Below are 53,468 nucleotides of genomic sequence, written 5' to 3' on the forward strand. Positions count from 1 at the left end.
AGGGACAGGGTCAGCAGGGCGTACACGCCCTGGCTGAACAGACCGCTCGCGGGCGGCCGCGTCTCGGCGCTGCCGAACCAACCGGATCTGCCGTCCTGCGTGGATCTGCGCACGCCTCGGCGAGAACGGGGCCGTCACACGGCCCTGGGTCCCGGCGGTCATCACCCGGTCGGACCCCGATTCCGCGTGGTGCGGCGTCTCATCGCGGCCCATGGCCCAGGTTGATACGCAGACACCCTTCGCGTGCCGCGCGCCCTCGCGGCGACCGGATCTGGAGGTACACGGTGACCGATGACCGCGGGGATCGATACGAGCTGGTGTTCGATCTTGGTGAGTCCGGGGCGGCAGAGGACACCGTCATCGTCTCGCGCACCCCGCAGACGGGCCCCGGCGGCCATCCCGTCTACGCCGACGAGACCGGCATCATCCGTGCCGAGATCAGCGATCAGGGCGAGGTGCGGATGCTGGCCTCGGGGGGCCGGCAATCGCCGACGCGCCCGGTCCAGGCCCGCCGACCCGCCCACTGATCCCGCGCCGGGGCTTTCGCGGTCGGCTCGGTTTCGAGGGTGGGGATACCGGTAAGGCGCAGTACGTCCAGCCGGCGTTCCGGGCGGGTGAGCCGGAACGCGGGCGAGGGCGGCAGGGCGTGTCCGGCAGGCCGTAAGTCCTTCCGGCGCAGGCCGGACGGCCTCTGCGGCCACCTGGTGCGCGTGGGCCGCGGGCCAAGCGGGCAGGTGGGCGTTCGTGCAGCCGTGAAACCGACGGAAGGAAGGCACTGTGCACAGTCGCACCATCCCCACCACTCCTGACCGGGCTGCGCACGGGCGTGCTCGCCCCGTAGCCGCGGTGGCACAGTCGGTGCCCGCTTCCGGCCGGTGATGACACATGAGCCCCTTTATCCCCCAGGACGCCCACACGCTCAAGCAGGTCCTCGCCCGCCAGGTGAAAGCCCTGCGGGAGGCAGCCAGCCACGACGCGGGAGTACGGCTCGAGGAGGCTCGTGCGCGGGTCGGCGTTCAGGCGGCGGACGACGAGAGGGAGACGTGTGCGTGCGGTGGTGGGAGAGCCGGGCACGGCTGCCGTGACGAGGGCGACGGCGACGGGTACGACCCGTGGGCGTGCGTCTGTGCGACCCTGCCCGCCATACCGCTGTCGGCCGCGCTGCTCACACCCGTACGCGACGAGGCCGGCCGGACCGTCGACTTCACGGTCGAGGCCGGCAACCACATCCGCTCGGCCGAGTGGCTGGAGGCGCCTGACCGCCAGATCGGCCGGCGGCTGCTCGACGTGCAGCCGGGCGCCGCGTCCGGCGGGCTCGTCAGGGCCCTGGACTCCGTACTGAGCACCGGCCGAGCCCTCAGGGCGTACGCCCTGGACTACACGGAGCGGCGCAGCGACGGCCTGCACCGTACGAAGCTCTTGTACGACGCCGCGGCCTGCGGCGGCAAGGTGCTGGCGACGTGGCGGGCCGCCCGCAACCGCACGGAACTGCTCTCCCTCGACGCGCAGTACATCGCTTCCATGGGGTGGGGCACCTGGGACCTGCTGTCCGGCGAGGTCACGTGGTCGGAGGGGCTGTCGTCGATCTTCCGCAGCGACGCGGGCCGGCCTCTGTCACTCGCCGAACTGAGCGACACCGTCCTCGCGGAGGACGTACCGCGCTTCGCGAAGTTCCTGCTGGCGCTGGTCGACGGGGAGGAGCCGCCCGGAGCCGAGATCCGCTTCAGTGTGCTCGGTGAGGTGCGCACCCTTCACCTGGTGGGACATCCCGTGATCGCGACCGACGGGCTTCCGTGGTCGGTCCACCTCATCGCGCGCGATCTGACGGCCCAGGTGCACAGTCGGCAACGGCTCGCCGCGACGCGCAGGCAGACGGAGTCGCTGCGTGAGGAGGCGGCCGCCGAACGGCGGGTGGCCTCCGCCCTGCGGGAGGCGCTGCTGCCGACGCACTCCGCCGAACTCGCCCAGGCGGGCCTGTCCGTGGCGGCCGCGTATCTGCCGGCTGAAACGGACGCGGCGGTGGGCGGTGACTGGTACAAATGCCGGCTGCTGCCGGACGGCCGGATCCTGCTCGCGATAGGCGACGCTTGCGGCCACGGACTGAGTGCGGTCGCCCGGATGGCGCAGCAGCGGCACGCCCTGGCGGGTCTGGCGCACGCACCGGGCACCCATGCGGGCCAACTGACCACCTGGCTCAACGAGCTGCTGTGCGCCGACCCGGCCGCCGAGACGGCGACCGGCGTCATCGGGCACATCGACACCGGGCGGCGATTGCGCTGGGCGTGCGCCGGCCACCCCGCGCCGTTGCTGCTGCGTGACGGCGTGGCCTCGGCGCTGGACACGGCGCACCGGGGCCCGCTCTTCGGGCTGCTGCCCGGGCACGAGTACGAGACCGCGACCGTGGCCCTTCACCCCGGAGATCTCCTGCTGCTCTACACGGACGGCATGGTCGAGCGGCGCGGCGAGGACATCACCCACGGTATAGACGTCCTGCGCGAAGTGCTGCTGACCTGCGGCGGGCTCAGCCCGCAGAAGACCCTCGACCGCATCATGGACGCGTACACGCTGGAGGACCACGAGGACGACGCCTGCGTGGTGGCCCTGGGCGTCAACTGACCCGCCCGTCCCTCGGCCCCGCCCGCGCCCTGCCGGCCGTGCCCCGCACGACTCCGAGGGAGTCCAGGGCGCGGTCGGAAAGGGAGCGGGCCGGGGCCAGGGCCGGGACGGTCAGGCGCGGACGATGTTCTCCGCCTGGGGGCCCTTCTGGCCCTGCGTGACGTCGAACGTCACGGCCTCGCCCTCCGTCAGCTCGCGGTATCCGTTGCCGGAAATGTTGGAGTAGTGGGCGAAGACGTCCGGTCCGCCTCCTTCCTGGGCGATGAAGCCGAAGCCCTTTTCGGAGTTGAACCACTTCACGGTGCCGCTGGCCATACTCATCCTTCTGTCCAAGACAGCGGGTGACCCGGGCTCGGACCACCCCGGCGCTCATTCACAGGCGCCCGACCACCTTCCTCCCCCGCCGGCCGGGCACCTACACCCGGCGACCTGAGAGAACTTCGCACGGGACTGGAGCTTGCCGACACGCCGGCAGTGGGCGACGATCAGGCGCGAGGCGTTCACCGTGGGAGGGATACCCGTGTCCGACGTCCAGGCCGAACTCGACCAGCTGATGCGCACCTTCCTCGGTGCGTTCACCAATACCGGCGGCAGCCGGCCGCACGTCGACGTTGTCCGTGAGGTGTTCATTCCGCAAGGAATGATCATCAAGAACGTCGGGGACGAGCCCGTCGTCTACGACCTCGACGCGTTCGTGGAGCCCCGGCAGAGGATGCTCACGGACGGGACGCTGACGGAGTTCTCCGAATGGGAAGTCGCCGAGCGGACCGAAATCCTCGGCTCGATCGCGCACCGGTTCAGCGAGTACCGCAAGTCCGGTTTCCTCGCCGGCGAGTGGTTCGAGGGCTCCGGACGCAAGACCACCCAGTTCGTCCGAACGCCTGCCGGCTGGAGGATGAGCTCGATGGCCTGGGAAGACGTGTAGGGCGTCACCGCATGAGCGACGCGGGAACCGGCACCGTGGGCCCGGCGTCGTACTGATCATGATTGCGGATGCGGAAGAGCTGGCCGGCGACTGGGAGTCGATCTGGCAGGGGTACTTCCTGGGGGAGCCGGACGAGACCTTGCTGGCCTGTGTGGAGCAGTTCCGCGTGGCGCGGGCTGCCGTGCCCCAGGATCCGGATGTGACGGCGTTCTTCACGATGGGGCTCGTGTTGATGTACGGCCATGCGGTGTGGGAGGCCGATCCCAGCGTGGCGAACGCGGCCGCGGCAGCGCTGCTGGACGCCGCTGAGGATCCGGCCGCCACGAACCGTGCCTGCGGTCACGAGGTCCATCCGTGCGACGACGGTGACCTCGAGGGGCAGTTGGGCTCCTTCGAGGTGCTTCTGTCGCTGCTGGCCGGGAACTCGGAATACGAGTGGGAGGACCTCGACGGGAAGGGCGACGCCCCCGAGCCGGAGTCCCGCTGGCGCTGCCCGCGCAACATGGCGGGCTTCGCTCGATGGGCAGCGGCGGCGATCCGTCGGACGTGACCCCTTCGGCAGGGGCCGGAACGTCGCCGCGACGTTCAGATACGCCAGGTACGGATCCGGTCGGCCGCTTGGTAGACCCCCGCCCCGCGGGCCCGGATGTCGCGGACCAGTTCCACCAGGGCGCCGTACGGGGGGTCGATGCCTTCGCCGGAGGCATGCATGTAGGCGACGGCGACCTGGCAGGCGTACAGGGAGTTGCGGTACGGGAGGGGTTCCAGCCGTACGAGGGTGTGCATCAGGGACGCCGCCCGCCAGGCCGCGTCCGGCTCGGCGGCGGCCGGGCGGGGGATGCGGGTCTTGTGGCGGGATACCGCGGCGACGAGGGCCGAGTAGTCGGCCACGGTGACGTCTTCGGGGACGGCCTGTTCCTGAATGTCGAGCAGCCAGGCGATGTCGATGTAGAGCACCATCAGGCGGCGGCTCCCCGCTCGCCGGCGGCCGGGGGGACCTCGTCGGGGCATGCCTCGTCGGTGGAAGAGGTGTTCATGGACGGCATACCCCGACGCTCCCTACTCGGTACCTTCCCGGCCGGGGCTCCGCTCCGTGGAGGCGCAGCCACAACTCGGCCGGTGTAACAGGAGTATCACCCCGCGACCCGGACGACCGGCGCTTGCCGGTTCAGGCTCACCGGGCGGCGGGATGTGCGGGCAGCGTGTTCGAAGCCGGTTGAGCACGGTGCCCTACCGGGGCGTCAGCCGGAGGCCGCTCCGAACGGGTTGTCGATGGCATAGCGCCACAGTCCGTCCGCTCCGCGTCGGGCCACATCGGTGGCGGTTCCCCGCAAGTGCACGGGCACTCCGTCGGGCCCGGTACCGTCGATGGTCCAGTCGACGATCAGCAGGGCGAGATCGCCCGTAGTGTACGTGTGTCGGGGACGCACCTCGATCGGCAGGCCCAGTGCGAGGAAATCCTCCGTGGCCGAAGCCAGCGAGGCCCCCGTCACGGGCGCTCCCGGCCTGGGGACGAAGACGGCTTCCGCCTCGTACACCTGCCGGACGGCCGCCGGATCGCCGCTGTTGAAGGCCGCGGCGAACACGGCGGGGTGTTGCCCGGGGTCAGTGGTCAGGGAAACATGAGGTGCGTGATCGCGTTCGATGTTCATGGCGGCAGCGAAGCCGACCGCGCAGTGGCTCACCAAACGGAAAGTCACGTGGACGGGGGTGGCTGGGACGCCGAGTTGGTGCCGGACGCCGACGGCAGGACCCGGCGTCCGGAACCGCACTGCCCGGTCGAGCTCGCGCTCGCGGCGGTGTCCGGCCGGTGGACGACGCTGGTGCTGCGCGAGCTGATGCACGGGCCGTTCTCCTTCGGGGACCTCGCCGCCCGGCTGCCGGAGATCAGCCCCAAGGTGCTGACCGAGCGGCTGCGCACGCTCGAAGACCGCGGCCTCGCCGCCCGGGAGCGGCTCTCCGGCTTCCCCGCCCGCACGCGCTACCGCCTCACCCCGACCGGCTGGGCGCTGCGGCCCCTGCTGATCGAGCTGTACCGGACCGGGGCCGAACTCGCCTCGCGTACGGCCGCCGGCGAGGAGAGCGCGTAAGCGGGTCGGGTGGCGGCTTGGCCGTCGAGGGCGCGGGTAGCATGCCAGGGCTCGACTGGAGCTGCGACGGGGGTAGAACGCGTGAGTACGTACAACGGTGGGGGCGGCGGATACCCGGGGCCGCCGGGTGGCGGCAGCGGCCCCGCGCCATGGCCCGGCCACACACCACCTCCGGGTGTCCCGCCCGTGCCACCGCAGGGGTACCCGTATCCGCCTGCCCCACCGTCGGGGTATCCGTACCCGTATCCCTACCCGCCCGTGCCGCCGCCGCCCGCTCCGCGGGGGCTGACGCGGCGCCAGAAGCTCGTCCGGATGGTGTTCAACCCCCTGTACGCCGCCCAGCGCGTCTTTCGCCCCTCACGCCCCGGCATCGTCCAGGACCCCACGGTGCGGGGGCTCCAGGTGTGGCGGACGGTGGCGGGCCTCGCCGCGTGGCTCTCGCTGACGCTCACGTACTCGGCCATCAGCAGCGCGCAGGACGTCGAGGCGGTCGCCAACGACCGCTTCAACCAGAGCTGGGTCAGCGTTCTCGTACTGGCCTGCACCTTCCCCGTCGTGGTCGGCGCGTTCGTGGCCCTCACCCGTGGCGGGATGCGCCGTGTCTACCTGCTGCGGGCCCTGCGCTCACTCGGAGCGGTGGTGGCTCTGATGGCTTCCATGGCGACCTTCCCTCTCGCCATGGCGCCGGACGCTCAGGGACTGCGTGACGCCGTCGGCCTCCCGGGAAAGATCGTCCTGGGCGTGATGTGTCTGTGGTCGCTCGGATTCGCCCTCTACGGCATCGGACTGTCGCTCGTCCACGTCTTCCGCACCGCTGACATCCACGAGCTGGTGGCGCCGCTGCTCGCCACCACGCTGGTGTGGGAGATGGCGGCACTGGACCTGATCACCGGCGCCTACGCCCAGGTTCCGCCCGCCGCTCGCCTCGTCTTCATCCTGGGCGCGCCCGTCACCGTGACGGCCCTGTCCTGCTGGGAGGTCCACCGGCTCCGCCGCCACCACGGCTTGTCCGTACGGGGGGCGCTGCGCCCCTGAGAGCCGGTCGGGCACTCCCCCGTCAGGTCTTGAGGAGACGGTTGAAGAACGAGCGGTAGTGCTGCAACGCCAGCCGCAGATCCTCCGTGGCGACCTCGTCGCCGCGGTCCCACTGGCCCTCCAGCCCCTTCTTCCGGTCCGAGAATGTCCGCGCGAGGGTCTGCATCACCTCGGCGACCAGCATGTCCGCGGACTTGACCGCGTCCTGCGGATCGTCGACGAACCGGCCCTGGATGTCACTCCACGTCGCGCGGTACTCCTGCGCCTCCTTGCTGTCGAGAAGCGGCTCCTCCTCGCCGTCGGGCTCGGAGCGGGCCTCCTCCCCGGCTTGGTCTCCGGTCTGGTCCCCGGTCTGGTCCCCGGCGATCGTTTCCTCGTCCGCCCCCGTGTCGCGCTCCTCGTCCGGCCCTGTCGTGGCCTCTCCCGGGTAGACCGCGCTCTGCTCCGTCGTATCCGGGCGGGCGAGGTCCTCCGTGGTCAGACCACCCTCACCGGGGAGGGCATCGGGGTCGCCATGGTCCTGCATGTCATCGGCCTCCTTGCTCGCTGAGCAGCTCGTCGAACAGGGCGCGGTAGTGCACCATCGCCCCGCGGAGCTCCTCCGTGGTCGCCTTGTCCTCACCGCTGCGCACCTTCACGTCGTGCGCGGCGCGGTAGTGCTTGAGGGTGCTGCCGTGTTCCACCGACAGGTCCCGCAGTTGGTCCTCGTAGCCGTCGGTCGGATAGCCGCGCTCCCTCATCAGGCGCGCCACCAGATCGTCGGCCTGCGCGACGGCCCCGTCCGGACGGTCCACGAAGCGCTCCTGGACGTTGCTCCACTCGTCCGCGTAGTGGCGGCGGCGCTCGGGCGGGAGCTCCTTGATGTCGAGCTCGGCGTGGCGCTCCTCGCGGGCGCGCAGCTCGCGCTCGGCGGCCAGCCGGCCGCCTTCCTCATCGACCGTGCGCGTGTACTCGGCTCCGAACCGGTCCTGCAGGCGCCGTCGGCGCGACAGCGCCCACAGGCCCACGGCGAGCGCGATCAGTACGAGCGCCGCGGCGACGATGATGGCAATGAGCGTGCCTGTTGACATGGGGGCCTCCATTCGGGGCCTCGTCGGTTTGGTGTGCGGCTGCCCAGGGCTTCGCGCGACAAACCTCGCAGGTCAGCCGGATCGGACCCAGAGCTGGACGTCCTTCTCCTGGTCTCCCGCCGCTGTACCGCCCATGTCGATCGTGAAGGCCTCGGCCAGTGCGGCGAGCACCTGGTCGACCGCGCGGTAGCCGCCCTGGAGCCCGACGCTCACGCGGCCGTCGAGATGCGCGGGAGCGGCCGGCTCGCGGGGCCTCGCCACGTCGAGTGTCGCGGTCCACACCGTGGCCCGGCCTCCGGTGCCGGGCCGCGAATCGGCGTGGAAGGCGTGCTCCAGCACGTCCAGGACGGTACGGCCGGCCTGCTCGGAGCAGTCACTGACCGCGACCGCCACCTCTTCGGAGGGCTGTCGCGAGGCGCTGGTCATGGGAACTCCCTGTTCTTGCCTTCCCGGGCTTCCTCGGGCGTGGCATCACTGCGGCTCGTCCTGCTGCCCGTCGGCGAACTCCTTGACGAAGGTCCGGCAGAACGCGTCCAGATCATCCGGCTTGCGGCTGGTGATCAGGGCGGCGCTCCCGGCGTGGCAGACACAGACCTCCTCGTCCACCCACGTGCCGCCCGCATTGCGGATGTCGGTCGCGAGGCTGGGCCACGAGGTCAGGGTCCGGCCGCGGACGACGTCGGCTTCCACGAGCGTCCAGGGGGCGTGGCAGATGGCCGCGACGGGTTTGCCGACGGTGAAGAAGTCACGGGTGAAGCCGACGGCCCGCTCGTCCATCCTCAGGGCGTCGGGGTTGGCGACGCCGCCCGGGAGCACGAGTGCGTCGAAGGCGTCCGCGGTGTCACCGGCCAGGACGTGGTCGACGGTGTAGCTGCCCGCCTTGTCGAAGTGGTTGAACGCGCGGACCCGGCCGGGGGCGGTCGAGACCAGCTGGGGGTTCCAGCCCGCGGCGAGTACGGCCTTCCAGGGTTCGGTGAGTTCGATCTCCTCGACGCCCTCGGGCGCCGTAAGGAACGCGATGCGCACCTTCGGTCACTTCCTTCGGTTCCTTCAGTCGGGTGGTTCCGGACGTGTTCGGGCGGCTGCTGGGCGTGGTCGGGTCCGGTTCACCCCTCGTACGGGTTCCTCGTACCGGCCTGTGCGCCGTCACACGGTGCGCCTGCCCGGCCCGGAGCGCCTCAAGCGGTGTGGGGACGGGACGCCGCTGTGCGCGGTAGCCGCCGCCCGCCGGGCTGTCCCCGCTCCGGGCGGCGGGGCCGCGCCGCGTCCTGCGCAGTGGCGGCTGCCTGTTCGGGACGATCACCCTCCGCCGAGGCGTAAAGCGGTGGACAGCCCTGCGGCGCCGGCGAGCATCTCCGCGATGAACATCGAACCCGTCTGCCGCGCCCTGGATCACGCGGGCCGATCGTCTTCGAGGTCCCGGCAGACGCGATTGGCCCGGTACCCGGCTACGTGGAGGCCGCCGCCGCGTTCGTGATCGGGGTGTGGTTCGCGGGCGGCGACCCCCGCACGGTGCTGCCGCCGATCGAACACGTGTTGACCTGAAGTGCGGTTGAGCTTTTAGCGTGGGATTCCAGGCGGCCACGGGGCCATGACCACGCGTACGAGGGAGATTTCAATGACTGATGTGTCAGGACGCGACGAACGACGGCCGGGCGTCACCGTGATCGGTCTGGGAGAGATGGGCTTCGCGCTCGCGAGCGCCTTCCTGAACGGGGGCCATCCGACCACGGTGTGGAACCGGAGCCCGGGAAAGGCCGACGCCTTGGTCGCCAACGGCGCCGAGCGGGCTGCGACCGTGCGCGATGCCGTCGCCGCCAGTGCGCTGGTGGTCGTCAGCGTGAAGGGCAACGCGACGGCCCGCGAGCTGTTGGAATCCTCGGGTGAGGCGCTGGCCGGCCGCGCCGTGGTCAACCTGACGGACGGTACGTCCGCCGAGGCCAGAGTTCTGGCCGAGTGGGCCGAGCAGCAGGGGGCGGAGTACCTCCACGGCCAGATCATGACGATCGCCCCCGGCGTCGGCGCCGCGGAGACGGTGGTGTTCTACGGCGGCTCCCGCGCCGTGTACGACCGCTACCGGCCCACGCTCCGGCTGCTCGCCGGCAGGGGGGCCCTCATCGCCGACGACGCCGGCCTACCGCCCCTGTACGGGATGGCCGTGCACGGCACCATGTGGGGCATGCTCAACGGCTTCCTGCACGCCGCCGCGCTGCTGTCCAGCGAGGGCATCGGGGTGGAGCGGTTCCTGGACGACGCGGGCGCCTTGCTCTCCGCCCTGCCGGCGTCCTTCCCGGGGATCGCGGGCGAGGTCGACCGGGGCGGGTACGCGACCGAGTACGGGGCGCTCCAGCACCACCGGCCGTCGGTCGAGGACCTGGTCCACGAGAGCCGGGCACGCGGCATCGATGCCGGATTCCCGGCCTACACCCTCGAACTCGTCAACAAGGCCATGGCGGAAGGACATTCCAACGACAGCTACTCACGTCTGATCGAGCACTTCAGGAAGCATTGAGGGTCCTCTCCGCGATACCGGTCCCCTCGGCCGCCTGCCCTGCGGCCGAGCCGGCAGCGGTATTCGCGTGTCGACTCCTGCTCCGGAGTGGTCTGTTGTCACCGCCGTCCGCGAGCGGTTTCCCCCACCGCCTACACTCATCCAGCCAAACCGAAAGCGCCTGGGCACGATAAGGGGAGCCAGAAGTGACCACCGACAGTGAAGCGCCGATATACGCCCAACTCATACGGGAGCGTGGTGACGTTCCCGGCCAGGTTCGCCGCGAGGCGGAGCAGATCCATCAGCACCTGGCACGGGTGATGATGGCCCCTGCTCCTTGGGCTGTGAACGGTGGAGGCAGGCGATAGGGCGTGAGGTGCGGGCGTCGGGCTCCTTCCCTTGCCTCGGCGCCCCGGCTGCGGGCCGGTCACGGCAGTGCGGAAGCGGGCCACGACCGTGGTGGCCTCGGCCCGCTTCACCCCCTCGGGCCGGTCAGCGCGGTGTCAGGACCAGGTCTGGTACGTGCTTCTGGCTGTGGCTGCCGCACGGGAAGGTGCGCAGATGGGCTTCGGAGCGCTCGTCCAGGCAGCGGCCGGTCGCCTGGTTCTTGAATTCGACGGCGCCGTCGAAGGAGTCCGTCGTCATCAGGGGCACGGGCGCCTTGGTGTACGGGCCGGTGAGGGTGGCGGCCACCGCGTAGCCGACCTTGTAGTGGTCGCCGTCGTAGGAACCGGCCGAGTAGAGGAGTACGTAGCGACCGTCGCGCTTGACGAGCATGGGCGCCTCGACGGTCCCCGCTTCCCAGTCGAGGTCCTGACCGATGAGAGTGACGGGGTCGCCGGTGATTCGGGTGCCGTCCCGGGAGACGGGCTGGAGGTGGAGCCCCGTGCTCAGACGGCAGCAGTTGCCGTCGTTCTTCCAGAGCAGGTACCGCCGGCCGTCCTCCTCGTAGCTGGAGGCGTCGATGGCACCGCCCTGGGCGAGCGGGCAGACCAGCGGCCCCTGACCGGCCGGCCGGAACGGCCCCTGGGGCGAGGAGGAGGGCGCGACGCCGATGCACTGCTTGCCGCCGGCCCGGTCGCGGGCGGTGTAGTGCGGGGTGAAGCCGTCGCCGTTGTCGAAGACCTCCGGCGCCCATACCTTCCTGCGGTCGGGATCCGCCCAGTCCCCGACCGCGGGCAGGGCGTCCGCGTGGGCCGTCGACCAGTGGGTCAAGTCCTCGGAGGTGGCGTGCTGCACGTACTTGCCGTCGCCGTTGGTGGCGTACGCGTGGTAGGTGCCGCCCACCTTCACGATGTCGGGGTCGGCGAACTCCCGGTCGAGGACCGGTCCCCCGGTCCGGGCCGAAGCCGAGGCGGGGACGGGGGTGGCGACGAGGGCGAGCGCCGCGGTGGCGCCCCGCGGCCAGGACCGCGCAATGACGCGCGACCCGCCGCACGGCTGCGTGGAACACGTGGACTTCTCTCCTTCGGCTGATGGTGAGCTCGGGGAGACAGGCCGCCGGCATGGGTGTAACGCCCCACCGGCCCCGGCACGCATCGGGCGTCACCCGTACGGGTGGTCGCAGCGGCCGGGAGCCGCGCTCGGCGCAACCGACCCGACCGGCGACAGCCGCACCACGTACGGCCAGGGCATGGCAGGGCATCGCACGGGTAGGCGCTTTTTACGGGGTGCGGCCTGGCCACCCGGCCGCGACGGGGCCTCACCCCGTTGGCCCCCGCCCCGCTCCGGCGAGGCGAGGGCCGCCGACAGCGGCGTCCTCTTCGCGCCCTACCGATCCGGTGGGCGCCTTCCGCGGGCCATCACCGCGCTGAGGGCGAGGAGGAGGACTGCGAAGAGGGCGGGTTTCCATGGCGCGGTCTCGCCCTCCACCGCCGGTGACACCCGGCGCCGGGGGTCGTAGGCGACCTCGACCTCCTCACCCACGGCGGCAAGGGGCCGGTCGTCCTTGAGCTCGGCGGGGTAGCCGCCCGGGCAGGCCAGCACGAGGCGGTACACGGTCTTCGGGGGCGGACCGCCCTCGCCGTAGGAGCCCTGAAGCGTGTCGTGGACCTCGCGTACGACGCAGGTGGCGACTTCCGTGCGCGCCGACGCCTGATCCGCGCTCGCCACGGTCAGCAGCAGTCCCAGGGCCAGCAAGACAGCCCCGAAGAGGGCGCCGCTACCGGCGACCAATACGAAGTACGCGACGCAGGCGCCGACGAGCAGCAGCGCTCCGCCCGCCACCGCGACCGCGACCGGCGGTGACGAGGGACCCGCGAAGCACCAGTGGGCCCAGCCGTACACGGCCACGGCGGCGACGGCGGGCAGGGCCGCGACGAACCGCCGCGTCCGCGGTTCCCTCTCCGGCACGAACACCACCCCCGGAAGAGGGGACGCTCCTCACCCCGCTCTCGGTTTCACGTCTTCGGGGCCGGATCGGGCCCGCGGCGGCGACGCTCAGCGCGGCCGGCCCGCGGTGACCAGCCAGGACGAGCTGCGCAGCCGTACGGCGCCGCCGCTCTCGTACGGGCGCAGCGCGTCGGCGAGCGTCCGGTGGGCGCGTTCCCGCTGTTCGGGCCCGACCTGGTCGAGGAGGTGGCGCCCGGGGCCGGAGTCCAGCAGGAACGCGGCCGCCTCTTCGGCGTCGCGCCCCCAGTCCCCGTACGCCTCGACCCGTACCGCTCGGGCCGCCTCGAAGCCCGCGGTCGACAGGATCCGCAGGGGGCGGTAGCGGTCGGCGAAGGAGAACATGCCCGGGGCTCCCGGGGCGCCGAACTCCCCGATCGGCAGGATGCCGCGCAGCGAGGCGAGGGCCTGGAGCCACTCGTTGCCCTCGGCTTCCGCCGCGCAGATGAAGGCCAGGCGCCCGCCCGGGCGCAGCGCGCGCCCGATGTTCGTGAAGGCGGCCACGGGGTCGGCGAAGAACATCACCCCGTACCGGCTGACGGCCACGTCGAACGCTCCGGGGGTGAAGTCGTGGACCTGGGCGTCGCCCTGGGTGAAGGTCACGTTCTCCAGCCCTTCCCGGTCGGCGCTCGCGCGGGCGCGCTCCAGCATCGGGGCCGACAGGTCCAGGCCCAGGGCGCCGCCTTCGACGGCCTGGCGGGCGGCCAGGCGCGTGGTGCGGCCGGCGCCGCAGCCGATGTCCAAGACCCGTTCGCGGGCGCCGATGGAGGCGGCGTCGAGGAGGGTTGCGTTGAAGCCGTCGTTGACCGCGTCCCAGCGGTCCTGGTGACGGGCCCAGTGAGTGCCCTCGTAGCCGTTCCACGCCTGGGCCTGATCGGTGTTGACGAGGTGATCCATCGGGTGCCTCCGCGCCTAGAATGGGCAAGTGCCCAAAGAGTATGGGCGTACGCCCATACTCGCAACCGACAATCAGTGATGAGGTCTTATGTCACCGCGTGGAGTGGCGATCCCCGATCTTCGAGAGCGGCTGTTCGCGGCCGCGGAACGGGTGGTGGCCCGAGACGGCGCGGCCGCGCTGACCAGCCGTGCGGTCACGGCGGAGGCGGAGTGCGCCAAGGGGGTCCTGCACACGCACTTCGCCGGACTGGACGAGTTCGTCGCCGAACTGGTCCTCGACCGCTTCGCCCGCAGCGCCCGGCACGCGCGGGGGCTGGCCGCCCGGGTGGGGCAGGGCGGCGTCGCCGACAATCTGGCCGAGGTCGCGCTCGCGCTGCTGGACTCCCTGGATCCCGCGGTCGTCGGCCTGGCCATGACCCGCCCCGGCGCCTCCCTGCACACCCGCCAGGCGCTGCGGTCCGGCGCGCCGGGATTCGCCGCCATGCAGGAGGCGATCACCGCCTACCTGGAGGCCGAACTGCGCCTCGGAAGGGTGGCGCCGGATGCCGATGCGGCCACGATCGCGCTCGCCCTGGTCGGCACGGTGCACCACCTGCTGATGACACGCAGCCCCGACGTCCCGACGGATCCCCGGGAGACGACCGAGCGCCTGGTGGCCGCTCTGCTGCGGAGCGTCTGAGGAGTGCCGGCCGGCCGGAAGCGGTCTGTACCATTCCGGCCTCGTCCGTCCCCTTTCGAAGGCAGCATGAGCACGCACGCTCACGCATACGCACCCGTACGTACGACCCAGGGGGACCCACATGAGGAAGACCATGGCCGCCATCGGTGCCGCGGTCGCGCTGGCCGGGCTGGTCACGGCCGCCGGACCGGCCACGGCGAACGCCGCCGCGCGCTGCGAGCCCGCGCTGACCGCGCTGGGGGCGCTGCCCGGCACCGAGGTGTCCTGGCCGAAGGAGGGCGTACGCGCCCTCGGCCGCGGCGCCCTGTCGGTCGGCTCGTCCCGGGGCAAGGCGGTCTACTGGACCGGCACCGCGGTGCACCGGGTTCCCGTCCCCGACAGCCGGGCCGAGGGCGAGCTGGTCGGGGTGAACCAGAACGGTCTGATGACCGGCCGGTACCGGCCCTACGGCACCACGCACCAGGTGGACTTCACCTACCGGGCGGGCGACGCCTCCGTCACCGAGCTGCCCGGCGCCACGCAGTGGAGCGGCGGTCTGGACGTCAACGACGCGGGCCGCGTGGTCGCGGGAGGGTACGGCGACCGATCCATCCGGGTCTACGCCGACGGGGCGGTGGAGCGCACGCTCACCATTCCCGAGGAGCTCGGCCCGGACACGTACGTCCTGACCATCGGCGGGATCAACTCCCGCGGTGACGTGGTCGCGACGGTGCAGAGGGTGGAACCGGACACCGGTGGACGGGTCGAGGAGTCCTACCCCGTTCTGTGGCCGGGGGACGGGAGCGCGGCGCAGGTCCTCCCGAAGGCCGGCGGCGGCCACAACACCAGCTGGGTGACGGACATCGCGGCCGACGGCACGATCGTGGGCAGCGACTGGTACGGGCCCGGCTACCAGTGGACGCCGTGGGTGTGGACCAGCCCGCCCGGCACCCCAGGCACCTCGCCGGGCCGGCTGAGCACCCACCCGTACGCGAGTCTCGACGGGATCAGCCCCTCGACCGGTGTGGCCGTCGGCACCGCCCGGTTCCACCCGGAGGACGCCGCGAACGGGGCCGACCAGGCCGTGCTGTGGCCCGGCTCGGGGCCTCTGCTGGCGCTGCCCCGGCTGTCGGCCGGGAAGGCCACCGAGGCCGTCGCCATGTCCGACGACGACCGGGCGGCCGGCAGCGCCGTGACCGCCTCCGGCCAGACCCGGGCCGTGGTGTGGAAGTGCGCCTCACGTCAGGCTCACCTGCCGGGCTGACCGGCACGGGGGGGCGTCCGCGGCCGTATCCACGGCCGGGGGCGTCGAGAAGCTCCGCCGCCGGTCCCGGCGTTGCACCGCGACGTGGATGCCGGTGTAGCCCGGGAAGCCGGAGCCGGCCGCGCAGGTGCGGCCCGGCAGGTCGGTTGCTTCGATGCGGATCCGCATGAGGTTCATCCTCTACCCGACTTCGCGCCGTCGCCGCGCCGGGCCGCGCCGCCCCGGGCCGCGCCGACCGCAAATCCTCCCCAAGTTCCCTTCTTCAACAGGACATCGGTCAAGCGAGGACCAAAGATCCCCGGCACTCTTGCCGCACGGCCCGGCGACCGCTTCACTGTCGATCGATCACCCCACAGGAGAACCCCCGCCCCACGACTTCGAAGGGTTTGCCTTGACTGCCGTCCCCCTACGCCTGAGTGCCGTCACCGCCGCCGCCTGCGCGCTCGTTCTCGGCGCGGCTCTGCCGTCCTCAGCGATCAACTCGTACAACGCGACCCCCGCGCCGGAGCGCACCGAGGTCGGTGCCCTCGTCGCCACATGGGACAACGACGACGACCCCGCGACCCCGGACCGGGTCGACTGGGTCTGCTCCGGCACCATGATCGACGCGGACACCTTCCTGACGGCCGCGCACTGCACCACCGACTGGCCGGCGAACGTGAGGTTCTACGTCTCCCTCGACCAGGACGTGCAGGCCGGCCTCGACAAGGCCGGCGCCGAGCACCCCGGCGACCCGGCGGCCGTGGCGCGGGCCGTCGCCGTGGAGGGCGCCGCCCACAACCACCCGGCGTACCCGGGCCCCGCTTCCGATAACCACGACATATCAGTCATCGAGCTGCCGACCGCCCAGGTCAAGGCCCGCTGGTCCTTCACCCCCGCCACGCTCCCGAAGGCCGGAGCGCTCGACGCGCTGGGCCCGCAGGGGCTGCGGGACACGCCGTTCTCCGTCACGGGGTACGGCACCCAGGAGGCCGTACGCGGCCCCGGCGGCCACACCCACCCCGGCGGCGGTGTCCGCATGAAGGCACCCGTCACCTTCAACGCCCTCAACGACGCCTGGGTCCGCCTGGCCATGACCGCACCCCAGGGCAACGGCGGGGCCTGTTACGGCGATTCGGGCGGGCCGAACTTCGCCACCCTGGGCGGCAAGCACACCCTGGTCGCCACCACCATCACGGGTGACGGCCCGTGCTACGCCACCAACGTCTCGTACCGCCTGGACACCCCCGGCGCCCGCGCGTTCCTGTCCCCCTTCGCCAAGCTGCCGTAAGCGGGGCGCTCCCGCACGGGTGGGGTGCCACCGGACCTCGTGTCCGGTGGCACCCCGTCCCGCAGTACGTCCTTGGTCATCAGGCGGGAGTCGGTGTAGCAGAGCCGGTAGACGTCGACCTGGTCCAGGAGGTTGGTGTTCGAGCGGTAGAACTCGCACACCGTGCCGGGTGGTGCGGGCTGTGCCCTCATGATGTCCGGTACGTAGCGGAACTGCCTGTTCGGCGACGACGCGCTGTCGCTGCTCCAGGCCCCGCGCCCGCTCCCAGCCGTCACGGACCAGGCGAGGCGGGCCTGCCGGTAGCGGCCTGCCAGCCAGGGCACCACCAGGGCCAGGGGCAGCATCGACACCGCGTAGAACCAGTACACGGCGCCGACGCGCAGTACGGCGCACAGCGCGAGGTCGACCGTCATGCAGGCGCCGAACAGCAGGAGCACGGGCTTGGTCGCGGCCGATCTGACGCCGAGCAGGTACGTCAGCGCGCCCAGCGCCAGCAGGTACGGGCTTGCCGTGGGCGTGGTCCCGGCCATGCCCACGGCGCACAGTGTGTTAGCAGGAACACGGCCGCGCCAGGGCGCCTGCGGCTGCCGGGAACCGCCACCGCCAGGGTCAGCAGGGGCAGGAACAGCATAGCGGGCCCGGGCGGTCTGTTCCCAGTACGCGAAGAAACCGGAGCCCGACAGCGTGGCCCACAGGGCCACGTCGCGGATGACGGTCCCGGCCGCGTTCGCGTCGCCGGCCTCGCGCTCACCGGGCCTGCGGGATCAACCGGGCCATCCCGACCGACGCGGGCGCCGTCTCGACGAAGCCGAACTGCGCGTACATGTGCCGGGCATCGCCGTCGGCGATCAAGGAGACGTACGTCCCTTCCGGCGCACGGCGCTCCAGCTCCGCGGAGAGGTCCGCCATGATCAGCTTGCCGAGGCCTCGGCCCTGGTGGGCGGGGAGCACGCAGATGTCGACGATCTGCAGAAAGCATCCGCCGTCCCCGACGACCCGTCCCATGCCCACCGTTTCGGCGCCGTGCTCGACCGTCACGCAGTACCAGGAGTTCGGCAGTCCGATCGCCGAGCCTTCCACGCTCTTCGCGCCGAGCCCGGTCTCACCGCGCAGCCGCCGGTACGTCTGGACGTCCGGCACTCCGGGGCGGATCTCGTAGGCCGCGTTCCCATTCCCGCTGGTCATGCCTGTCGTTCCTGTCTGTGGGGTGTGCGAGGTAAGACGGTTCATCATGCCGGGTGGTCCCGGCGAGAGCGCATGCGACGGCCTCGTTCAGGCGTCGCGCCGGCGCAGGACGAGACGGCCGGCCAGGTGGGCGGCGACCGTCCAGGCAACCACGATCAGGATCGCGGCCGATGGCGGGTAGGGGGCGCGGCCGTCGTTCAGCATGAGATGGCCGCCCGCGGTCTGCGGGAGGTAGCCGTTGACCGCCAGGAGGAGAGGGCCACCCAGCGCGGTGCACATGCTCGGGAGCACGGAGATCAGGACGATGACCGCCGGGAGTGTTCCGGCGGCCGTCCGCAGGGCGAAGGACACTCCCACGGCGAGTACGGCGATCAGGGCGCAGTAGAGGCCCATCGCCAGGGTCTGGGCGATCGCCTTGCCCGGGTCGAGGGCGGCGTGCCCGCGGAAGGGTGTCCAGGCCACGGCCATGCCGAGGACGGCGAACAGGACTCCGGCGGCGAAGGCCACCGCGGCGGCCACGAGAGATTTGGCCAGGTGCACGTGGTTCCTCACCGGCACCCACAGCAGCGAGGTGCGTACGCTGCCCGTCGCGTACTCGCTGGTCACCATGGCCATCGCCAGCACGGCGACGGCGAACTAGAAGGTGAAGACTCCCGTGACCAGCACGCCTGCGATCAGGCACGCGTACGGGGCACGGAGGGACCACGCGGCTCGACGGCATCGCCGCGGCCCCGCCGATCCACCGCGACCTTCCCGGTACGGCAGTGATCATGCTGACCACCTTCGGCGAGGACGAGTTCATCACACGGGCCCTGCGGGAAGGAGCCAGGGGCTTCCTGCTCAAGGCGGACGACCCCAGGGAACTCCTGACCGGTGTGCACGCGGTGGCCGCGGGAGGCGCGTACCTCTCGCCGAAGGTGGCCGCGCGGGTCATCGCCGGACTGCGCGACGGCCGTCCGGCGGGCGCGATGCCGCCCCGGTGCCCGGTGGGGCTGCTCACCGAGCGGGAGAACGAGGTCCTGGCACTCCTCGGGACCGGGCTGTCCAATGCGGAGATCGCCGCGCGCCTCCAGCTGGTCGAGGGCACGGTGAAGGCGCACGTCAGCGCGATCTTCGGAAAGCTCGGCGTACGCAACAGGGTGGAGGCGGCGATCGCCGCCCACGAGGCGGGTCTGGGCGGGCGCGACCGCTGATCGCCACCTCCGGTCAGCGGCGGCGGTAGAGCGTGAGGCGGTCGGTGTGGCCCAGCCAGCGAACCGTCAGCGGGCAGGTGGCCCGGGCGACCCAGTGGCGGCGCAGTTCGGCGAAGAAGGCGGCATCGGCGCACATCCCGCCGGGGCCCTCCCCGACATACAGGAACACCTCTCCGCGGTAGGCGCGCAGGGCCTGCGCCGCCATGGGGTCCGCGGGCGGGGGCCAGACGAGCAGCAGGGCGCGGTCGGGGTGGCGGCGTACGGCATCGGCTGCCGTGTGCCTTTGGACGGTGGTGTAACGGAAACCGTGCGTGAAGCCGTTGGCCTCGACATCATGGAGATCGGTGGCGACGACGTCGAGGCCGGCGACCGACAACTGACGTGCCCAGTAGCCCGATCCGGCCCCCACTTCCAACAGACTTGAGCCGTCGGTGACTTCGCGGATCCAGCGCAGCGCCGACGCGGTGACCACTGCCCAGCTGTAGAGCCCGGCGAGGTCGCGCCGGCGCAGCATCAGCGGGGACGCGGACCGTTCCCCCGGCAGGTGGTCGAAGACCTCGATCACCGAGCCGCCGGATCCTTGCGAGCGCAGGGCGGGGTACCACAGCAGCGGCACCATCTGCGGATTCCGGTCGGCGAAGAGGACGTCCTGCTCGGGGAGCAGCTCCGCCAGGGACCGGAACGGGTGGCCCCAGCCCGGGAACGTCACCGTCGGCCGTGCTTCCCACATCCGCTGCAGCCGGGTGGAGAGCTCGACCAGCCTCTCCACCACGGGCAGATCGGCCACCGCGGTGGCCGGCCGGTCGCTCATGCCGGGTCGGCTATCCGTGTTCGACCACGGCGAGGTCACTGCCGGCGGCCGGGGCCACGGGGGCGGAGAGCATGCCCATGTGCGCGACGACGGTGATGCCGTCCTGGTCGTCCGGCGCGCCCAGGCCGGCGGCACCGGCGGTGGCCGCGCCGGTGAGAGCGACGACAGCGGCCGCGACGACGGCGGCGTTGCGAGTGGTCGGGTTCATGCGTGATCCCCCATGAGTCTTGCGGCAGATGAGAACTGATGTGCGGAAAACAGCTTACATAGCCGCTCACTTGGGGATACTCGCGCGGCGCCCGGCAGCGCTTCGCCCCCGCCCGCGGCCGGCTGCCGCGGGCAGGGGCTCGGCGGCCCTTCCCTGAGTCAGGTCAGGTCGGGCGGGTCAGAGCGCCGGGTAGGCGTTCTTCATCAGCTCCTGGAACTGGGTGGAGAACCACTTGCCCGACAGGGGCGCGTTCGGCAGTGCCCCGGACATGTGGTTGTTGTTCCTCGGGTTGCCCGTGTACGTCGGGTCGCACATCCGGTCGAAGCCCTTGCCCTCGTCGTTCGGGATCTGCGCGCTCGACCCGTCCGACTCGCCCGGCGGCTTGACCCACACGTACGCGTCGATGCCCGCGGCCGGAGCGGCCTGCGGCCGTTCTCCGAGGCCCGCGCCCGCCTGGTTGCACCAGTTGCCGAGGTGGATGCGCCGGTCGTAGCGGCCTCCGTCCACGAAGGTGTCGACGGTGGTCCGGGCTCCGGGGCCGGCCGGGCGGGCCGTGCCGCCCCAGCCGTTGCGGGAGGTGTCGATCAGCATGCCGAGGCCGGGGTCGAAGCCGATCGAGACCAGCTTGGCCCGCATGGCCTGGGCGTAGGAGAGCTCGTCGGTGTACCGGTTCCAGTCCACCCACTTCGACTGGCGTACGGAGACCCCGTTGACGCTGTCGTCGATGGTGAAGTGGTTCTCCTTCAGCGCGCTGTAGTTGGCGGTGTTGACGATGAAGCCGTGCACCTTGCCGATCGTGGAGCCCTCGGCGGTCGCCGCCTGCTTGAAGAGGTCCGCGGAGGGCCCGAAGTTGTCGTCCCAGCCCAGCCAGCCGTGGTGGCCGGCGTCCACGTAGTTGTAGACGTTGCCGACCGCGCCCAGCTTGTTCAGCGCGTACCCGACGCCCTTGATGTAGTTGCCGTTCGCCTTCATGACGTCGCAGTTCGGCGTGGCGGTCGGGCGGGGGGTGGTGTTGGTGACCAGGTTCGGCAGCGAGTCGATCTCGACCGTGGTGACGATCCGCAGGCCCGCGTACTTGGGGTCGCCGAGGATCGCGGCGATCGGGTCAATGTACTGCGTCTTGTACTTGTCGATCTCCGTCGCGCCGAGTTCGCCGTTGGAGGCGAGCGCCGCGCAGTCCCGCCCGGGCAGGTTGTAGATCACCAGCTGGACGGCGAGTTCGCCGCTGCCCTTCTGCTTCAGGGCCTCGTCCAGGTGGGCGCGCAGGCCCATGCCGCCGCCGACGCCCGCGATGGCGGCGGTGCGGTCCAGCCATACGGCGGTCGGCTGGTTGGCGATCCTGCTGCCGCCGGGCTCGGCCGCGGCCTTCGCCGACCACTCCGGGTTCACGTAGACCTTGGCTCCGGCGTACGGGTTGTCGACGCGGCTGCCGGCCGGGGGATCCGTCGGCGGGTCGGTCGGTTCGGTCGGGCCGGGGGTCGGGCCGGGGCCGCCGTTGCAGGTGACTCCGTTCAGCTTGAACGTCGCGGGGACGGCGTTGCTGCCGCTGTACGAGGCGTTGAAGCCGAAGGACGCGGAGGCGCCGGTGGCGAGGCTGCCGTTGTACGAGACGTTCTTGGCGGTGACGGCGGTCCCGGCCTGGGTGACGGCCGCGTTCCAGCCCTGGGTGACCTGCTGGTTGCCGGCGTAGGACCACTCCAGCGTCCACGCGCTCACCGGATCACCGGTGTTGGTGACGGTGACGTCGGCGCCGAAGCCGGTGTTCCACTGATTGGTGATCTTGTAGGCGACGGTGCAGCCCGGTCCGGCGGCTCCCGCCGGACCGCTCAGGGCGGTGGCGGTGGCGCCGGCCGCGGCGATCAGGGTGCAGGCGGCCAGCAGCGCGGTGCGGCGCCGGGGAGGTGCGGTGGTCGTGCGGCTCATGATGGGGTGTGCCTCTCAGTCGAGGGCGCGCAGGTGGTCGCGCAGCCCGATGCCGAATGCGGTGGGTGTGCCGTCGTAACTCCTGATCAGGGCCGGACCGGAGGAGCAGTCCCAGGTGTTCCAGGTCCAGCCGAGATAGGAGAGGCCGCGGTCGTCGAACCACTTCATGACGCGGTCGATGAACGCGTGGGCGCAGGTGTTCTCGCCGATCTCACCCGCGACGAGCGGGACCCGGGCGGCGACCGGCGCGAGCGTGGAGTTCCAACAGGCCTCGTTGGAACAGGTGTTGAAGTTGTAGACGTGCCAGGCGGCGGCGAGATTGCCCGCCGGGTCGGTGGGCGCGTACGTGAGCCACTGGCTCAGGTCGTTCGAGTACGCGATCCCCGGAACCAGTACGAGGTTCCTCGCGCCGGTCGCCCGTACCGCGTCCAGCAGGTCCTGCATGCCGGCGACCTCGTAGCCGATGCCGGGGCAGGTACCGCCGTCGCGCCAGCAGGTCCACGCCTGGGTGGCGGTGGACGTGGCACGGTCCGGGTAGGGCTCGTTGAAGAGGTCGAAGACGACGCGGCCGTCACCCTTGAAGGTGTCCGCCACCGAGGTCCAGAAGGCCGGGGTGTACTGGGCGTCGGGCATCGGCTTCTGGCAGGAGGCGTGGACGTCGGAGCAGCCGGCGGAGTTGCCGGTGTACTGGCCCCAGGTCCAGTGCAGTTCGACGATGGGCGTCATGCCGTGGGCCAGGGTGCGGCGCACGAGGTCCTTGACGGCGTTGACGTAGTTCGCGCCCCGGTACTCGGGCTTGATGTTGCCGAGGCCCAGCCAGCACTCCTCGTTGAGGGGGATGCGTACGGTGTTGGCGTTCCAGTCCGCGATGGCCTTCACGGACGCGTCGTCGACCGGGCCGTCGAAGATGCCGTGGCCCTGGACGCACATGTACTCGCCGCCGGAGCGGTTGACGCCGAGCAGCCGGCGGGTGGCGCCGTTCTGGTCGACCAGGCGGTTGCCGGTCACGCTCAGTTCGGGCGCACCGCCGCCCGGGTCGGGCGGATCGGTGGGCCCTGGCGGGTCGGTCGGCCCCGGCGGTTCGGTGGGGCCGGGCGAGTCCGTGTCGCACAGGGTGCCGCCCAGCGTGAACGCGGTGGGCGGCGCCGGGTCGGCGCCCGGGGAGGAGGCGAGGAAACCGGCGGTCACGCTCGCGCCCGTGGCGAGCGAACCGTTCCAGCTCTCGTTGACGGCCGTGACCGAAGTCCCTGACTGGGACCACTTGGCGCCCCAGCCCTGGGTGACCTGCCGGCCGTCCGGGAAGCCGAAGCCGAGGCTCCAGCCGTTCAGCGCGGCCGCGTTGTTGGTGATGGTGACGGACCCTTGGAAACCGCCGGACCACTGGCCTACGACGGAGTACTCCACCGTGCACGCAGGGGCAGCGGCCGCGGCCGCGGCCGGGGACAGGTCCGGGGAGAGAGCGCCGCTCGCTCCTGTGAGCGCTGCTCCCGCCACCACGGTGACCAGGCCGGCGAGTAGTCCGGCCCACGGTCGGGCGAGCGGTCGTGCGGATAATCGGGAACGCGGGGGGTGTCGCATGAGCGACTCCTTGCAGTTCGGGCGCGCTGACGACGCGCCGACTGAAATGGAACCGCTCCCACTGGTGGTGCAGACCGTAGCGGCAAGTCCCGTCAAGCAACAGAGGGGTCGTCAAGAAACCGCGTCGATTTTCTTCGACTCTTCAAGCACCTTGACCGCCAGAGGCCCCCTCCCCATAGTGGGAGCGCTCCCACTGGTACAGAACTTGTTCTCGTTCCACCCGCGCTCCCCTACCAGCCCAAGGAGAGGAACTCGCATGCCACGAGATCGCGGTCCGGGCGTCAGCGCGTGAGGGCGCCGGCCAGGCCCGGGTAGTCCAGGACCAGCGCGTCGTCGTCGAACTCGACATCGCTGCGGAAATCACCGGACTCGTAGCGGATGCGCGCGCCGTGCTCGGCGCGGGCCAGATGTGTGTACGTCTGCCGGTCCGCGCTGACCTCGAGACCCGGGACCGCGACCCAGGCCATCAGGAAATGGCTCGGTCCGGTTCCGGGACGGCGGTGCAGGCCGTGCCGCAGTACGGGCATGGTGTTGGTCAGCGGGCACAGGCCCAGGTCGCAGTCGAGCGCGCCTTCGAGGTCGGGCCGGTGCGCGCCGTCGACCGTCCACCGGCCCCCCTCGTTTCGCAGGTCCAGCGTCCTGGCCGACGCCTCCGTTTCGACGGTGACGTACAGGCGCGAGGTCACGTACTCCTCTGTCGTCTCCAGCGTGTACGTCAGCCAGTACGGCTCCGGGACCAGTCCCACGGCGCGCCCCCGCGCGGTGAGGGCGCGTCCGGAGAGGTCGGCCCAAGCCGTCGAGTATCCCCGGCCGGGCAGGATCTCCCAGGTGCGCACGAGGTGTCGAGTGCCCATACGACGAGCGTACGCCGCCACCGCACGACCACGTCAGCGCGTCACCGCGTCAGGCCGAGCCCCTGTGGACCAGCTCGGTCGGGAGGATGACGGCGGACGGTTCCTCCCCCGCGATCCGGGCGAGCAGCATCCGCACCATCTCGCTGCTGATCCGGTCCCACGGCTGACGCACGGTGGTCAGTCGCGGACGCGTGGACAGGGCGGCCGGCGAGTCGTCGAAGCCGCCCACCGCCACGTCCTGCGGCACCCGGCGCCCGGCCCGCGCCAGTGTGTCCATGACGCCCTGGGCCATGAGGTCGGACGCCACGAACACCGCGTCCACATCGGGCGCGCGCTCCAGCAGCAGTTCGGCCGCCGCCTCGCCGCTCGCGCGGCTGTAGTCGCCGCGCACGATCAGCGACTCGTCGACGGGCAGCCCGTTCTCGGCCAGCACGTCGCGGTATCCGGCGAGCCGCTCCACGCCGCCGGGGGTGTCCGGCGGGCCGGTCACCGTGGCGATCCGGCGGCGCCCGGACTCGTGGAGGTGGCGCACCATCGCGCGGGCCCCTTCCCGGTCGTCGGCCGCGACGTAGCTGACCTTGGCGCTGCGCCCGAGCGGCTTGCCGCAGGCGACCACGGGGACGCCCGCCGCGTCCAGTTCGCTGCCGACCGGGTCGCCGGAGCGGCTGGAGACGAGCAGGACGCCGTCCACGTGTCCGGCCTTGATGTAGCGCAGGTTGCGCCGCCGTTCCGCGTCGGTGCCCGCGATCATGAGCAGGAGGGGGATGTCCTGGGCGGCGAGCGCCTGGGTGCAGGCTCTGAGCAGGACGTTGAAGTTCGGGTCCTCGAAGAACCGCTCCTGCGGTTCGGTCAGCAGGAACGCCACCGAGTCGGACTTGCCGGTGATCAGCGAGCGGGCGTGCCGGTTGACGACGTAACCCGTCTTGCGGATCGCCGCGTTGACGGCGCTCTGCGCCGTCGGGCTGACGTAGTGCCCGCCGTTGAGGACCCGTGAGACGGTGCCGCGCGAGACGCCGGCCTCGCGCGCCACGTCGTGGATCGTCACCGATCGTCGCTTGCCGTCTGTAGCGCGGTTCATGATGTGTGGTTTCCCCTCGTTCCCTGCGATCAGGACTTTACGGCCCCGGAGAGCAGGTCGAGGCTCCAGAACCGTTGAATGACCAGGAACAGGGCGATGAGCGGCACGATGGCCAGAAGTGCGCCGGTGATCACCAGCGTGTAGAGGGCGGGTGTGGCGGAACCCTGTGCGAGCAGGGTGAACAGCCCCACCGTCATGGGGAACTTCGTGTCGTCGCCGAGCATGATGTAGGGCAGCAGGAAGTTGTTCCAGATCGCCACGAACTGGAAGAGGAAGATCGTCACCAGGCCCGGGGACATCATCGGGACGGCGATCCGCAGGAAGATCCGCCATTCGCCGGCGCCGTCCATCCGGGCCGCCTCGACAAGTTCCACGGGGACGGCGGCTTCGGCGTAGATCCGCCCGAGGTAGACGCCGTACGGGGAGAGGATCAGTGGCAGCAGCACCGAGAGGTGGGTGTCCGTCATGCCTGCCTTCGCCATCAGCAGGTACTGCGGGATGGCGAGGATGACCGGGGGCATGAGCACTCCGGCGAGCAGCACGTTGAAGACGGTCTCCCGGCCGCGGAAGCGGTAGAGGGCCAGCGCGTAGCCGGTGATCGCCGAGACGATCGTGGACAGGACGGCGCCCAGGCCGGCGTACAGGGCGGAGTTGCCCATCCACTGCCAGTAGATCCCGTCGCGGTACGCGTCGAGGTCCGTCAGGTTGTCGGCGAAGCCGCTGCCCGGCAGGAAGGTGAAGGTGGAGAACAGTTCCGTGCCCGACTTGGTGGCGGCGACCACCACCCAGGCGACGGGCAGCAGGCAGTACACCGCGCCGAGCAGCAGGGCCGCCGTCGGCAGGAGCGCGATCCGGCGGGGGCGCGGGGCGGCCGTGTCACGGGCCGTACGGCGGGCCCGCGCGGGGACGGCCGCTTCGGGGGTGGCCGCTTCGGGGACGGCTCGTTCGGGAGTGTCCAGCGTGGTCACCGCTTCCCTCCTTGGTTCGTGGCGGAGCGGGAGGCCCTGAGCAGGGTGAAGGAGAGGAGGAAGGTCGCGAGGGCGAGGACCACCGCGGTGGCGGAGGCGGCGTGGATGTTCCCGTTCACGAAGGCGTCGTTGTAGACCTTCATCAGCGGACTCCAGGTGGTGGAGATGCCGTTGGTCAGCGGTTTGAGTGTCGTCGGCTCGCTGAAGACCTGGAGGGTGGCGATGACCGAGAAGAAGAAGGTCAGCACCAGTGAGGGCGCCACCATCGGGATCTTGATGCGCAGGGCGATCTGCAGCGGTGTGGCGCCGTCGAGCTTCGCCGCCTCGTAGACCTCGGCCGGGATGGACCGCAGGGAGGTGTAGATGACGATCATGTTGAAGCCGGTGCCGCCCCAGACGGCGATGTTCGCCAGCGCCAGGAAGAGCGGGCCGCCTTCGAAGAGGTCCGGCTGCGGCAGCCCCGCGCGGTCGAGGACGTAGTGGAAGGGGCTGACGTCCGGCAGGTAGAGGAAGCCCCACAGCAGCGCCGCGACGACGCCGGGGATGGCGTACGGGAGGAAGATCGCCAGGCGGGAGAAGGACCGTGCCCGCACCCGCTCCGTGTCGAGGAGCAGGGCGAACAGCAGGGCCAGGCCGAGCATGACGGGCACGACGATGACGCCGTAGCCGAGGACGCGCAGGGCGCCGTGGCCCAGTTCCGGGTCGGTGAGGGCGGCGGTGTAGTTCTGCGGGCCCGCCCAGACCTCGGTGCGGGCTCCCTTGCCGAGGCCGAGGCCTTGGACCTCGGCCTTGCGCAGGCTGAGCCAGAGCGCGTAGCCGATGGGCAGGGCGAAGAAGAGCAGGAAGAGCACGGCGGCCGGCAGGAGGAAGCCGTACGGGGCTGCCTTGGCCCGGTACCTTCCGTCCGGGCGCCGCGCCCCCCGGCGGGTGGGGGGCGCGGTGGCGGTGGCGGGCGGCACGGTCACGGAGCGACCCCGAAGCCCTGCTTCTTCAGGTCCGCGACGGTGGCGTCCCGCATCCCGGCGAGGGCCGCCGCGAAGTCCGACTTGTTCTTGGCCGCCTCGCCGAACCGGTCCTTGAAGGCGGCGTAGGCGACGTTGACGTTGGGGCCCCAGGCGGCGGGAGCGGTGGTCTTGGTGATCTCGGCGGCCCGCGTGTAGAAGTCGGGCTGGTTGGAGAAGAAGTCGGGCGCCTGGGCGAGCGCGCCACTGGTCTGGGCGGCCGTGGCGGCCGGGTAGATCCCGCTCTCCTTCACCAGGGCGGCGAGCGCCTCGGGGTCGGTGTTGAGCCAGGTCGCGAACTTCGCGGCGGCCGCCTTGTTCTTGGAGTCGGTGGTGACGGCCGTGCTGGAGCCGCCCCAGTTGCCGGTGGAACCGGCGCCCTTGGACCACTGCGGGAGCGGGGCCATGAGCCACTTGCCCTTGGTGTCGGGTGCGGCGGTCGTCAGGGTGCCGGGGGCCCACACCGCGCTGACCCAGGCTATCTGCTCGCCGGTGTTCAGGGCCTTGTTCCAGGCGGGGGTGTACATGGGCTGGTTGTCGATGGCGCCCTCCTTGACCAGGCCGCCCCAGAAGTCGGCGACCTTCTTGGTGGCGGCGTCGTCGATGCCGACCTTCCACTTCTGGCCGTCGTTGGTCCACCACTTGGCGCCCGCCTGCTGGGCGAGGCCGGCGAAGAGGCCGGAGTCGTTGGAGGAGAAGGTGGTCAGCGCCTTGTCCGGGGCCTTCTTCTTCAGTTCGCGGGCGGTCTCGGCGAACTCGTCCCAGGTAGTGGGAACGCTCAGCCCGTACTGCTGGAACAGGTCGGCCCGGTAGTAGAACATCATCGGCCCGGAGTCCTGCGGGACCGCGTAGACGGCATCGGTGCCGAGGGTGGTCTGCTGCCAGATCCCGGGGGCGAACTCGTCCTTGGCGGCGTCGGCCTCCTTGGAGATGTCGGCGAGGGCGTCGTTGCTGACCAGGGTCGGCAGGGCCTGGTACTCGGCCTGGACGAGGTCGGGGGCCTGGTGGGCCTTGGCCGCCGTGATGATCTTGGTGACGAGGTCGTCCCCGGAGGCCTGCTTCTGCACCGTGACCTTGATGTCCGGGTTCTGCCGGTTCCAGAGGTCCGTCACCTTGTCGATGCCGGGCGCCCAGGCCCAGTAGGTGAGCGAGACGGGCCCGGATGCGGCGGCTTCGTCTTCGTCCGCCGATCCGCAGGCGGTGAGCGCGGCCGCGCCGATGACGACGGCTGTGGCGGTGGCCGTAAGGCGACGGTGGAGCATGTGGGACATGGGGCTTCTCCCTGACCGAAGAGGTTTCCGCTCCTACGCGGAAACCGATCATGCGTCTGTGAGCGTTCACAGTAGAGAAACGTCCCGGACACTTGTCAATGGTTGATCACGTGCAGTTGTATTGCGCTATCGCATCGGTCAACGACTGTGCACGTTCACACAAGTTGCAGATTTTGACGCTTCAGGAGAGAGATTCATGCCGGAGACCCCGCCCCGCCCGGGCCTGCGCCAGCTCGCCTTCGGCGGGGACTACAACCCGGAGCAGTGGCCGGAAAGCGTCTGGCGCGAGGACGTCCTGCTGATGCGCGAGGCCGGAGTCACCCTGGTGAGCGTCGGCATCTTCTCCTGGGCCCTGCTCGAACCCGAGCCCGGCGCCCACGACTTCGGCCGGCTCGACCGGATCCTCGGCCTCCTGCACGAGAACGGCATCCAGGTCGACCTCGCCACGCCCACGGTGGCCCCGCCCGCCTGGTTCTACCGCGCCCACCCCGACGCGCTGCCCGTGAGCCGCGAGGGCGTCCGCTACGCCTTCGGCTCGCGCGGCGCGATCTGCCACAGCTCCCCCGCCTACCGCGAGGCCGCCGCCCGCATCACGACCGAGCTCGCCCGGCGCTACGCCGACCACCCCGCCCTCGCCCTGTGGCACGTCCACAACGAATACGGCGTACCGGTCAGCGCCTGCTACTGCGACACCTGCGCCGCGCACTTCCGCCGCTGGCTGGACGCCCGCCACGGCTCGGTCGAGGCGGTCAACGAGGCCTGGGGCACCGCCTTCTGGGGCCAGCGCTACACCTCGTACGAGCAGATCGACCCGCCACGCCTGACCCCCACCGTCGGAAATCCCGCGCAGCAGCTCGACTACCGCCGCTTCGCCGACGCCACGATGCGCGAGAACTTCACGGCCGAACGGGACATCCTGCACCGGCTCTCGCCGGGCGTCCCCGTCACCACCAACTTCATGACGGCCCTCAGCCAGTGCGACTCCGTCGACTACTGGGCCTGGGGCCGCGAGGTCGACCTCGTCACCAACGACCACTACCTGATCACCGACGGCCGGCGCACGCACGTCAACCTCGCCATGGCCGCGGACCTCACCCGCTCGGTCGCGGGCGGCGCGCCCTGGCTGCTGCTCGAACACTCCACGAGCGGGGTCAACTGGCAGCCCCGCAACCCCGCCAAGCGCCCCGGCGAGATGGCCCGCAACTCGCTCGCCCACGTGGCGCGCGGCTCCGAGGGCGCCCTGTTCTTCCAGTGGCGCCAGTCCCGGGCCGGCGCCGAGAAGTTCCACTCCTCGATGCTGCCGCACGCCGGCACCGACTCCCGGATCTGGCGCGAGGTGGTCCGCCTCGGCGCCGACCTCGGGTCGCTGTCGCAGCTGCGGGGCACGCGTACCGTCCCGGACGTGGCCATGGTCTGGGACTGGCAGTCCTGGTGGGCGCAGAGCCTTCAGTGGCGTCCCAGCGAGGACCACGACGCCCGCGAGCGCGCCGACAGTTTCTACGAGGCGCTCTACGACCGGCACCTGACCGTCGACTTCGCCCACCCCGAGGCCGACCTGTCGGCCTACCCGCTGGTCGTCGTACCGGCGCTCTACCTCGCGTCCGAGGCCGCCGGGGCCAATCTGCGCCGCTACGTCGAGGACGGCGGCACGCTCGTCGTCTCCTACTTCTCCGGCATCGTCGACGAGCACGACGCCGTACACCCCGGCGCCTACCCCGGTGTACTGCGCGACGTGCTGGGATTGAGCGTCGAGGAGTGGTCGCCGCTCGGTGAGGGCGAGACCGTACGGATCACCGGCCCGGGGGAGGCCTCGCTCAGCGCCGACGTGTGGACCGAGTTCGTGGTGCCGCGCGGGGCCGAGACCGTGTGGGCGTACGCCGACGGCCCGGCTGCCGGGGGCCCCGCCGTCACCCGGCACCGCCTGGGCCGGGGCACCGCCTGGTACGTGGCCTCCCGGCTCGGCGCGGGCGCGCTGGACACGGTCCTGGAGGCCGCCTGCGAGGACGCCGGCATCGCGCCCCGCACCGAACTGCCGCGTGACGTCGAGGTGGTGCGCCGCCGCGGCGAGGGCGGGGAGTACCTCTTCGCCCTCAACCACACCGCGCACGACGCCAAGGTGCCGCTCCACGCGCCGGGCACCGAGCTGACCGGCGGTGAGCGGGTCGCCGGCCGGCTGACCGTGCCGGCGGGCGCGGTGAAGGTCGTACGGCTCGACCCCTGACCTGCCCTCTCCCCCACAAGCCCCCGGGGGCGGCCGCGGAGCCGCCGGCCGTCCCCGGGTCCATCCGCACGATCCCCCCACCGTCGAAGGGACAGCGACGATGCACGCCCCGCCACGAGGAGTTCTTCGTACCCTGCTCAGAACCGCCGCCGTATCCGTGCTCGGCGCCCTGCTGATCACCGCACTACCGGGCCGGCAGGCACACGCCGCCTCCACTCTCGCCAACCCCGGTTTCGAGTCCGGGACTTCGAGCTGGTCGAGCTATTCCGCAACCGGTCAGGAATCGGCCTCGTTCGCCGAGGCGGGCGGACACGGCGGCAGCAGCCGCCTGTCCCACTGGTCCTCGTCCGCGTACAAGGTGGAGACGTACCAGTACCTGTCCGGCCTGGCCAACGGGAGCCACACGCTCACCGCGTGGGTCCGCTCCAGCGGCGGCCAGAACTCCGCCTACCTCGCTCTGCGCAACTGCGGCGGCGCGGAGCAGCGCACCGACCTGCCGCCCACTCTCAACGGGGCGTGGATACGCCTGGTCGCCTCGGTCAATGTGACCGGCGGGCAGTGCACGGTGAGCATCAACTCCGATGCCCGCGCCGGGAACTGGATCAACGTCGACGACCTCACCTTCACGCCCGGGTCGACCGGTCTCAGTGTCAGGGGCGTCGACGTCTCCACGCTGAAGAAGAGCGAGGACCTCGGCGGCGTCTACCGCTCCAGCGGCGGCGCGGCCGGTGACGGGCTCGCCCTGCTGAGGTCGGCGGGCGCCGACTACGGCCGGCTCAAAGTCTGGGTGAATCCGGCCGACGGCTACAACAACAAGGCCCGCGTCCTGCAGACGGCCCAGCGCATCAAGGCGCAGGGCATGAAGCTGCTGGTCGACTTCCACTACTCCGACACCTGGGCCGACCCCGGCGCCCAGTCCAAGCCGGCCGTCTGGGCCTCCCACTCGTACAGCCAGTTGAGGACGGACGTCTACAACCACACCTACGACGTGCTGAACGCCCTCAAGGCGCAGGGCACCACCGCCGACATGGTGCAGATCGGCAACGAGATCAACACCGGCATGCTCTGGCCGGAGGGTTCCTCGGACAACTGGTCGCAGCTCGCCGGGCTGCTGAAGTCCGGCGCGTCCGCCGCCAAGGCGGTCTCCTCGTCCACCCAGGTCGCCCTCCACCTGGCCCACGGCGGCGACAACAACCTGTACCGCTGGTGGTTCGACAACGCCACCGCGCAAGGCGTGGGCTTCGACGTCATCGCCCTGTCCTTCTACGGCTACTGGCACGGACCGCTGTCCGCCCTCCAGGCCAACCTGGACGACATCTCGGCCCGCTACGGCAAGCGGGTCCTGGTCGCCGAAACGGCGTACGCCTTCCGGCTGGACAGCGAGGACGGCCACGAGAACATCATCGACACCACGGCGGAACTGATCCCCGGTTACCCGGCGAGCGCGGCCGGGCAGGCCGCCTGGCTGCGCGACGTGATGAACGTCGTCGAGGCCGTGCCGAACGGCCGCGGCCTCGGCGTCGTTTACTGGGAGCCGACCTGGACGGCGGTCACCGGCAACGGCTGGGACCCGGCCGACCCCTCCTCCGGCAACGGCTGGGAGAACCAGGCCCTGTTCGACTACGACAGCAGACTGCTGCCGGCGGCGAGCTGGCTGGGTCACCGCTGATCCGACGTACCGAACCCCGTAGGGGGCGGGCTCTCACGAGCCCGCCCCCTACGGCTGTTCCCGCTCCTACCACTCGGCCACGGAGCCGTCGTCCCGCCGCCAGACCGGGTTGCGCCAGCGGTGGCCGCTCTCCGCGGCGCGCTCCACGGCCTTCTCGTCGATCTCGATGCCCAGGCCGGGGGCCGTGAGCAGTGCGACGTGGCCGTCGTCGTACTGGAAGACCGACCGGTCGACGAGGTAGTCGAGGAGGTCGGAGCCGGTGTTGTAGTGGATGCCGAGGCTCTGCTCCTGGATCAGGAGGTTCGGTGTCGCGAAGCCGACCTGGAGGCAGGCGGCCAGCGCGATCGGCCCGAGCGGGCAGTGCGGGGCGAGCGAGACGTCGTACGCCTCTGCCATGGCGGCGATGCGCCGCACCTCCGATATGCCGCCCGCGTGGGACAGGTCGGGCTGGGCGACGGCGATGCCCTGCTGGAGCACCTTCTTGAAGTCCCAGCGGGAGTAGAGCCGTTCGCCGGTCGCGATCGGGATGCTGGTGGAGCGGACGATGTCGCCGATGTGGTCGCTCATCTCGGGGACGAGCGGTTCCTCGACGAAGAGCGGCAGGTAGGGCTCCAGCAGCGGCAGGACCCGTCGGGCCATGGCGCTGGTGAGCCTGCCGTGGAAGTCGATCGCGATGTCGAAGCGGTCGCCGACGGCCTCGCGGACGCTCGCGACCCGCTCCACGATGCCGTGGACGGCCTCGGGGGTGTCGATGAGCCGCAGCTGCGCCGATGCGTTCATCTTGATGGCGGTGAAGCCCTGTGCCTTGCGGTCGAGCGCGGCCCCGGCGACCTCGTCGGGGCGGTCGCCGCCGATCCAGCTGTAGACGCGGGCCCGGTCGCGGACGTTTCCGCCGAGCAGCTGCCACACGGGGACGCCCAGGGCCTTGCCGGCGATGTCCCACAGGGCCTGGTCGATGCCGGCGACCGCGCTGGAGAGCACGGGGCCGCCGCGGTAGAAGCCGCCCTTGGTCAGGACCTGCCAGTGGTCCTCGATGCGCATCGGGTCCTTGCCGACGAGGTGGTCGGCAAGCTCGTCCACGGCGGCGGCGACGGTGTGGGCCCGCCCCTCGACGACGGGCTCGCCCCAGCCGGTGACGCCCTCGTCGGTCTCGATGCGCAGGAAGCACCAGCGGGGGGCGACGAGGTAGGTGCGCAGGGACGTGATCTTCACTTGGACTCCTTCTTCACGGTCCAGCCGCCGTCCACGACGAGGTTGGTTCCGGTGATGTACGCGGCGTCGTCGGAGGCCAGGAAGGCGACGGCGGCCGCGACTTCCTCGGGCCGGCCGAGCCGGCCGAGGGCGGTGGCACGGGCGGACATCCGGCGGTCCTCCTCCGCCACGTCGTCCCAGACGTCGGTGAGGATGGGCCCGGGCAGGACGGAGTTGAAGCGGATCTCCGGTCCGTACTCGACGGCGAACTGCCGTACGAGGGCGCACATGCCGCCCTTGGAGGCGGCGTAGGCGGGGTAGCCGGGGAGGCCGAAGTCGGCGTGCACGCTGGAGGTGGCGATCAGGCTGCCGCGCTCGGCGCGCAGGTCGTCGAGGAAGGTGCGGAGCGCGAGGTAGAGGGCCTTGAGGTTGACGGACAGCTCCCGGTCCCAGCTCTCGGGCGGGAGTTCGTGCGCGGGGGCGGGGGTGTGGGTGAAGGCGTTGCTGTGGACGATGCCGACCGGGCCGAACCGGGCATGGGCGCGCTCGCGCAGGGCGGCCCAGTCCTGTTCGCGGGAGACGTCGCAGTGCACGTAGAGCGCGTGGCCGCCGGTGGAGCGGATGCGGGCGGCCACTTCCTCCCCTGCCTGGTCGGCGATGTCGGCGAGGACGACGGCGGCGCCGTGGGCGGCGAGTCGTTCGGCGCTCGCGGCGCCGATTCCGGAGGCGGCGCCGGTGACGACGGCGGTCCTGCCCGAGAAGTGGTTCATGTAGGTGTTCCTGTCGGTGTGCGGGGGCGATGGGAGAGCCGGGGCGGCTCAGCGGCTCACGTCCTGGCTGTCGAGGAGTCCGAGTTCGCCGCGGCGCGGCAGCCCTTCCCAGTCGCCCGGGACCGAGACGGCGAAGGCCCCGCAGAGGGCGGCGCGCCGCAGGCGTTCGGCGGGGGCCGCGCCGTCGAGGAGGCCGGAGAGGTAGCCGGAGACGAAGGCGTCCCCGGCCCCGATGGGATCCACGCTGGTGACGGGGACGGCCTCCTGGAGGAGGACGTCGGCTCCGACGCGTGCGAGCGCGCCTCGCGCGCCGAGCTTGATGACCGTCTCGCGGGGACCGAGGGCGCCGAGCGCCTCGGCCATCCGCGCGGGCTCGTCCTCGTCCACGAGGAGCGAGGCCTCCTCCGGCCCTGCGAAGAGGACATCGGTGAGCGGCAACAGGGCGGCGAGTTCCGCGGTCGCGTCCCCGCGACTCCACAGCTGGGCACGGTAGTTGACGTCGAGGGACACCGTGACCCCGGCCGACCGGGCGATCCGGACCGCGCCCCGCACGGCCGACCGGGCGGATGCGCTGAGCGCGGGGGTGATGCCGGTGACGTGGAGGACCGTGGCTCCGGCTATCAGGCGCGCGTCCAGGTCTTCGGGACACAGGCGGGACCCGGCCAGCCCGTCGCGGTAGTAGGTGACGCGCAGGCGGTCGGCGGTGCGGCGTTCGCGGAGCATGAGGCCGGTCGGCGCGGTGGGGTCGATGCGGCAGTGCGACACGTCGACGCCTTCGGCCCGCAGGCCTGCCCAGATCATCGTCCCGGCGGCGTCGTCGCCGATCCGGCCGGTCCAGGCGGCGGAGTGTCCGAGGCGGCTGACGCCGATGGCGACGGTGGCCTCGGCGCCCGCGAAGCCCAGCCGCGCGGTGGCTCCGCCGGCCAGTGGCCCCGGTTCGGTGGCGGCCACGACGGCCATGGCCTCGCCGAGGGTGACGAGCTCGGTCATCGGCGGATCCCGTCGAGGAGCCGGGCCGCACGCTCCCGCAGGGCACCGAGGTCGCCGCCGCTCTCGCAGGCGTCGCCGATCAGCGGGCCGCCCATGCCGAGGGCCGCGGCGCCCGCCGCCAGGTAGGCCGGTGCCGCGTCGAGGTCGATGCCGCCGGTGGGGACGAGCGGTATGCCGGGCAGGGGCGCCCGGATCGCCCGCAGGTACGAGGGTCCGCCGACCGAGGCGGGGAACAGCTTCACCATCGCGGCGCCCGCCCGCCAGGCGGTGAGGATCTCGGTGGGGGTGAGGGCGCCGGGGAGCACGGGCACGCCGAGCCTGCGTGCCTCGGCGATGACGTCGAGGCCGGTGGCGGGGGTGATGAGGTAGCCGGCACCGGCTTCCACCGCGCGCTGGGCGTCGGCGGGGGTGGTCACGGTTCCCGCGCCGAGGGCGAGCCCGGCGGGCGCGGCGTCGGCGTACTCGCGCAGGGCGTCCAGGACACCGGGGGTGGTCAGGGTGAACTCGACGGCGCGGATGCCCTCCGCCCGGAGGGTGTCGGCGACTTCGGCGAAGCGGTCGGCGGCGGTGGCCCGCAGGATCGCGATGACGGGGACGGCGTCCAGGGCGGCCCGGAGGTCGGTCATGGCGGCCGCCTCGTGGGGGTCGGTGCGGGACATGGCGGGGTTCTCTCTTCGTCAGGGGCTGGTCGGGCGGGCGTCGGCGGGGTGCGCGCCGGCGCGGGAGTCGTCGTACGGGGTGGCGGGGAGGCCGGTGGCACCCGGTCGGCAGACGAAGAGCCGTCCGGCGTCCGGTTCGGCGCGCAGCTGTGTGTCGGTCAGGCCCTCGGCGGCGGCGGTGGTGATGACGAGGACGTCGAGTTCCGGCCCGGCGAAGGTGCAGCTGGTCACATGTGAGGTTGCAACGTCAACGACGGCGTACGGGGCGCCGTCCGGCGTATAGGCCCTGACTTCGCCCGCCCCCCAGACCGCCACCCAGACGCGGCCCTCTGCATCCACGGTCAGTCCGTCGGGCACTCCCCCGTCGAGCGTGGCGAAGGGCCGGCGTCCGCCGATCGCCCCGCTGTCGAGGTCGTAGTCGAAGACGTCCACGCGGCCGGTGGGGCTGTCGGCGTAGTAGAGCAGCCGCCCGTCCGGGCTCCAGCCCAGGCCGTTGGAGATGGTCACGGATTCGATGAGGGTGACGAGTCCGGCCGGACCGAGGCTGTAGAGGCTTCCCGCGCCCGGGGTGTCGTCGTAGGCCTTCGTCCCGGCGAGCAGCCGCCCGCGGGGATCGCATTTGGCGTCGTTCATCCGCCGCGGCGGATGCGTGCCCTCGTCGGGAAGGCCGATGGTGGCGATCGCAGCGGGCGGCCACTGCCCGTCGAGCCGCAGCACGGACATGCCCGTGGCGGCGAGGAGCGCTCCCGACCGGCAGGGGACGACGGCGCCGACCGGCCGGTCCAGGGCCACCGTGCCGTACGACGACACATCGGGCAGGGCGGGGTCGTCGGGACGCGGGACGAGGGCGCCCCGGTGGATCAGTGCCCGCGGGATGTCCACCCACAGCAGTTCGCGCTGTCGGCCGTCCCAGACGGGGCCTTCGGACAGTTGCCCGGGCGGTGGTGAGCAGGGCACGGCTGTGAGTCGCAGCATCGGACCTCCTGGTTCCGCCAGTAAAGCTAGGGGTTCGTCTAACGGTTGTAAATATCCGGGGGCCACTTCTTCCAATCCCTTGAATAAGCTGGGCGCACCCGAACCGGAGATCCCGGCCGAAGCGAAGGACAGATGTGATGATCAAGCGGACATCGCAGGACATTCGCCGCCTGAACCGGTTCGAGGTACTGCGCCGCGTCTACGCCGGCCCGGCGCACCTGAGCAGGCAGGACATCGCGGCGGCCACCGGCCTGTCCTTCGCCACAGTCGCCAACCTCACGGCCGAGCTGCTGGAGGCGGGCGTACTGGTGGAAGCCGGCCACGAGGGCTCCAGCGGCGGCCGTCCACGGGCGCGGCTCGCCGTCAACGCGAACCGCGGCGCGCTGATAGGCATCGACATCGCCGAGACCGCCGTCCACGCGGAACTCTTCGACCTCGCGCTGAGCGTCCTGCACACCGTCGACCGGGGGCTCCCCCAGGGCGAGGTCCGGCCGGCCGACGTCGTCGACCAGATCGCCGCGGCGGTCGAGGACCTGCTGAGCAGCTCCGGCATGGACCGTCAGCGGGTCCTGGGCGCCGGGGTCAGCGTCCCGGGCATGGTCGAGCGCGAAGGCGGCGTATCGGCGTTCTCACCGTACTGGGCCTGGCACGACGTGCCGCTGGGGGCCCTGCTCGCCGAGCGGCTGGAGATGCCGCTGTACCTGGACAACCCGCTCAAGGCGAGCACGGTCGCGGAGATGTGGTTCGGCGCCGGACGCGAGGTCGACAACCTCGTCGTCGTCACGCTCCGCGCGGGCGTCGGCGCGGGCATCGCCGTCGACGGCGCCCTGTACCGGGGCTCAACGAACAGCGCCGGCGAGTGGGGCCACACCTGCCTGGTCCTGGACGGCCGCCTCTGCACGTGCGGCAACCGGGGCTGCGTCGAGGCGTACGTGAGCACGCGCGGGATCGTCCGGACCTGGCGCGGGGCGTCCGCCGACGACCAGGCGCGCGGGCCGCGGAACCCTCCGCACATCGACGAGGACGCGGCCGCCCTGGAGGCACTGGCCCGCGCGGCCTCCGACGGCGACCCGGCCGCCACCGCGGCGATCGCCGAGACCGGCCGCTATCTGGGCGCGGCCGTGGCCAACCTCGTCAACCTCTTCAACCCGGAGGTGGTCGTCCTCGGCAGCGAGGTCGTCGACCGGCTCGGCGAGCAACTGCTCGGGGAAACCCGCGAGTCGGTGGCCCGGCACGCGCTTCCCCTGCCGTTCCGCGCGATGCGGCTGTCCCGCAGCGCGCTGCCGTACAACGCGGTGAGCCGGGGCGCCGCGACCTTCGCGCTGGAGGGGTTCCTCAACGACCGGGACGTGTTCGGCCCGGTCAGCCGAGCCCGGCAGGCCAAGGACCGACTGCCGGGGGCCGCGCCCGTACAGCCTTGACGAGCACGGCTGTCAGCGCGGCAGGGCGCCGCGCACGGCACGGGCGCAACCACCGGCCCTGACGGCGTGAAGACGCGAGGCCCGACGCCGATCGGGTCGAACAGCCCCCAGAACCCGAGCCGGGGCGCCACTCCCCCACCCGCGGGCCCACCAGCCTCGTAGGGATCCCACCACGCGCCGCTGTCGGGGCCCTGTACGGCCGCCCGTGCGCGGAGTCTTGACGTCCCGTCACATGGGCCACATATTACGTGCGAGTAAACCGACGGGTAACCGTGCGCAGCCCCTCGCGTTCCCTCCCCCCACCCTGAGAGGCACCGCCATGCGATCAGTCCGATCGAGTCGTCCTGCCCGCACGACCGTAGCCGCCGTCGCCGCCTCGGCGGCCCTGGCCGCCACGACCGGCCTCGGCGCGAGCACCGCCTCGGCCGCCGACGCCCACGGCGCCACCGCGTCCACCGCGTCCACCGCCCTCAACCGCTATGTGGCTCTGGGCGATTCGTACGCCTCCGGGGCAGGAGTGCCGGATCAGGTCGACTCCGCCTGCGCCCGCTCACACCGCAACTACCCCGCGCTGGTCAACGCCGCACTGGCCCCCGCCGCCCACAAGGACGTCACCTGCGGAGGCGCCACCACCGTTCACATGACCTCCGCTCAGAACGCTTCCGCACCACCGCAGTTGGACGCGTTGAGCGCCGACACCGATCTGGTCACGCTCACCATCGGCGGCAACGACGTCGGCTTCGCCGGCATCATCCTGCGCTGCGTGACCCTCGGCGCGTTCAACCCGGGCGGCTCGCCCTGCAAGACGAGCTACACCTGGACCGGCACCGACCAGCTCGCCGCCGCCGTCAACGCCACCGCCCCGAAGATCGCCGCCACCCTCGACGGCATACGTCAACGCGCCCCCCGGGCCAGGATCCTGGTCACGGGCTACCCCGCCATCCTCCCCGACGACGGCACCAACTGCCCGTCGGTCGTCTCGATAGCCAGGGGCGACGCCCCCTGGCTGCGGGACACCCACAAGCGGCTCAACACGATGATCGCCTCCCAGGCCGCCGCACATGGCGCCGTCTACGTCGACACCTACACCAAGTCCATCGGCCACGACATCTGCAAGCCGGCCGGTACGCGCTGGATGGAACCGCTCGTCACGAACGCCGCCGCGCCGTTCCACCCCAATGCCGCAGGCGAGCAGGCGATGGCGGAAGCCGTCCTCGCCACCCCCTGACGGGTCGGCAGCGGGAGCGGGCGTGGGGCCGAATAATGGGTGATGTACCGCCAGTTCGCACCGCACTGAAGGACTTCACCCATGAACGACCCGTACCCGGACCGAAGGCCCGTCGTCGACACGCACTTCGGTGCGATCACCGTCCGGCAGGACGGCCAGGACCGCATCGAGGTGGACGGCGAAGGCATACCCCGCGTGACCCTGGAGCGTGACCCCGAGTCGCAAGTGGACCCGCGGACCGCCATCGGCACCCGCGACCCGGCTCGGCTCACCATGAGGATCGACGGCCGGGAAGTCGAGCTGAAGCCGGCGAAGGGCGGCCTGAGCAGGCGTTCGTACCGGGTGGACGTAAAGTATGACGGAGCGGACTACCGCCTGGTCCCGGACTCCGTTCCCAGCAGTCGCCTCACCCGCGACGGCCTACGCATCGGCGATTTCTCCTCGGACGGTGACGAGTTGGTCATCGCCGAATGGAAGGAGGGCGCCGAGGTCCGGCCGGTGGACGCGTCGATCGGCTACGCCCTGGCCTCGGCCTTCGGTACGGGGGGCCAGCCGATGTGGATGATGATCGCCGACGGTGTGAGCGGGGCGCTCCCCTAACTGATCGTTTCAGATTGAGGTGCGGAGGGTCCGGTGTGAGCCTCCCCCGAATGAGTCGGCTTCTCAATCTCAGGATGAGTCTCCGTAGCGGGTGGCGATCGCGGCGGCGCGGTTGCGCAGGGAAGTGCGCAACGACTGCGGGGATAGGGCTTCCGCGTCCATGCTGAGCTGCCACAGCGCCCATTCGGCGTGTCGTGAATCTTGGAAGGTCACCTCCAGCCGCAGCCGGCCGTCTGTGTCGGGTTCTTCCGCGCGGACGGCCAGCGCGGTGTCCAGGAGCTCCTCCCGCCGCGCCGGGTTCACCCGTACCAGCACGGTGATGTGGTCGCCGCCGGAGAGGAACCGCGCGGAGCGTTCCCGCCAGATCCGGTCCAGATCGACCCGGTTGGGTCGCTGTGCCGCTTCGGGGAGTTCCTCGGCGGCCAATACCCGCGACAGCCGGTAGGTGCGGTCCGCGCCAGATCTCGTGGCCAGCAAGTAGCCCCGGTCGCGTACGGTGACCAGGCCGATCGGGTCCACCGTGCGCCACTGTGGTGTCTGGCCCGTGGCCGCGTAGTGGATGCGCAGCTTGTGTCCGGTGAGCACCGCGCGCCTGACCTCGATCATTGTGGTGTCGGGTACGTCCTCAGTGACCAGCCGGCGTGAGAGCAGGTCGCTCTCCGGGTCGACGAGAATGCGCCGGGCCGCGTCGCTCGCGGAGGCCCGGTGGCTTTCCGGCAGCGCGTCGACCACCTTCCGCATGGCCGAAGCGAGCGCCGAGCCGAGGCCGAACACCTGCTCGCCGCGCCCCGATCCGGCGGTCAGCAGGGCGAGGGCCTCGTCGTGGTTCAGTCCGGTGAGCTCGGTCCGGAAACCGGGCGACAGCACGAAACCGCCGTGCCTGCCGCGTTCGGCGTAGACCGGGACGCCGGCCGCGGACAGCGCCTCGATGTCGCGCAGCACGGTGCGGGTGGACACCTCGAGCTCGCGGGCCAGCGTGTCCGCTGTCAGCCGACCGCGCTGGCGCAGCAGTAGCACCAGTGAGACCAACCGGTCGGCGCGCATACGAGAACTTTAACGGAATACATGACTGAGGGTGTCGTGATTTGTTGGGAGGCTCGTTGACGCGACGTCGAAGCCGGCGGCTGCCGGGCCGATGGACGTACGTACTCCCGATGAATCGAATGGAGCTGTTGTGGCAGTGGAACGAACGGCGGTCAACCCGGTGACGTGGTCGGTGGAGATGGGCTTCAACCAGGGTGAGGTCGTCTCCGGGCACACACGGACCCTGTACATCTCGGGGCAGACCGCGATGAGCGGCGACGGAAAGCCCCAGCATGACGGTGACATGGCGGCGCAGTTGGCGCTGAGCATCGACAACGTGGAGGCCGTGCTCGGCGAGGCCGGCATGTCTCTCGCGAACCTCGTCCGGCTCAACGTCTACACGACCGACGTCGATCTGCTTTTCCAGCACTACGGCGTGCTGGCGGCGCGGTTGGGCGCCGCCGAGGTGGCGCCGACCACCACGATGCTCGGGGTGACGCGACTGGCGATCCCCGGCCAGATGGTCGAGCTCGAGGGGACCGCCGTCGCGTAACGCGACCTCGCCGCTCCTTCTACTCGTGCCGGTCGAACCGGCACGAGTAGCAGGGCGCCGCTCAACGGCTGGTGGGCCATGGGCTGCGGACGCCCGGCGTGCCCGGTGCCCCGCCCCCTCGGGTCGGGGTGGGGGCACGGGTGGCTATCGGGTCAGCACCGCCGCCGCGACCGACTGGGGTACCGGTGCGAGCGCCGCCGGGCGGGTGGTGAAGGTGCCCCGGCCCTGGGTCCGGCCGCGCAGCCGGGACGCGTAGCCGAACAGTTCGGCCAGCGGCACGGACGCCGTGATCACCGCCGTGCCGGCTTCGGCGGTCGAGGCCGAGACCCGGCCCCGGCGGGCCGCGAGGTCGCCGAGGACCGCCCCGACGCCGTCTTCCGGGACGGTCACCGTGACCTCGACGACCGGCTCCAGCAGCTCCACCGTGCTCGCCCTCAGGGCTTCGCGCAGCGCGAACCGGCCCGCCGCCCGGAACGCCATCTCCGAGGAGTCCTTGGAGTGGGTCGCCCCGTCGGTGAGCGTGACGCGCAGCCCGGTCACCGGGAACCCGCCGAGCGGGCCCTCGGCGAGGGCGTCGCGGCAGCCGGCCTCCACGGCGCGCGCGTACTCCTGGGGCACCCGGCCGCCGACGACCGTCGACCGGAACGCGAAGCCTCCCTCCTCCATCGGTTCGACGTCCAGGACGACGTGCGCGAACTGGCCCGCGCCACCGTCCTGTTTGACGTGGCGGTAGACCAGGCCGCTGACCCCGCGTACGACGGTCTCCCGGTAGGAGACCTGCGGCCGGCCGACGACGACCTCCACCCCGTGGCCGCTGCGGATCTTCTCCACCGCGACCTCCAGATGCAGTTCGCCCATTCCCGACAGCACGGTCTGGCCGGTTTCCGCGTCGGACCGCACCACCAGGGAGGGGTCCTCCTCGGCGAGCCGTGCCAGCGCCGACGAGAGCCGGCCGGTGTCGCTGCCCCGGCGGGCCTCGACGGCCACCGACACGACCGGTTCGGCCACCGACGGCGGTTCGAGGACGATCGGCTCTCCCGGCGCGCACAGGGTCGTGCCGGCCCGGGCGGCCTTGAGCCCGATCACCGCGACGATGTCACCGGCGACGGCCTCCTCCCGTTCCTCGTGCCGGTCCGCCTGCACGCGCAGGATCCGGCCGACCCGTTCCGTACGGCCCGTGCCGGCGTCGAGTACGGACGCGCCCTTGCGCAGCGTGCCCGCGTAGACCCGCAGGTAGGTGAGCCGCCCGGTCGCCGTGGCGGTCACCTTGAAGGCGAGGGCCGCGAACGCTTCCGCCGGGTCGGGGGCGCGCTCGCGTTCCACGCCGCCGACCGTTCCGCGCACCGGCGGCATGTCGGCGGGCGACGGCAGGTACGCCAGGACCGCGTCCAGCAGCGGCTCGATCCCGCGGTTGCGGTACGCCGAGCCGCACAGCACCACGACACCCTCCCCGCGCAGCGTCAGCTCGCGCAGGGCGCGGACCAGGGTCCGCCCGGTCAGCGCCGAAGCCGCGCAGAACTCCTCCAGCGCCTCCGGATGGAGTTCGGCCACCGCCACCTCCAGGAGGTGGCGGCGCCGCTGCGCCTCCTCCCGCAGCGGCTCGGGCACCGGCCCCGTCTCATACGTGTCGGAGCCGGCGTGCCAGAGCAGCGCGCGCATGGCGACCAGGTCGACGACTCCCGTGAAACCGTCCTCGCTTCCGATGGGCAGCTGGACGACCAGGGGGACGGCGCCGAGCCGTTTCCTGATCGAGGCGACCGCCGTGTCGAGGTCGGCGCCCGCCCGGTCGAGCTTGTTGACGAACGCGATCCTCGGCACGCCGTGCCGGTCGGCCTGCCGCCACACCGACTCGCTCTGCGGTTCCACCCCGGCGACGGCGTCGAACACCGCGACCGCCCCGTCCAGCACCCGCAGGGAGCGCTCGACCTCGTCGGAGAAGTCGACGTGGCCGGGGGTGTCGATCAGGTTGACGCGATGTCCGCCCCAGGCGCAGCTGACGGCCGCGGCGAAGATGGTGATGCCGCGGTCGCGTTCCTGGGCGTCGAAGTCCGTGACGGTCGTTCCGTCGTGGACCTCGCCGCGCTTGTGGATGGCGCCGGTCGCGAAGAGGACGCGCTCGGTGATGGTGGTCTTGCCCGCGTCGACGTGGGCGAGGATGCCCACGTTGCGGACGGTGGCGAGGGAAGTGGTGGTGCGGAGGCGGTCGTTGGCGCGCATGGCCCGGGGCCTTTCGAATGACGCGGAAGAGGGCGGCGCGATTCCCGGACGGCAGGCCGACGTCCGCCCCGCCGGTCTCCCACCGGGCGCACGGGACTGTCCTGCGGGCAGGAGGGAGCCGCGTATCGGGGGAGACAGAAGAGGGGGGAGGGACGGACCTAGAGGTGCGTCACGGGCATGCGGTGCCGGCCGCGCAGCGGGCACCGCACCCTGCGAGACACGAGGATCACGTCGTACCGGGACAGGGGAGCGACGGCGACGGTGCGGTGGTGACGCATGGCCGGCTCCCCTTCTCAACACTCGGTGTCACGACGTGCGTTGCCCTGGCGGCAGCGCGTGGGGCGAGTCTATGAGCGCGGCGCTCCCCCCGCACGGGGTTTTCCCCGGCGGGCCGCCGTGTCGGCGCCGTAGGCGGCCCACGGTCCGAGGGTGAATCCGTCGCCGTCCCGGCGTACTTCCACGGCCCCCGCGCCGGCGAAGTGCGCGGGAACGACCCATTCCCGTTCCTCGGCGGCCCGCCCGAGGATCCGGCGCCGGCTGGAGGCCGCTCGGTCCGGATCCAGGCAGAAGCAGCTGTTGCAGGAGGGGCTGAGGATCTGGACGGGGCTGTGCACGAGGTCGCCGACGAAGACCGCCCGGTCGCCGCCGGAGTCGAGCCGCAGGACGGACGAGCCGGGCGTGTGGCCGGGGGCGGCCTCCAGGACGAGGTGTTCGTCGAGGCGGTGTACGCCGTCCCACAGGACCACCTGCCCCGCCCGGTGCAGGGGCGCGATGCTGTCCTGGTAGATCAGCCGGTCGTCCTCGTGGAGGCCGCCCCCGTACGCGTTGTCCGGGCCGAAGTGGAAGTCGTCGGCCGCCGGGACGAGGTACTGGGCGTGGGGGAAGGTCGGCACCCATTCCCCGTCGGCGTCGACGGTGTTCCAGCCGACGTGGTCGCCGTGGACGTGGGTGTTGACGACGATGTCGACGTCCTGGGGGCGGACACCGGCCCTGGCCAGGCCGCCCAGGAAGTCGCCCTGCCAGTGGTGGAACTGCGGCGACCCGGGCCGCTCGCGCCCGTTGCCCACTCCGGTGTCGACCAGGACGGTCTTCCCGCCGCTGCGCAGGACCCAGGTCTGCAACGCCATGACCGCCCGGTCCTCGTCCGGCTGCCAGTGCTCCGGCGCCAGCCAGTCCTCGTTGTCCTTCCACACCTCGGCCCCGGACCGCGGGACGATGCCGCGGGCCGGCCCGAAGGCCCCCTGCCACTCGACGACCCTGATGACCTCGACGTCCCCGAGGAGGATGCTCTGGCTGCTCCCGCTGTTCATGCTGCTCCCGCTGTCATGCTGCTCCGGCTGTTCATACCCCGACCCTAGGAAGGCCCGGTGAGCCGCTCAATGTCCGCTCGGCTCATGGCGATACGCGTACGGCTCACCCTTGATCGGATCCGGCTACCCTGCGCCCATGGATGTCGTGAGTGACGCGATCTCGGCCGTGCGGATCGGCCGGCCCTCCTCCAACCGGGTGCGGGTGAGCGGGAGCTGGTGCACGCGCCTGGCCCCGTACGACGGCGCGGGCTTCCACGTCGTCATGGAGGGCAGCTGCTGGCTGCTGCCCGACGGCGGCTCCCCCGTATCGCTGGGCCCCGGTGACGCGGTGCTCCTGCCGCACGGATCGGGGCACGTGATCGCCGACGCCCCCGCCGACCCGGTGACCGTGGAACGGGCGGTGCCGTTCGAGTCATGGCGCGACGGGAGGACGCCGCGCGGGGCCGGGCCCGGGGCCGGGGCCGGGGCCGGGGCCGGGGTGGAGGTGCTGTGCGGCAAGTACCGGCTCGACCGCAGCCACGTCCACCCGCTGATGGCGGAGCTGCCGCAGGTGGTCCACCTGCCGAACCGCAGGGGCAGCCACCCCGAGCTGCGCGCCGCCATCGACCTGCTGGGCCGTGAGCTGGGCGAGCAGCGGCCCGGCGCCGGCACGGCGGTCCCCAGCCTGCTCGACCTCCTGCTCGTATACATGATCCGCTCCTGGCTGGCCGACGCCGCGACCGCGACCGCGTCCGGGACCTGGCCGAACGTACTGGGCGACCCGGTCGCGGCCGCCGCGCTGCGGGCGCTGCACTCGGACCCCGCCGCCCCCTGGACCAACGACCTCCTGGCCGCCGAGGCGGGCGTCTCCCGTCCCACCCTCGCCCGCCGGTTCACCCCGCTGGTCGGCCGCCCGCCCATGGCGTACCTCGCCTGGTGGCGCCTGACCCTGGCCGCCCGGCTGCTCCGCGACACCCCGGACCCGCTGGCCGCCATCGCCCGCCGCGTCGGCTACGGCACTCCGTACGCCCTGTCGCACGCCTTCAGCCGGGAGTTCGGCACCACTCCGGGGCGCTACCGGGCCGAGGGGCCGGCGGGTGTAGCGGGTGTGGCGGGGAAGGCCGCCGCCATGGCGTAGAGTGAGGTTTACCGACGCGGGGTGGAGCAGCTCGGTAGCTCGCTGGGCTCATAACCCAGAGGTCGCAGGTTCAAATCCTGTCCCCGCTACTGACCGGAAGGGCCCGGATCCTCATGGATCCGGGCCCTTCCGTCGTTTCCCCGTGCCCGGTGGCAGGTGTGCTGTTGCGCGCGGGCCGGGCCGGGTAGCAGCGCGGTGAGGGGGAGAGCGGGCACCTCGCGGAAGGAGGCCGGCGATGAGCCGCGACGGCGAGGACGCGGGGCCCACCGGCAACGCGTCGTACGGAAGGACACGCTTCCGGCGGGCTCCGAGCGAGTTCACGGACCGCGTCACGGCCGACGGCCGCGACGGCTGGCCGGTGGAGGCGGACCGCTACCGGCTGGTGGTCAGCCGGGCCTGCCCGTGGGCGAGCCGGGCGGTGGTCTCGCGCAGGCTGCTGGGTCTGGAGGACTCCCTGTCACTGGCCGTGGCCGATCCGATCCAGGACGACCGCAGCTGGCGGTTCACCCTCGACCCCGGCGGCCGGGACCCCGTACTGGGCATCCGCTATCTCGGCGAGGCGTACGAGGCCCGCGCCGAGGGGTACGAGGGCAACATCAGCGTGCCGGCGATCGTCGACGTGCCGAGCGGCGCGCTCGTGACCAACGACTACCAGCGCATCACCCTGGACCTGGCCACGGAGTGGACCGCCCTGCACCGCCCCGGCGCCCCCGAGCTCTACCCGGAGCCGCTGCGCGAGGAGATCGACGCGGTGATGGAGGGCATCTACCGGGACGTGAACAACGGCGTCTACCGGGCGGGGTTCGCCGACGGGCAGAGGGAGTACGAGGCGGCCTTCCGCGACGTGTTCCGCCGGCTGGACGAGGTCTCGTCGAGGCTGGCCGGCCGCCGCTACCTGGTCGGGGACCACCTCACCGAGGCGGACATCCGGCTGTTCACCACGCTGGTGCGCTTCGACGCCGTCTACCACGGGCACTTCAAGTGCAACCGCGCGAAGCTCACCGAGGACCGGGTGCTGTGGGCGTACGCGAGGGACCTGTTCCAGACCCCGGGGTTCGGGGACACGGTCGATTTCGGCCATATCAAGCGGCACTACTACTACGTCCACGAGGGCATCAACCCGACCCGGATCGTGCCCCTCGGACCCGACCTGTCCGGCTGGCTCACTCCACACCACCGCGAGCAGCTGGGCGGCAGCCCGTTCGGTGACGGCACTCCCCCGGGTCCGGTGCCGCTCGCGGAGCAGGTCGCGTCGATCGGGGAATGAGCACCGCGGGCTCGGGGAGGTTTCGGCGCAGCGGGACGGGTTAGGTGCATGGGGCCCAGTGAGACCACCTTGTCAACCAGCGAGGCACCCCGTGAACGCTCATCCCGTCGGTATGGCGGAGGGCCCCTCCCCGCCGGAGGGCCTGAACCCTCCCGCGCCCGCCGAGGCCGGGCTGCCCAAGGACCACACCCAGGCGATCCTGGAGACGACCAAGCACGTGGCCGTGCTGCTGAAGCAGTCCGGGCAGCCGTTCGCGCTGGCGGGCAGCGTGGCCGCGTTCGCCCACGGCCTGCCCGCCCGGTTCCAGCACGACACCGATTTCTGTGTACGTCCCGAGGACGCCGACACGGCGATCAAGGCCCTGGAGAGCGGCGGGATCGAGATGCGCCGAGCGCCGGAGGACTGGCTGGTCAAGGGGCGTTCAGGCGGTGAGGAGATCGACTTGATCTTCGAACTGGCCCGGAGGCCGGTGAGCACGGAGCTGCTGGAACGGGCGACCATCCGGTCCGTGGACTCCGTGTGGATGCCGGTCCTGTCCCCCACCGACCTCATGGACAGCCGGCTCGCCGCACTCTGCGAGCACTACTGCGACTTCGGCGACCTGCTGCCGATGGCACGGATGCTGCGGGAGCAGATCGACTGGGACCGGCTGGAACGGGAGCACCGGGCGGCGCCGCTGCCCGACGCCTTCCTCTACCTGCTGGAACGGCTCGGCGTCATCGGGCGCCGACGCGACTCGACGGATCAGAGGGACATGGGGGACGCGCGGGACCCGAGGGACATGAAGGACACGCCATGAACACCTCCGAGATCATCGACTACCGCATCGCGCACCTGCGCGACCGGCTCGCGCGCGAGGACGTGGCCGAACTCGGGATCCGCATCGAGCCGCGCGGCGCCCGGGCCGTGATCTGGGGCAGCGTCACCAGCCAGGAGTGCCGGGCCGTCATCCTGCGGATCGCCGCGGAGGAGCTGGAGGGCGTCCCCTGGCACGAGGACCTCATCGTGAACCACTCCACCCCGCCCGACCATTCCGAGGAGCTGTCGTGATCCGCATAGCGGCCGTCGGGGACATCCATCTCGGTCCGGACAGCGCCGGGATGCTGCGGCCCGCCTTCGACACCCTCGGCACGTGCGCGGACCTGCTGCTCCTGGCCGGTGACCTGACCCGCCACGGCACCAAGGAGGAGGCGCGCGTGGTCGCCGGCGAACTGGAGGGCCTGCCGGTCCCGGTGGTCGCGGTCCTCGGCAACCACGACTACCAGAGCGGCCAGGAGGACGCCGTCACCCGGGAACTGACCGGGGTGGGGGTGCACGTTCTGGAGGGCGACGGGGTGGTTCTCGACGTCGACGGAGCGAAGGTGGGTGTCGCGGGGACCAAGGGGTTCTGCGGAGGCTTCGCGGGACGCAGCGCGAGCGAGTTCGGCGAGCCGGAGATGAAGGCGTTCGTCCGCTACACCCGCTCCTGCGCCGAAGGCCTCGGCCGGGCGCTGCGCGAAGTCCGCGACGGGGGCAGCAGCCTGTGCATCGCGCTCACCCACTTCTCGCCCGTGCCCGACACCCTGGCGGGCGAGCCCCCGGAGATCTATCCGTTCCTCGGGAGCTACCTCCTCGCGGAGGCGATGGACGAGGCGGGAGCGGACCTCGCCGTTCACGGGCACGCGCACCTGGGCACGGAACACGGGATGACCGCGGGAGGGGTCCGGGTCCGCAATGTCGCCATGCCCGTGATCGACCGTGCCTTCGCCGTCTACCACCTCAGCCCGAACGGGACCGCCCACTGACTGCCCACTAGGTTGCCTCCCGGACCTCGGGGTAGCCGCCGGGTGAGGAAACGAACCGACACCGACCCAGACGCGACCGCATTGCCGGGAGGCGGTTTCATGATCCAGGTATCCATACCGCTGATCCCCGCGGACGGCGGCGTCCTGCTGATACCCGCAGAGCATGTCACCGCCCTCCTGCGAGGCCTCGCCGCCGATTGGCTGCACGCGACGGAGGCCGGAGAGATGCGCGGCGACGAGCAGACGGTCATGGATCTGGCCGGAGTGCTGACGGAACTGGCCGATCAGATCGACGTCGAATGCATCGGCTTCGCGTCCTCACCGGACGGGGAACTCTGACGCGAGCCGGCTACCGCGGCAGGTGCGAGAGGGCTTGGAGGAAGAGGGCCAGCGTGTGCGCGCCCTGGGTGAGGGCCTGGACCTCGACCCTTTCGTCGGGGCCGTGCCAGCGGTCGCTCACCAGCCCGGTGCCGAAGAACAGCACCGGGGCGTCCAGGGCCCGGGAGAGCTGGGCGGCGGGGGCGGCGCCGCCGTTTCCCATCCGCCGGGGCGGGGCCGCGAACGCCCGGCTCATGGACTGCCGCAGCGCCTCGAGGGCGGGGTGGCCGGCCGGCGTCGTGTAGGGGTCGGAGATGGTCGGTGAGACCTCGAGGTCGCTCTCGTAACCCTCCCGCACCTGGTCGGCGACCCACTGCCGCAGCTGGTCCGCCACGTCGTCCGCGCGCTGGTCGGGGACCAGCCGCAGCAAGAGGTCCGCCGAGGCGACAGCCGGTATGACGCCTCGGACGGGCTCGCGCGGCTCACCTCCGATGACGCTTCCGACCTCTGCCGACGGGCGGTGCCAGAGGCGTTCGCGTACGGAGCGGCCCTCCTCGCCGGGCGTGGCGAACGTACCCGTGTCGGCGGCCCAGGCGGCGGCGTCGAAGGGAGGCAGCGCGTCGAGCTCGGCCCGTTCGCAGGGCGTGAGTTCACGCACGGGATCGTAGAACCCGGGCAGCGTGACCCGGCCCCGCCCGTCGTGGAGCCGGCCGAGGATCCGGCACAGCTCGGTGACGGGGTTCGAGGCGGCGCCGGAGACGGCACCGCTGTGGATGTCGCGGTGGGCGCCGCGGACGGTGAGGTGGGCGTTGACGGAGCCGCGGACGGCGGTGCACACGGCGGCGTCCTTCAGCGACCAGAGCATCGTGTCGGACACCATCACCACGTCGGCGGCGAGTTGTCCCGGGTGCAGGGCGAGCAGATCCGCCATGTGGAGGGAGCCGGTCTCCTCCTCGCCCTCGACGAGCAGCTTGACCGTGACGGCGGGTGCGGCGCGCGCGGTGGCGGCCAAGTGGGCGCGTAGGGCCCACAGATGGCACATCACCTGGCCCTTGGCGTCCGAGGCGCCCCTGCCGTACAGGCGGCCCTCGCGCAGGACCGGAGTGAAGGGGTGGGTCTCACGCCACTCCTGTTCCTTGACGGCGTGCACGTCGTGATGGCTGTAGACGAGCAGGGTGGGGGCGTTCGGGTCGCGGGCGGGCCGGCATCCGTACACGGCCGGCATCCGTACACGGCCGGCAGGCCGTCCGTCTCCCAGACCTCCACGAGCGGAAAGCCGTGCTGTCGCAGGGCGGAGGCCAGCCACCGGGCGGAGCGGATCACGTCCACGTGGTGCGCCGGGTCGGCCGAGACGGAAGCGACGCGGACCCAGTCGGCCAGGGCGCGCAGCGCGTCGTCGCGTTCGGCGGTGACGGCCCGCAGGAGCGCGGCGCCGGACGCGTCGTCGTGGGGCATGTCGCCTCCGCCCTGCTCAACAGCCTTGGTGCCGAAAGACCCGGGACCACGGCCCGCCAGGCGCCTAACCGCCGTGGCGGGAGCTAAACCCTGGGGCGCGGTGATCCGGAGCGCCGGGTCACGCGGGCGCGGCGCAGCGATGGACGGTCACCGCCCGGGTCGCGCTCCACTGCCGGTCGACGGTGGCCGGCAGGCCGTACGTCTGTGACCGGTGCTTGCGCCGCATCGCCTGGCACGGGTCACCCCGTCCCCCTAGCCTGGAAAGACAAGCGGGGCGGTGGTCATCATGGCGCGACCGGTGTGGGCGGGTGTGCTGAGCTTCGGGCTGGTCAGCCTGCCCGTCGGCCTGTACACGGCGACCGACAGCCACACGATCCACTTCCACCAGTTGCAGCGCGGTACCGCGGACCGTATTCGCAACAAGCGGGTCAACGAGCGCACCGGTGAAGAGGTGCCTCTCGACGAGATCGTCAAGGGCTTCGACACGGGCGAGGAGTACGTACTGGTCGAGCCGGAGGAGCTGGAGGAGATCGCGCCGGGCCGTTCCCAGTCGCTGGACATCACCGGTTTCGTGGACCTGGACGAGGTCGATCCGATCTTCTTCGACAAGACGTACTACCTGGCGCCGAAGGGCCCCGCTTACGGGAAGGTCTACAGCCTCCTGGTGCAGGCCCTCGACAAGGCGGGGAAGGCCGGGATCGCCACGTTCGTGATGCGCAACCGCGAGTACCTCGTCGCGATGAAGGCGGAGAACGGCCTGCTCACCTGCCACACGCTCCACTGGGCCGACGAGATCCGCGATCCGCGAGAGGAGATCGAGTCCCTGCCGGGCAGGGCGAAGGCGTCCGAGAAGGAGCTGCGGATGGCCGGGCAGCTGATCGAGGCGCTCAGCATGCCCTGGCGTCCCGAGGATTTCCGCGACACGTTCCGGGACAAGGTCGCCGCTCTGATCAGGGCCAAGCAGGCGGGCGAGACCGTGGAGAAGGCCGAGCTTCCGGCGAAGTCCACCGATGTCGTCGACCTCATGGACGTGCTGCGCGCCAGCGTCGAGCAGGCCAGGAGCCCCAAGGACACCCGGGAGAAGGCCGCCGCCCCCGGGGTGCGGCAGGGCAGGAAGTCGGCCGCCGCGCCGAAGAAGCGTGTCCGCACCGCGCCTGCGGCGAAGGAACTCGAGGGGCTGACGAAGGCGGAGCTGTACGAGCGGGCGACGGCGTCGGGGATCGCCGGCCGCTCGACGATGACGCGCGACGAGCTCGTCGCCGCGCTCAGCCGCACGCGCGGCGGATCCCGTACGAAGTCCGGCTCCCGGTCCGGCTCCCGGTCCGGCTCCGAGCAGGCCGCCTGAAGCTGCCCGGCCGCCCCCCGGGAGCGCGAACGGCGGCACGCGTGATGCGTCGGCCCGCGGGCCGTGGTCGGATCATCCGCATGGACCCTGCCCGACAGTGCCCGGAAACGGCGGAGGCCGGGAGTGATCGCCATGCCGCCCGGCGGACCGTCGCCCGCCACGCCGAAGACGTCGCGGAGCTGGCCGTGCTCCTGGACATGCTCGATCTGCGCCCGGATGTCGATCACCTCTACCGGGGCGTGGACGCTGACCTGCGCGGCTTCAACGATGCGTGAGACGAGCGCGCCGGTCGTCAACCGGCGTACGACCGCTACCCCCGTACCGGTCGGGTGTGGCGTGTGGAGGGGCGGGCGCTTATCCGCTGGGATGTCTCCACCACCGGCCCGCATGCCATCGAGGAACGCCGTTGCTCACTCACGCCGCCGACCAGGGCGTTCTGGTCATCTCCCTGAACACCTCGATCGACGTCGGCAACCGTGCCGCCATGGCGCTGAAGATCGAGGAACTCATCCACGCCCACCAGGCCGACTATGTGATCGTCGAGCTCGCCGGGTGCGCCGTCTCGGCCGCCGTCCACAGCG

Annotated in this window: 57 protein-coding genes, 1 tRNA gene and 1 pseudogene (1 of these 59 running past the window's edge); 27 read left to right on the forward strand and 32 right to left on the reverse strand. The window is 71.7% G+C overall.

Going from position 1 to position 53,468, the window contains the following annotated elements; all coding sequences use genetic code 11:
- Positions 1–284 precede the first annotated feature (284 nt).
- Together ACWDYJ_RS09995 and ACWDYJ_RS10000 are read left to right on the forward strand one after the other, a co-directional pair.
- On the forward strand, positions 285–527 hold the full coding sequence (locus ACWDYJ_RS09995) for a DUF6296 family protein (RefSeq protein WP_451565017.1): 243 nt from the start codon (positions 285–287) through the stop codon (positions 525–527).
- Positions 528–885: 358 nt separating this feature from the next.
- Complete coding sequence (locus tag ACWDYJ_RS10000; RefSeq protein ID WP_451565018.1) at positions 886–2,616, forward strand: PP2C family protein-serine/threonine phosphatase; 1,731 nt, start codon at positions 886–888, stop codon at positions 2,614–2,616.
- A 111-nt stretch (positions 2,617–2,727) separates the two neighbouring features.
- Here the strand turns inward: ACWDYJ_RS10000 and ACWDYJ_RS10005 are convergent, their stop codons facing one another.
- Complete coding sequence (locus ACWDYJ_RS10005; protein WP_451565019.1) at positions 2,728–2,931, reverse strand: cold-shock protein; 204 nt, start codon at positions 2,929–2,931, stop codon at positions 2,728–2,730.
- A 238-nt stretch (positions 2,932–3,169) separates the two neighbouring features.
- Between ACWDYJ_RS10005 and ACWDYJ_RS10010 the strand changes: the two genes are divergently transcribed.
- Positions 3,170–3,541 carry a DUF4440 domain-containing protein gene (locus ACWDYJ_RS10010; protein WP_451565123.1) on the forward strand — a complete coding sequence of 124 codons (372 nt, stop codon included), beginning with the start codon at positions 3,170–3,172 and terminating at the stop codon, positions 3,539–3,541.
- Positions 3,542–3,599: 58 nt separating this feature from the next.
- Complete coding sequence (locus ACWDYJ_RS10015; protein WP_451565020.1) at positions 3,600–4,091, forward strand: hypothetical protein; 492 nt, start codon at positions 3,600–3,602, stop codon at positions 4,089–4,091.
- 35 nt (positions 4,092–4,126) lie between these two features.
- Here ACWDYJ_RS10015 and ACWDYJ_RS10020 read toward each other — a convergent pair whose 3' ends face one another.
- Positions 4,127–4,501: a toxin Doc gene (locus tag ACWDYJ_RS10020; RefSeq protein WP_451565021.1), complete on the reverse strand. Its 375-nt coding sequence runs from the start codon at positions 4,499–4,501 to the stop codon at positions 4,127–4,129.
- 281 nt (positions 4,502–4,782) lie between these two features.
- Positions 4,783–5,193 carry a YybH family protein gene (locus ACWDYJ_RS10025; protein WP_451565022.1) on the reverse strand — a complete coding sequence of 137 codons (411 nt, stop codon included), beginning with the start codon at positions 5,191–5,193 and terminating at the stop codon, positions 4,783–4,785.
- A 48-nt stretch (positions 5,194–5,241) separates the two neighbouring features.
- Here ACWDYJ_RS10025 and ACWDYJ_RS10030 point away from each other — a divergent pair, with 48 nt between their 5' ends.
- Positions 5,242–5,631, forward strand: coding sequence for a winged helix-turn-helix transcriptional regulator (locus tag ACWDYJ_RS10030; RefSeq protein ID WP_451565023.1), 390 nt, complete (start codon positions 5,242–5,244; stop codon positions 5,629–5,631).
- 312 nt (positions 5,632–5,943) lie between these two features.
- A complete protein-coding gene (locus ACWDYJ_RS10035) occupies positions 5,944–6,666 on the forward strand; it encodes a hypothetical protein (protein ID WP_451565024.1) in 723 nt (240 codons plus the stop codon).
- 22 nt (positions 6,667–6,688) lie between these two features.
- Here ACWDYJ_RS10035 and ACWDYJ_RS10040 read toward each other — a convergent pair whose 3' ends face one another.
- From ACWDYJ_RS10040 to ACWDYJ_RS10055, 4 genes are all read right to left on the reverse strand, one after another.
- Positions 6,689–7,192: a hypothetical protein gene (locus tag ACWDYJ_RS10040; protein ID WP_451565025.1), complete on the reverse strand. Its 504-nt coding sequence runs from the start codon at positions 7,190–7,192 to the stop codon at positions 6,689–6,691.
- 1 nt (position 7,193) lies between these two features.
- The gene (locus tag ACWDYJ_RS10045) at positions 7,194–7,736 is read right to left on the reverse strand and encodes a hypothetical protein (RefSeq protein WP_451565026.1); all 543 of its coding nucleotides are present in this window, start codon (positions 7,734–7,736) and stop codon (positions 7,194–7,196) included.
- A gap of 72 nt (positions 7,737–7,808) precedes the next feature.
- Positions 7,809–8,162: a hypothetical protein gene (locus tag ACWDYJ_RS10050; RefSeq protein WP_451565027.1), complete on the reverse strand. Its 354-nt coding sequence runs from the start codon at positions 8,160–8,162 to the stop codon at positions 7,809–7,811.
- A gap of 45 nt (positions 8,163–8,207) precedes the next feature.
- Positions 8,208–8,762 (reverse strand): type 1 glutamine amidotransferase domain-containing protein, encoded by a 555-nt coding sequence (locus ACWDYJ_RS10055; protein ID WP_451565028.1) that lies wholly within the window; start codon positions 8,760–8,762, stop codon positions 8,208–8,210.
- Positions 8,763–9,354: 592 nt separating this feature from the next.
- Here ACWDYJ_RS10055 and ACWDYJ_RS10060 point away from each other — a divergent pair.
- A complete protein-coding gene (locus ACWDYJ_RS10060; RefSeq protein WP_451565029.1) occupies positions 9,355–10,248 on the forward strand; it encodes an NAD(P)-dependent oxidoreductase in 894 nt (297 codons plus the stop codon).
- Positions 10,249–10,719: 471 nt separating this feature from the next.
- Here ACWDYJ_RS10060 and ACWDYJ_RS10065 read toward each other — a convergent pair whose 3' ends face one another.
- From ACWDYJ_RS10065 to ACWDYJ_RS10075, 3 genes are all read right to left on the reverse strand, one after another.
- Complete coding sequence (locus ACWDYJ_RS10065) at positions 10,720–11,514, reverse strand: family 43 glycosylhydrolase (RefSeq protein ID WP_451565030.1); 795 nt, start codon at positions 11,512–11,514, stop codon at positions 10,720–10,722.
- A 483-nt stretch (positions 11,515–11,997) separates the two neighbouring features.
- On the reverse strand, positions 11,998–12,579 hold the full coding sequence (locus ACWDYJ_RS10070; protein ID WP_451565031.1) for a hypothetical protein: 582 nt from the start codon (positions 12,577–12,579) through the stop codon (positions 11,998–12,000).
- An 87-nt stretch (positions 12,580–12,666) separates the two neighbouring features.
- Complete coding sequence (locus ACWDYJ_RS10075; RefSeq protein ID WP_451565032.1) at positions 12,667–13,512, reverse strand: class I SAM-dependent methyltransferase; 846 nt, start codon at positions 13,510–13,512, stop codon at positions 12,667–12,669.
- A gap of 88 nt (positions 13,513–13,600) precedes the next feature.
- Here ACWDYJ_RS10075 and ACWDYJ_RS10080 point away from each other — a divergent pair, with 88 nt between their 5' ends.
- The gene (locus ACWDYJ_RS10080; RefSeq protein ID WP_451565033.1) at positions 13,601–14,191 is read left to right on the forward strand and encodes a TetR/AcrR family transcriptional regulator; all 591 of its coding nucleotides are present in this window, start codon (positions 13,601–13,603) and stop codon (positions 14,189–14,191) included.
- 121 nt (positions 14,192–14,312) lie between these two features.
- The gene (locus ACWDYJ_RS10085; protein WP_451565034.1) at positions 14,313–15,434 is read left to right on the forward strand and encodes a hypothetical protein; all 1,122 of its coding nucleotides are present in this window, start codon (positions 14,313–14,315) and stop codon (positions 15,432–15,434) included.
- Here ACWDYJ_RS10085 and ACWDYJ_RS10090 read toward each other — a convergent pair.
- Entirely contained in the window at positions 15,408–15,611 is a 204-nt protein-coding gene (locus tag ACWDYJ_RS10090) for a DUF5990 family protein (protein ID WP_451565035.1), read from the reverse strand. The two genes, ACWDYJ_RS10085 and ACWDYJ_RS10090, sit on opposite strands and share 27 nt — an antisense overlap.
- 214 nt (positions 15,612–15,825) lie before the next feature.
- On the opposite strand from ACWDYJ_RS10090, the gene ACWDYJ_RS10095 reads away from it, so the two are divergent.
- On the forward strand, positions 15,826–16,704 hold the full coding sequence (locus ACWDYJ_RS10095) for a trypsin-like serine protease (RefSeq protein ID WP_451565036.1): 879 nt from the start codon (positions 15,826–15,828) through the stop codon (positions 16,702–16,704).
- Here ACWDYJ_RS10095 and ACWDYJ_RS10100 read toward each other — a convergent pair.
- From ACWDYJ_RS10100 to ACWDYJ_RS10110, 3 genes are all read right to left on the reverse strand, one after another.
- A complete protein-coding gene (locus tag ACWDYJ_RS10100; RefSeq protein ID WP_451565037.1) occupies positions 16,626–17,240 on the reverse strand; it encodes a hypothetical protein in 615 nt (204 codons plus the stop codon). The genes ACWDYJ_RS10095 and ACWDYJ_RS10100 overlap by 79 nt on opposite strands.
- Before the next feature lie 211 nt (positions 17,241–17,451).
- Positions 17,452–17,889 (reverse strand): GNAT family N-acetyltransferase, encoded by a 438-nt coding sequence (locus tag ACWDYJ_RS10105; RefSeq protein WP_451565038.1) that lies wholly within the window; start codon positions 17,887–17,889, stop codon positions 17,452–17,454.
- 87 nt (positions 17,890–17,976) lie between these two features.
- Positions 17,977–18,504 (reverse strand): hypothetical protein, encoded by a 528-nt coding sequence (locus ACWDYJ_RS10110; protein ID WP_451565039.1) that lies wholly within the window; start codon positions 18,502–18,504, stop codon positions 17,977–17,979.
- Between the two features lie 95 nt (positions 18,505–18,599).
- Here ACWDYJ_RS10110 and ACWDYJ_RS10115 point away from each other — a divergent pair.
- Positions 18,600–19,082 (forward strand): annotated as a pseudogene (locus ACWDYJ_RS10115) (LuxR C-terminal-related transcriptional regulator); the annotation flags it as partial.
- Between the two features lie 13 nt (positions 19,083–19,095).
- Here ACWDYJ_RS10115 and ACWDYJ_RS10120 read toward each other — a convergent pair.
- The 9 genes from ACWDYJ_RS10120 to ACWDYJ_RS10160 all read right to left on the reverse strand — a co-directional run bounded on the left by ACWDYJ_RS10120 (position 19,096) and on the right by ACWDYJ_RS10160 (position 28,765).
- Complete coding sequence (locus tag ACWDYJ_RS10120; RefSeq protein WP_451565040.1) at positions 19,096–19,893, reverse strand: hypothetical protein; 798 nt, start codon at positions 19,891–19,893, stop codon at positions 19,096–19,098.
- A 10-nt stretch (positions 19,894–19,903) separates the two neighbouring features.
- Positions 19,904–20,101 (reverse strand): hypothetical protein, encoded by a 198-nt coding sequence (locus ACWDYJ_RS10125; RefSeq protein ID WP_451565041.1) that lies wholly within the window; start codon positions 20,099–20,101, stop codon positions 19,904–19,906.
- Positions 20,102–20,278: 177 nt separating this feature from the next.
- The gene (locus tag ACWDYJ_RS10130; protein ID WP_451565042.1) at positions 20,279–22,024 is read right to left on the reverse strand and encodes a glycoside hydrolase family 6 protein; all 1,746 of its coding nucleotides are present in this window, start codon (positions 22,022–22,024) and stop codon (positions 20,279–20,281) included.
- A gap of 15 nt (positions 22,025–22,039) precedes the next feature.
- A complete protein-coding gene (locus ACWDYJ_RS10135; protein ID WP_451565043.1) occupies positions 22,040–23,602 on the reverse strand; it encodes a cellulase family glycosylhydrolase in 1,563 nt (520 codons plus the stop codon).
- Between the two features lie 281 nt (positions 23,603–23,883).
- Positions 23,884–24,456 (reverse strand): putative glycolipid-binding domain-containing protein, encoded by a 573-nt coding sequence (locus ACWDYJ_RS10140; protein ID WP_451565044.1) that lies wholly within the window; start codon positions 24,454–24,456, stop codon positions 23,884–23,886.
- Between the two features lie 49 nt (positions 24,457–24,505).
- Complete coding sequence (locus ACWDYJ_RS10145) at positions 24,506–25,534, reverse strand: LacI family DNA-binding transcriptional regulator (protein WP_451565045.1); 1,029 nt, start codon at positions 25,532–25,534, stop codon at positions 24,506–24,508.
- Positions 25,535–25,563: 29 nt separating this feature from the next.
- Positions 25,564–26,502 carry a carbohydrate ABC transporter permease gene (locus tag ACWDYJ_RS10150; protein ID WP_451565046.1) on the reverse strand — a complete coding sequence of 313 codons (939 nt, stop codon included), beginning with the start codon at positions 26,500–26,502 and terminating at the stop codon, positions 25,564–25,566.
- Entirely contained in the window at positions 26,499–27,467 is a 969-nt protein-coding gene (locus ACWDYJ_RS10155) for a carbohydrate ABC transporter permease (protein ID WP_451565047.1), read from the reverse strand. The genes ACWDYJ_RS10150 and ACWDYJ_RS10155 overlap by 4 nt, the downstream gene beginning before the upstream one ends.
- Positions 27,464–28,765 (reverse strand): ABC transporter substrate-binding protein, encoded by a 1,302-nt coding sequence (locus ACWDYJ_RS10160; protein ID WP_451565124.1) that lies wholly within the window; start codon positions 28,763–28,765, stop codon positions 27,464–27,466. The genes ACWDYJ_RS10155 and ACWDYJ_RS10160 overlap by 4 nt, the downstream gene beginning before the upstream one ends.
- A 205-nt stretch (positions 28,766–28,970) precedes the next feature.
- Here ACWDYJ_RS10160 and ACWDYJ_RS10165 point away from each other — a divergent pair, with 205 nt between their 5' ends.
- Positions 28,971–30,995: a beta-galactosidase gene (locus tag ACWDYJ_RS10165; protein ID WP_451565048.1), complete on the forward strand. Its 2,025-nt coding sequence runs from the start codon at positions 28,971–28,973 to the stop codon at positions 30,993–30,995.
- Positions 30,996–31,095: 100 nt separating this feature from the next.
- A complete protein-coding gene (locus ACWDYJ_RS10170) occupies positions 31,096–32,664 on the forward strand; it encodes a glycoside hydrolase family 53 protein (RefSeq protein WP_451565049.1) in 1,569 nt (522 codons plus the stop codon).
- A 66-nt stretch (positions 32,665–32,730) separates the two neighbouring features.
- Here the strand turns inward: ACWDYJ_RS10170 and dgoD are convergent, their stop codons facing one another.
- Genes dgoD through ACWDYJ_RS10195 form a run of 5 tightly spaced genes read right to left on the reverse strand, consistent with a single transcriptional unit; the run spans position 32,731 to position 37,249 of the window.
- Entirely contained in the window at positions 32,731–33,876 is a 1,146-nt protein-coding gene (gene dgoD, locus ACWDYJ_RS10175) for a galactonate dehydratase (RefSeq protein WP_451565050.1), read from the reverse strand.
- The gene (locus ACWDYJ_RS10180) at positions 33,873–34,625 is read right to left on the reverse strand and encodes an SDR family NAD(P)-dependent oxidoreductase (RefSeq protein WP_451565051.1); all 753 of its coding nucleotides are present in this window, start codon (positions 34,623–34,625) and stop codon (positions 33,873–33,875) included. The genes dgoD and ACWDYJ_RS10180 overlap by 4 nt, the downstream gene beginning before the upstream one ends.
- A gap of 48 nt (positions 34,626–34,673) precedes the next feature.
- Positions 34,674–35,615: a sugar kinase gene (locus tag ACWDYJ_RS10185; protein ID WP_451565052.1), complete on the reverse strand. Its 942-nt coding sequence runs from the start codon at positions 35,613–35,615 to the stop codon at positions 34,674–34,676.
- A complete protein-coding gene (locus ACWDYJ_RS10190; protein ID WP_451565053.1) occupies positions 35,612–36,274 on the reverse strand; it encodes a bifunctional 4-hydroxy-2-oxoglutarate aldolase/2-dehydro-3-deoxy-phosphogluconate aldolase in 663 nt (220 codons plus the stop codon). Before ACWDYJ_RS10190 ends, ACWDYJ_RS10185 begins: the two co-directional genes overlap by 4 nt.
- A gap of 18 nt (positions 36,275–36,292) precedes the next feature.
- The gene (locus tag ACWDYJ_RS10195; protein WP_451565054.1) at positions 36,293–37,249 is read right to left on the reverse strand and encodes an SMP-30/gluconolactonase/LRE family protein; all 957 of its coding nucleotides are present in this window, start codon (positions 37,247–37,249) and stop codon (positions 36,293–36,295) included.
- Between the two features lie 137 nt (positions 37,250–37,386).
- Between ACWDYJ_RS10195 and ACWDYJ_RS10200 the strand changes: the two genes are divergently transcribed.
- The 3 genes from ACWDYJ_RS10200 to ACWDYJ_RS10210 all read left to right on the forward strand — a co-directional run bounded on the left by ACWDYJ_RS10200 (position 37,387) and on the right by ACWDYJ_RS10210 (position 40,498).
- Positions 37,387–38,670 (forward strand): ROK family protein, encoded by a 1,284-nt coding sequence (locus ACWDYJ_RS10200; protein ID WP_451565055.1) that lies wholly within the window; start codon positions 37,387–37,389, stop codon positions 38,668–38,670.
- Positions 38,671–38,989: 319 nt separating this feature from the next.
- Positions 38,990–39,898, forward strand: a complete 909-nt coding sequence (locus ACWDYJ_RS10205) for an SGNH/GDSL hydrolase family protein (RefSeq protein ID WP_451565056.1) — start codon at positions 38,990–38,992, stop codon at positions 39,896–39,898.
- 81 nt (positions 39,899–39,979) lie between these two features.
- The gene (locus ACWDYJ_RS10210) at positions 39,980–40,498 is read left to right on the forward strand and encodes a hypothetical protein (protein ID WP_451565057.1); all 519 of its coding nucleotides are present in this window, start codon (positions 39,980–39,982) and stop codon (positions 40,496–40,498) included.
- 69 nt (positions 40,499–40,567) lie between these two features.
- Here ACWDYJ_RS10210 and ACWDYJ_RS10215 read toward each other — a convergent pair whose 3' ends face one another.
- Entirely contained in the window at positions 40,568–41,542 is a 975-nt protein-coding gene (locus ACWDYJ_RS10215; RefSeq protein ID WP_451565058.1) for a helix-turn-helix transcriptional regulator, read from the reverse strand.
- 136 nt (positions 41,543–41,678) lie between these two features.
- On the opposite strand from ACWDYJ_RS10215, the gene ACWDYJ_RS10220 reads away from it, so the two are divergent.
- The gene (locus ACWDYJ_RS10220; RefSeq protein WP_451565125.1) at positions 41,679–42,074 is read left to right on the forward strand and encodes a RidA family protein; all 396 of its coding nucleotides are present in this window, start codon (positions 41,679–41,681) and stop codon (positions 42,072–42,074) included.
- Positions 42,075–42,218: 144 nt separating this feature from the next.
- On the opposite strand, the gene fusA is transcribed toward ACWDYJ_RS10220, so the two are convergent.
- Together fusA and ACWDYJ_RS10230 are read right to left on the reverse strand one after the other, a co-directional pair.
- Positions 42,219–44,291, reverse strand: coding sequence for an elongation factor G (fusA, locus tag ACWDYJ_RS10225; protein WP_451565059.1), 2,073 nt, complete (start codon positions 44,289–44,291; stop codon positions 42,219–42,221).
- 347 nt (positions 44,292–44,638) lie between these two features.
- A complete protein-coding gene (locus ACWDYJ_RS10230) occupies positions 44,639–45,601 on the reverse strand; it encodes an MBL fold metallo-hydrolase (protein WP_451565060.1) in 963 nt (320 codons plus the stop codon).
- A gap of 136 nt (positions 45,602–45,737) precedes the next feature.
- Between ACWDYJ_RS10230 and ACWDYJ_RS10235 the strand changes: the two genes are divergently transcribed.
- The 7 genes from ACWDYJ_RS10235 to ACWDYJ_RS10265 all read left to right on the forward strand — a co-directional run bounded on the left by ACWDYJ_RS10235 (position 45,738) and on the right by ACWDYJ_RS10265 (position 50,108).
- Entirely contained in the window at positions 45,738–46,718 is a 981-nt protein-coding gene (locus tag ACWDYJ_RS10235) for an AraC family transcriptional regulator (RefSeq protein WP_451565061.1), read from the forward strand.
- A 15-nt stretch (positions 46,719–46,733) separates the two neighbouring features.
- Positions 46,734–46,807, forward strand: a tRNA-Met gene (locus tag ACWDYJ_RS10240).
- 146 nt (positions 46,808–46,953) lie between these two features.
- Positions 46,954–47,985, forward strand: a complete 1,032-nt coding sequence (locus ACWDYJ_RS10245; RefSeq protein WP_451565062.1) for a glutathione S-transferase family protein — start codon at positions 46,954–46,956, stop codon at positions 47,983–47,985.
- A 112-nt stretch (positions 47,986–48,097) separates the two neighbouring features.
- Positions 48,098–48,784, forward strand: a complete 687-nt coding sequence (locus ACWDYJ_RS10250; protein WP_451565126.1) for a nucleotidyltransferase family protein — start codon at positions 48,098–48,100, stop codon at positions 48,782–48,784.
- Complete coding sequence (locus ACWDYJ_RS10255; RefSeq protein ID WP_451565063.1) at positions 48,781–49,035, forward strand: hypothetical protein; 255 nt, start codon at positions 48,781–48,783, stop codon at positions 49,033–49,035. Before ACWDYJ_RS10250 ends, ACWDYJ_RS10255 begins: the two co-directional genes overlap by 4 nt.
- A complete protein-coding gene (locus tag ACWDYJ_RS10260) occupies positions 49,032–49,769 on the forward strand; it encodes a metallophosphoesterase family protein (protein ID WP_451565064.1) in 738 nt (245 codons plus the stop codon). Before ACWDYJ_RS10255 ends, ACWDYJ_RS10260 begins: the two co-directional genes overlap by 4 nt.
- Before the next feature lie 99 nt (positions 49,770–49,868).
- A complete protein-coding gene (locus tag ACWDYJ_RS10265) occupies positions 49,869–50,108 on the forward strand; it encodes a DUF6213 family protein (protein ID WP_451565065.1) in 240 nt (79 codons plus the stop codon).
- A 10-nt stretch (positions 50,109–50,118) separates the two neighbouring features.
- On the opposite strand, the gene ACWDYJ_RS10270 is transcribed toward ACWDYJ_RS10265, so the two are convergent.
- Entirely contained in the window at positions 50,119–51,303 is a 1,185-nt protein-coding gene (locus tag ACWDYJ_RS10270) for a M20/M25/M40 family metallo-hydrolase (protein WP_451565066.1), read from the reverse strand.
- Positions 51,304–51,828: 525 nt separating this feature from the next.
- Here ACWDYJ_RS10270 and ku point away from each other — a divergent pair.
- The 3 genes from ku to ACWDYJ_RS10285 all read left to right on the forward strand — a co-directional run.
- A complete protein-coding gene (gene ku / locus ACWDYJ_RS10275) occupies positions 51,829–52,887 on the forward strand; it encodes a non-homologous end joining protein Ku (protein ID WP_451565067.1) in 1,059 nt (352 codons plus the stop codon).
- Positions 52,888–52,967: 80 nt separating this feature from the next.
- A complete protein-coding gene (locus ACWDYJ_RS10280; RefSeq protein WP_451565068.1) occupies positions 52,968–53,162 on the forward strand; it encodes a hypothetical protein in 195 nt (64 codons plus the stop codon).
- Positions 53,163–53,293: 131 nt separating this feature from the next.
- On the forward strand, positions 53,294–53,468 hold the start of the coding sequence (locus ACWDYJ_RS10285) for a hypothetical protein (protein WP_451565069.1). The gene runs 200 nt beyond the window's last position; only the first 175 of its 375 coding nucleotides appear in the window; it begins with the start codon at positions 53,294–53,296; its stop codon lies beyond the right edge, outside the window.

This window comes from Streptomyces sp. NPDC003042, assembly GCF_053591315.1.

Excerpts from the sequence above, each read along its gene's own strand:
- fusA (WP_451565059.1), bottom strand. The coding sequence starts at position 44,291 with ATGCGCGCCAACGACCGCCTCCGCACCACCACTTCCCTCGCCACCGTC.
- ACWDYJ_RS10160 (WP_451565124.1), bottom strand. The coding sequence starts at position 28,765 with ATGCTCCACCGTCGCCTTACGGCCACCGCCACAGCCGTCGTCATCGGC.
- ACWDYJ_RS10210 (WP_451565057.1), top strand. The coding sequence starts at position 39,980 with ATGAACGACCCGTACCCGGACCGAAGGCCCGTCGTCGACACGCACTTC.
- ACWDYJ_RS10130 (WP_451565042.1), bottom strand. The coding sequence starts at position 22,024 with ATGAGCCGCACGACCACCGCACCTCCCCGGCGCCGCACCGCGCTGCTG.
- ACWDYJ_RS10180 (WP_451565051.1), bottom strand. The coding sequence starts at position 34,625 with ATGAACCACTTCTCGGGCAGGACCGCCGTCGTCACCGGCGCCGCCTCC.
- ACWDYJ_RS10080 (WP_451565033.1), top strand. The coding sequence starts at position 13,601 with ATGTCACCGCGTGGAGTGGCGATCCCCGATCTTCGAGAGCGGCTGTTC.
- ACWDYJ_RS10050 (WP_451565027.1), bottom strand. The coding sequence starts at position 8,162 with ATGACCAGCGCCTCGCGACAGCCCTCCGAAGAGGTGGCGGTCGCGGTC.
- ku (WP_451565067.1), top strand. The coding sequence starts at position 51,829 with ATGGCGCGACCGGTGTGGGCGGGTGTGCTGAGCTTCGGGCTGGTCAGC.
- ACWDYJ_RS10020 (WP_451565021.1), bottom strand. The coding sequence starts at position 4,501 with ATGGTGCTCTACATCGACATCGCCTGGCTGCTCGACATTCAGGAACAG.
- ACWDYJ_RS10090 (WP_451565035.1), bottom strand. The coding sequence starts at position 15,611 with ATGAACCTCATGCGGATCCGCATCGAAGCAACCGACCTGCCGGGCCGC.
- ACWDYJ_RS10060 (WP_451565029.1), top strand. The coding sequence starts at position 9,355 with ATGACTGATGTGTCAGGACGCGACGAACGACGGCCGGGCGTCACCGTG.
- ACWDYJ_RS10215 (WP_451565058.1), bottom strand. The coding sequence starts at position 41,542 with ATGCGCGCCGACCGGTTGGTCTCACTGGTGCTACTGCTGCGCCAGCGC.
- ACWDYJ_RS10245 (WP_451565062.1), top strand. The coding sequence starts at position 46,954 with ATGAGCCGCGACGGCGAGGACGCGGGGCCCACCGGCAACGCGTCGTAC.
- ACWDYJ_RS10040 (WP_451565025.1), bottom strand. The coding sequence starts at position 7,192 with ATGCAGGACCATGGCGACCCCGATGCCCTCCCCGGTGAGGGTGGTCTG.
- ACWDYJ_RS10165 (WP_451565048.1), top strand. The coding sequence starts at position 28,971 with ATGCCGGAGACCCCGCCCCGCCCGGGCCTGCGCCAGCTCGCCTTCGGC.
- ACWDYJ_RS10125 (WP_451565041.1), bottom strand. The coding sequence starts at position 20,101 with ATGAACCCGACCACTCGCAACGCCGCCGTCGTCGCGGCCGCTGTCGTC.
- ACWDYJ_RS10235 (WP_451565061.1), top strand. The coding sequence starts at position 45,738 with ATGGATGTCGTGAGTGACGCGATCTCGGCCGTGCGGATCGGCCGGCCC.
- ACWDYJ_RS10190 (WP_451565053.1), bottom strand. The coding sequence starts at position 36,274 with ATGTCCCGCACCGACCCCCACGAGGCGGCCGCCATGACCGACCTCCGG.
- ACWDYJ_RS10135 (WP_451565043.1), bottom strand. The coding sequence starts at position 23,602 with ATGCGACACCCCCCGCGTTCCCGATTATCCGCACGACCGCTCGCCCGA.
- ACWDYJ_RS10000 (WP_451565018.1), top strand. The coding sequence starts at position 886 with ATGAGCCCCTTTATCCCCCAGGACGCCCACACGCTCAAGCAGGTCCTC.
- ACWDYJ_RS10015 (WP_451565020.1), top strand. The coding sequence starts at position 3,600 with ATGATTGCGGATGCGGAAGAGCTGGCCGGCGACTGGGAGTCGATCTGG.
- ACWDYJ_RS10230 (WP_451565060.1), bottom strand. The coding sequence starts at position 45,601 with ATGAACAGCGGGAGCAGCCAGAGCATCCTCCTCGGGGACGTCGAGGTC.
- ACWDYJ_RS10005 (WP_451565019.1), bottom strand. The coding sequence starts at position 2,931 with ATGGCCAGCGGCACCGTGAAGTGGTTCAACTCCGAAAAGGGCTTCGGC.
- ACWDYJ_RS10205 (WP_451565056.1), top strand. The coding sequence starts at position 38,990 with ATGCGATCAGTCCGATCGAGTCGTCCTGCCCGCACGACCGTAGCCGCC.
- ACWDYJ_RS10025 (WP_451565022.1), bottom strand. The coding sequence starts at position 5,193 with ATGAACATCGAACGCGATCACGCACCTCATGTTTCCCTGACCACTGAC.
- ACWDYJ_RS10110 (WP_451565039.1), bottom strand. The coding sequence starts at position 18,504 with ATGGCCATGGTGACCAGCGAGTACGCGACGGGCAGCGTACGCACCTCG.
- ACWDYJ_RS10170 (WP_451565049.1), top strand. The coding sequence starts at position 31,096 with ATGCACGCCCCGCCACGAGGAGTTCTTCGTACCCTGCTCAGAACCGCC.
- ACWDYJ_RS10085 (WP_451565034.1), top strand. The coding sequence starts at position 14,313 with ATGAGGAAGACCATGGCCGCCATCGGTGCCGCGGTCGCGCTGGCCGGG.
- ACWDYJ_RS10280 (WP_451565068.1), top strand. The coding sequence starts at position 52,968 with ATGGACCCTGCCCGACAGTGCCCGGAAACGGCGGAGGCCGGGAGTGAT.
- ACWDYJ_RS10200 (WP_451565055.1), top strand. The coding sequence starts at position 37,387 with ATGATCAAGCGGACATCGCAGGACATTCGCCGCCTGAACCGGTTCGAG.
- ACWDYJ_RS10010 (WP_451565123.1), top strand. The coding sequence starts at position 3,170 with ATGCGCACCTTCCTCGGTGCGTTCACCAATACCGGCGGCAGCCGGCCG.
- ACWDYJ_RS10250 (WP_451565126.1), top strand. The coding sequence starts at position 48,098 with ATGGCGGAGGGCCCCTCCCCGCCGGAGGGCCTGAACCCTCCCGCGCCC.
- ACWDYJ_RS10035 (WP_451565024.1), top strand. The coding sequence starts at position 5,944 with ATGGTGTTCAACCCCCTGTACGCCGCCCAGCGCGTCTTTCGCCCCTCA.
- ACWDYJ_RS10105 (WP_451565038.1), bottom strand. The coding sequence starts at position 17,889 with ATGACCAGCGGGAATGGGAACGCGGCCTACGAGATCCGCCCCGGAGTG.
- ACWDYJ_RS10195 (WP_451565054.1), bottom strand. The coding sequence starts at position 37,249 with ATGCTGCGACTCACAGCCGTGCCCTGCTCACCACCGCCCGGGCAACTG.
- ACWDYJ_RS10145 (WP_451565045.1), bottom strand. The coding sequence starts at position 25,534 with ATGAACCGCGCTACAGACGGCAAGCGACGATCGGTGACGATCCACGAC.
- ACWDYJ_RS10255 (WP_451565063.1), top strand. The coding sequence starts at position 48,781 with ATGAACACCTCCGAGATCATCGACTACCGCATCGCGCACCTGCGCGAC.
- ACWDYJ_RS10045 (WP_451565026.1), bottom strand. The coding sequence starts at position 7,736 with ATGTCAACAGGCACGCTCATTGCCATCATCGTCGCCGCGGCGCTCGTA.
- ACWDYJ_RS10265 (WP_451565065.1), top strand. The coding sequence starts at position 49,869 with ATGATCCAGGTATCCATACCGCTGATCCCCGCGGACGGCGGCGTCCTG.
- ACWDYJ_RS10120 (WP_451565040.1), bottom strand. The coding sequence starts at position 19,893 with ATGAGCGACCGGCCGGCCACCGCGGTGGCCGATCTGCCCGTGGTGGAG.
- ACWDYJ_RS10185 (WP_451565052.1), bottom strand. The coding sequence starts at position 35,615 with ATGACCGAGCTCGTCACCCTCGGCGAGGCCATGGCCGTCGTGGCCGCC.
- ACWDYJ_RS10140 (WP_451565044.1), bottom strand. The coding sequence starts at position 24,456 with ATGGGCACTCGACACCTCGTGCGCACCTGGGAGATCCTGCCCGGCCGG.
- ACWDYJ_RS10075 (WP_451565032.1), bottom strand. The coding sequence starts at position 13,512 with ATGGATCACCTCGTCAACACCGATCAGGCCCAGGCGTGGAACGGCTAC.